This is a genomic window from Cupriavidus sp. FW306-1B-F12B (genome assembly GCF_058781795.1).
In genome coordinates this window covers 676,796-726,720 of record NZ_JBYSXC010000001.1, presented here as the reverse complement: position 1 = coordinate 726,720, position 49,925 = coordinate 676,796, and the positions used below count along the sequence as shown (strand labels likewise).

Here is a 49,925-nt window from a genome sequence, read left to right as displayed (position 1 = left end):
GCTGAACCTGCAGATCCGCGAGCAGGCCGACTCCGGCCGTCCGACCGTGGTGGCCGAGCCCGACAGCCCGGTGGCCGGGATGTACCGCGCCATGGCGCGCAAGGTGGCGATCAAGATCGCCGACAAGGCGCGCGACATGACCAGCAAGTTCCCGAGCATCGTCGTGCAGAACACCTGACCGGGGGTGAACGATTTACGCGCGGCTCCTGTCGCGCGCTGACATGGAGCAATGGCATGAGACGCCTTCGCAACGCCAAGATCGTGGCCACGCTCGGCCCCGCGAGTAGCACCCTGGAGCTCATCGACGCGCTGTTCGAGGCCGGCGCCGATGTCTTCCGGCTCAACTTCAGCCACGGCACCCACGACGACCACCGGCAACGGTTCGAGGCGATCCGCGCCGTGGAGCGCGAACGGGGCCGTCCCATCGGTGTGTTGCTCGACCTGCAGGGTCCGAAGCTGCGCATCGGCACCTTCGCCGGCGGGCCGGTGCAACTGGCCGCGGGAGCCGGCTTCCGGCTGGACCTGGACAGCGCGGCGCCTGGCTTGGCCAGCCGGGTCTGCCTGCCGCACCCGGAGATCTTCGCCGCGCTGAGCGAAGGCGTGGAGCTGCTGCTGGACGACGGCAAGATCCGGCTGCGCGTCGAGCAGTGCGGCGCCGGCTTCGCCGAGACCACGGTCGTCAACGGCGGCACGCTTTCGGACCGGAAAGGGGTGAACGTGCCGGATGCGGTGCTGCCGCTGTCTGCCATGACCGAAAAGGACCGGCGCGACCTCGACTTCGGTCTGGCCCTGGGTGCGGACTGGATCGCGCTGTCCTTCGTGCAGCGGCCTGAGGACATCCGGGAGATCAAGGCAATCGTCAACGGCCGCGCCGGTATCGTGGCCAAGCTGGAGAAGCCCGCCGCCATCCAGAGCCTGGACCTGATCGTCGCCGAGGCCGATGCCATCATGGTGGCGCGCGGCGACCTGGGCGTGGAGATGCCGGCCGAGCAGGTGCCGTCGCTGCAGAAGCAGATCGTCCGCGCGTGCCGCAAGGCCGGCAAGCCGGTCATCGTTGCCACGCAAATGCTCGAATCGATGATTGCCGCCCCCGTGCCCACCCGCGCGGAAGCGTCAGACGTGGCGACGGCGATCTACGACGGTGCCGACGCGGTCATGCTGTCGGCCGAGTCGGCATCCGGCCGGTATCCGGTGGAGGCGGTGCGAATGATGAACAGCATCATCTCCCGCACGGAATCCGACCCGCTGTACCGCGACGCCATCGAGGCATCCCACACCCCGCCGCGCGCGGAAGCGGCCGATGCCATCGGCTACGCCGTGCGCCACATCGCGCGCTTGCTCAAGGTGCCGGCGACGGTGGCCTATACCAGCTCGGGCTACTCGGCGCTGCGCATGGCGCGCGAGCGGCCGCAGGTGCCCATTCTCGGCATGACACCCCGCATGGCAACGGCCAGGCGGCTGACGCTCACCTGGGGTGTGCACGCCGTGCTCTGCCGCGAGGTGGTGGACGTGCTGGAAATGACCGATCTGGCCAGCAGCACCGTGCTGGCCGAGGGGTTCGGCGAATCCGGACAGTCCATCGTCATCTCCGCCGGGCTGCCGTTCCTGGTGGCGGGAACCACCAACCTGCTGCGCATCGCGCAGATTCAATGAGGCGATGGCCACCACGTATTGCGGCGGCGTTGCACGGTCCCCGCTGACAGAGGCCACTGCCACCTCTGTCAGCGGGCCGGGCCGCTCCCCTCCTGACCTCCATCCCCCCTCGAAAGAGGCAGGCAATGCCGAGGCCTGGCTCATTTGCCCCGACTCTCGTTGACTACGGCTTTGGCGGCGCCCCGGCGGGGCCATTGTTATCTGGCCGAAGACCAGGGCAAATGATGGCCATGATGGTATCGAAACGGTGCAAAAGTCATACCCTGCTAATCAGCAGGGTGCCTTTGACGGCGCGCAGGCATCAGTGGCGCCGTTAAAGGCCTTCCGGCTGGCGATCCTTGCACGGTTTTTATCGATGCCAACACTGTACATGCGCTGGCGCGTGGTCTAGTCTTCACGTTGACCCGCGTTCGGGTGAAATCCGGGCGAAGGGGCCAATCAAGGCGCCAGTAAAAGCGCCAGTATCGGGGGTCTGGACTGCCATGAGTATCGAGATCGGAAAAGACATCACTGCGTTTGCCGACCAATTGCTGGACGCCGTATTCCTGGTCGACACAGGCGGCCGCATCCAGTATGTCAGCGCAGCGTGCGAGGGCATTTTTGGCTATACGCCGAAGGATATGGCGGGTGAGTTCATCATCGATCTGGTCATGCCTGGCGACCGGGACCGGACCATTGTCGAGGCCAAGCAGGTGATGTCGGGAAAGAAGCGGATCGGTTTTGAAAACCGCTATCGCCACAAGGACGGCAGCGCCGTCCATATCATGTGGTCCGCCGGATGGCTCCAGTCGGAACGGTTGCGCGTCGGGGTTGCCCGCGATGTCACTGCGCTGAAGAAGGAGAGCATTCTTGACCTTGGGCTGGCGCTTTCCTCCGTTCCGTTGGCGCCCCACGAGCAGAAGGTCTTGCGGCTGCTGTTGACCGACGCATCGGAAAAGCAGATTGCCCAGCGCCTCGGCCTGGCCGTTTCAACGACCCATTCCTATGTGACCGGCATTTTCCGGAAATTCGGCGTCAGGGGCCGGGCGGGGTTGATGAGCCTGTGGCTGGAAAACCTGACCAGGGACTAAAATGCGCAATATGGATTGTATTTCTCGAATACAAACCATGATCTGTATTGGTCAGGAACCTCGGCCCCGCGCCTCTACGCCGCTTATCTCTACCGGCGCCGCCATCAGCGCCTGACCAGCGAGCACTGCGATTTCGACACCGGCATGAACGCCTGCTCGCCCGGCACCGTGGCCAGCACCTTGTAGTAGTCCCATGGGTACTTGGACTCGGCCGGCGTCTTGACCTCGAACAGATACATGTCGTGGACCATGCGTCCGTCTTCGCGGATGCGGCCGTTCTTGGCGAAGAAGTCGTTGATCGGCATCGACTTCATCTTCTTCATCACCGCCGCGGTCTCGTCTGTGCCGGCTGCCTGCACGGCCTTCAGGTAGTGCGTCACCGATGAATACGCACCCGCCTGGCTCATGTTGGGCATTTTCCTGAGCTTGTCGAAATAGCGGCGCGACCAGGCTCGCGTGGCGTCGTTCATATCCCAGTAGAAAGCTTCGGTCAGCACCAGCCCGGAGGCGGTCTTCAGGCCGATGGCGTGGATGTCGTTGATATAGAGCAGCAGGCCCGCCATGCGCTGCGTGTTGTTGCGGGTCAGGCCGAATTCAGAGGCGGCCTTGATCGCGTTGACGGTATCGCCGCCGGCATTGGCCAGGCCCACCACCTGTGCCTTGCTGGCCTGCGCCTGCAGCAGGTAAGAGGCAAAGTCGCTGGTGGCCAGCGGGTGGCGCGCGGCGCCCAGCACCTTGCCGCCGGTCTCGTTGACGACCGCGGTGGCCGAGTCCTGCAGCGTGTGGCCGAAGGCGTAGTCCGCCGTCAGGAAGAACCAGGACTTGCCGCCGCGCTGCACCATCGCGCGCGCGGTGGTGTTGGCCAGCGCGTAGGTGTCGTAGGCGTAGTGCACTGACACCGGCGTGCACAGGTCGTTGGTGATGCGCTCGGTGCCCGGGCCGGAGAACACCACGATGCGGTTCTTCTGTCTTGCAACCTCAAGCACCGCCAGCGCCGGCGCAGACGCGGCCACGTCGAGGATGGCGTCGACATTGGCAGTGTCGAACCATTCGCGCGCCTTGTTGGCGGCGATGTCGGCCTTGTTCTGGTGATCGACCACCACCAGCTCGATCTTCTTGCCCAGCACCTTGCCGCCGAAATCGTCGATGGCCATCTGCGCGGCGGTGGCGCTGCCGCGGCCGGTGACGTCGGCATACAGGCCGCTCATGTCGAGCAGCATGCCGAGCTTGACGACATCGTCAGAGACGGCGGCCCTGGGCTGGGCCTGGGCGGTGCCGCAGGCAAGCGCCGCGGCGAAGGCGAGGGCGCTGGCGGCAATGCGGCGGAGCGCGTGGCGATGGTTCATGGTGTCTCCCTGGTTTATTGTTGTTGGCTTATACCGTGGCGATCGGCGTCACCGGCGACCCCACCGCGCCGGGCAGGCGCAACGGCGGGGCGGTGAGCTGGAAGCGGGTGCGGCCGCTGGCGCGCAACCAGTCCGCCAGTTCGCGCAGGTACCACAGCTCGCCCAGCGGCAGGCCCAGCTTGAACAGGCAATGGTGGTGCAGCGGCAGCAGCGGGTGGCTCTTGTCGCCGTCGGGCACGGGGCGGGCGGGGTAGCGTTCCACCGCGTAGTTGTCGGCGATCAGCGCGGCGATGCCGGCATCGGTGATCCAGTTCAGCAGGCGCTCGTCGCGGCCGTCCAGCGCGCAGCAGCTGTGGTGCAGCACGGCTTCATCGGGGTTGCGCTGCATCGACAGCACCACCTCGGCAAAGCCGGTGCGCAGCAGCAGCATGTCGCCGCGTTCGACCTCCACTTTGCCGGCGTCCAGCGCGTGCATCAGGTCGTCGTAGCCGACATTGCGGAAGTCCATGCCGAAGGCATGCGCCAGGTCCACCAGCACGCCGCGGCCCTGCATGCCCTTGACCGCGAAGTTCTCGATGCCCAGCGCCTGCGCGGCACTGTGGTCGTGGCCGCAAGGGTGCGCGGCGAAGTTGTCGTCCTCGGCATAGTCGACCGGGCCGACGATATGCTCGTTGGCGCGGTAGCCGTTGTAATACACGCGCTCCGGGCGGCCGTCGCCGTCGGCATCGAACAGCGCCCCCACGTGCGCCAGCGCATCCCATTGCGTGCTGTATTGCAGGCACAGCAGCACCTGGTCGTCGCTGATGACGTCGGTGGCGGTGGGATCGACCTTGGCCAGCGGGAAGTTCAAATAGGGGATGTCGTCGCGCAGGGTAGGCCGCAGCACCGGCGGATGCCGGCGCGGGTTGAGCTTGTTGCCGCCGGGGTAGTCCAGCGGCAGCGACAGGCAGAAGCTGATGCCGGCCTGCACCTCGCGCGCGCCTTTGACGACTTGTTCCGGGCCGATCAGGTTGACGCGGCCAAGCTGGTCGTCGGGGCCGAAATCACCCCAGTTGGAACCTTGCGGACGTTGCTTCCAGCGCATGAGTCATGCCTCCTGTCGTGGGCGTGGCCGAGGGAGCGGCCGGTGTATGGGGTATCAGTGCGGCGTGGCTGCGCGATGTGCGTCGCCGCGCGGAAGGTCTCCTGTCCGGTTCTCGTGGCATGAAACCGGTTGCATCCTTATAGGCCATATTGCGGGGAATGGTCATTTTGCGGTGCAACAGGATTTCGGCGGGTTGGCCTCGTTCCTGGGGCGGACAATCCTGGTTCATGATGTGTTGTCGTACAACAAACCTAGGAAAGTGGCTTATGTTTGCCCTGAGATGGAAAGAGATAGGGAATTCCCGAGGCCATAGACAAGCATAAGCAGATAGAATGTTGTCAGACAACGTAACACTAAAGGTGCGCGACAGCGCCAGGCTGGAGATGACATGGCAGTGACCCCGACGGCAGGTGGGAAGGCGGCCCGCCCCCTGTACATCACGATGCACGCGAACGACAACGTCGCGATCGTGGCCAACGACGGCGGCCTGCCGGCGGGAACGGAATTCCCCTGCGGCCTGGTGCTGGCAGAGGGCGTGCCGCAGGGCCACAAGGTGGCGCTGACTGAGCTGCGCGAGGGCGACGCGGTGATCCGCTACAACGTGGTGATCGGCTACGCGCTGAAAGGCCTGCCGCGCGGCAGCTGGGTCAATGAGCGGGTGACCCGCATGCCGGCCGCGCCTGAACTGCACGACCTGCCGGTCGGCACGCGCGTGGCGCCGCTGCCGCCGCTGGATGGCTATACCTTCGAGGGCTACCGCAATGCGGACGGCTCGGTCGGCACGCGCAATATCCTGGGCATTACCACCACGGTGCAGTGCGTGGAGGGCGTGGTGGAGTTTGCCGTGCGGCGCATCAAGGAAGAACTACTGCCCAAGTATCCCCATGTCGACGACGTAGTGGGCCTTGAGCACACCTACGGCTGCGGCGTGGCGATCGACGCGCCCGACGCCGGCATCCCGATCCGCACCATCCGCAATATCGCGCTGAACCCCAATTTCGGCGGCGAGGTGATGATCGTCAGCCTGGGTTGCGAGAAGCTGCAGCCGGCGCGCCTGATCGGCGCCGGCACCATCCCGATCCAGAAGGAGGGCGAGCCCGATGTGGTCTGCCTGCAGGACGAGCAGCATGTGGGCTTTGCCTCGATGATCGATTCGATCATGGCCACGGCGGAGAAGCACCTGGCGCGCCTGGACGCACGCCGGCGCGAGACCTGTCCGGCGTCGGACCTGGTGGTCGGCGTGCAGTGCGGCGGCAGCGATGCCTTCTCCGGCGTCACCGCCAACCCCGCGGTGGGCTTTGCCACCGACCTGCTGGTGCGCGCCGGGGCCACGGTGATGTTCTCCGAAGTGACCGAGGTGCGCGACGGCATCGACCAACTGACCGCGCGCGCGGCCACCCCCGAGGTGGCCGAGGCGCTGGTGCGGCAGATGGCCTGGTACGACCGCTATCTGGAGCAGGGCAAGGTCGACCGCAGCGCCAACACCACGCCGGGCAACAAGAAGGGCGGCCTGTCGAATATCGTGGAAAAGGCGATGGGCTCGATCGTCAAGTCCGGCACCGGCCCGATCCACGGCGTCACTGGCCCCGGCGAGAAGGTCACGCAGAAGGGGCTGATCTACGCCGCCACGCCCGCGGGCGATTTTGTCTGCGGCACGCTGCAGCTGGCTGCCGGCATGAACCTACACGTATTCACCACCGGGCGCGGCACGCCGTACGGGCTGGCCGAGGTGCCGGTGATCAAGGTGTCCACCCGCAACGACCTGGCACGGCGCTGGCACGACCTGATGGATGTCAACGCCGGCCGCATCGCGACCGGCGAGGCCACCATCGAGCAAGTGGGCTGGGAGCTGTTCCACACGCTCCTGGCCGTGGCCAGTGGCAAGAAGTCATGGGCCGAGCACTGGAAGATCCGCAATGCGCTGGTGCTGTTCAATCCGGCACCGGTGACCTGAGCCTCAGGCCCGAGGGCGCTACGTGCGCCCGCGCAACGGCTTGAGCAGATGCGACAGGCCGTTGTGGTCCAGCTCATGCATCAGCGCCAGCAGCGCGCCGATCTGCCCCGGCGGGAAGCCCTCGCGCGCGAACCAGTTCAGGTAGTTGCCTGGCAGGTCGGCGATCACCGTGCCTTTGTGCTTGCCAAAGGGCATGGTGACTGTGACCAGCCGCTTGAGGGCGTCGGCGTCGAAATCGGTCATGGGTGGGCGGAAAGTCGGAAGGCTCCACGCTATCACAGTCAGAATGCGCTCGTGATGCCCGGGCCTGCTGGCCGAAGGCGCCGGTGTTCGACGGCTCGTGGACACCGCCTGCGGTCAGGCGCGTTTGATCATCGCTTCCTGCACGGCCGCGCGCACGCATTCAGCCAGCAACTCTGACGCCCGCGTGCGCGTCGCGCGGGCCGTGCGCGCGATCACCAGCGGCTGGCGCACGCTATCTTCCCGTATCGGCTTTTCCACGACGGCGGTAATCTGGGACGACGCCGGCGCCTGCGTGATCAGCAGCGCCGCGCCCAGTCCGTTCGCCACCATGCCGCGCGCCAGTTCCAGCGAAGTCGCGCGGTAGCGCACCTCGGGCTGCAGCCCGAATTGCCAGAACGGCGCCATCAGGAATTCACGGCTGTGCGGCAGGTCGATCAGGATCAGCGGTTCCTGCGCCAATTCGTGCAGTGACAGGCTGCCTTTGCGCCTGGCCAGCCGCGAGCCCGCAGGCAGCAGGCCGTAGGGCCGCAGCTCTGCCAGCAGTTCGCGCTCGATGTCATCGGGCATGCCGACGTCGTAGGTCAGCGCCAGCTCGATCTGCCCACCGTGCAGCCAGTCTTCCAGCTGGGCGAGATCTCCTTCGACAAAGCGGACCGACAGTTTGGGATAGCGCTCGCGTGCCAGGCGCAGCACCACCGGCAGGTAGACCGGCGCCAGCGTGCGGAACACGCCGATCTGCACCTCGCCCGCGGCGGCATCGCCGCTCTTGTCCACTTCAAATGCCGTTGCTGCCCCAAGGATGTGGCGCGCTTCCGCCAGCTTGCGCACGCCGAAGCGGGTCAGGGTCATCCTTGCGCCGACATCGCGGGCGAACAGGGCTTCCTCGAACAGCGTCTCCAGTTCGCGGATGGCAACGGAGATCGAGGGCTGCGAGACGTTCAGCAGCCGCGCCGCCGCCGTGGTGCTGCCGGTTTCCGCCGCCGCGGCGAAGTAGCGCAACAGCCGCAAGGAGACGCGCATCAGGAAATCCTATAGGTGCTAGTCGAATTCAATATTTTACTTGATAGCCTGCGCTGCGCAGAATCGGTGTCACTGAAACGCAAGCCCGCGGGTTTGCAAGCCTGGAGGCCAAGACGTGACCCATTCCGACCTGCCGCTTGCCGGCATCCGCGTGATCGATTTCTCGCGCGTGCTGGCGGGCCCTTACTGCACGGCGCTGCTCGGCGACCTTGGCGCAGAGGTGATCAAGATCGAACCGCCTGGCGGCGACGACTACCGCGCGGTCGGTCCCTTTGTCGATGGCAAGAGCGGCCTGTTCTCTGCCATGAACCGCAACAAGCAGAGCATCGTGATCGACCTGAAGACGGCAGCGGGCCTGGAGCTGGCGCGCTCGCTCTGCGTCCGGGCCGACGTGGTGGTCGAGAACTTCCGCCCGGGTGTCGCGGACAAGCTGGGCATCGGCTATGAGGCGCTGCGTGCGCTGAATCCGCCGGTGGTCTACGCCAGCGTGTCGGGCTTCGGCCAGACCGGGCCGGAATCGCACCGCCCGGCCTACGACATCATCCTGCAGGCAATGTGCGGGCTGATGGATGCCACCGGCGCCCCGGACGGCACCCCGACCATGCTGGGCGAGGCCATCTCCGATGCGGTCAGCGGCCTGTTCGCCTCATGGGGCGTGCTGGCCGCGCTGCTGGCGCGCGAGAAGACCGGGCGGGGCACGCATGTCGATGTCTCGATGTTCGACGCCACCCTGAGCCTGAGCGCCACCCTGGTCGCGCGCTATGCCGCGACCGGCCTGGCGCCGCGGCGCGTCGGCAACCGCCATCCCTCGTCCGCGCCGTTCGGCGTGTACCGCGCCGCAGACGGCTTCTATGTGGTGGCGGTGCTGAACAACAAGCTGTTCCAGGCGCTGGCCAATGCCATCGGCCGGCCGGAGATGGCGCAGGACCCGCGCTTTGCCGACGACGAGACGCGCTGCCGCTTCGAGGGCGATCTGCGCGCCGGTCTCGAAGCCTGGTCGGCCGGCCTTTCCGTGGCCGAGGTGAACCGCCTGCTGAGCGAGGCGGGCATTCCCGTCGCGCCCATCCGCAACGTCAAGGACGCCCTGGAGAGCGACCATGCCGCCCACCGCGGCCTGCTTGCCGAAGTGCCCGGGCCGGAGGGCGGCACCGTGCGGCTGCCCTCGCAGCCGGTGAAGTTTTCCGGTTACGGCGCCAATCGCGTGACGCCCGCGCCTGCGCTGGGGCAGCATACCGAAGCCATTCTGGCCGAGCTGGCCAACGCTGCCACGGCGCATCCGCAAGTGTTCAGCAAGGAGAAACAACATGCATAAACGACTGGGCGTCGAGCCGGGCGATCTCGAGATTGCCGACGCCATCGGCCGCTTCGCGCAAAGCGAACTGGCCCCGAAGGCGGCCGAGGTGGACCGGGCCGAAGCCTCCACCACGTGTTATGTGCCGCAACTTGCCGAGCTCGGCCTGATGGGGATGAACCTGCCGGAGCGCTGGGGCGGGACCGAGACCTCGCCGGTGGCACTGATCCTGTCGTTGGCGGAGGTTGCCAAGGCCTGCGCCTCGACCTCGTCGATGATCGGCGCGCACTACCTGGCGACCGATTCCATCCTGATCGGCGGCGACCACAGCCTGCGCGAGCGCTACCTGCCGGATGCGGCCGCCGGCGGCAAGCTGGGCGCCTTTGCGCTGACCGAGCCGCGCGCCGGCTCCAACCCGGCCGACATGGCCACGCGCGCCACCCCGGAGGGCGACGGCTACCGCCTGCGCGGGGTCAAGCACTTCATCTCCAATGCGGACGCTGCGGACTTTATCGTCGTCTACGCCAAGACCGATCCGGCCGCCGGCACGCGCGGCATCAGCGCCTTCGTGGTGGACCGGCACAGCGAGGGCGTGCAGATCGCACCCGCCGAGAAACTGATGGGGATTCGCGGGGCACCTGCCCACGAGGTGGCGCTGGACTGCTTCGTCCCCGCCGCCAACCGGCTGGGGCCGGAAGGCACGGGCTTCCGTACCGCGATGAAGGTGCTGGACAACAGCCGCCTGGACGTGGCCGCCACCAGCCTGGGCATTGCCGAGGCAGCGCTGGCCTGCGCGGCGGACTGGGCCAGGCAGCGCCAGGTCGGCGGCGAGCCGCTGGCGCGCAAGCAAGGCCTGCAATGGATGTTCGCCGACATGCGCACGCGGCTGGAGGCGGCCTGGCTGCTGACCCTGCAGGCAGCGGTGCGGCGCCGGGACGGCGAGCCCTTCACCGAGCAGGCATCGATGGCCAAGCTCTATGCCTCGGAGATGGTCGGCTTTGTCACCGACGCCGCGCTGCAGATCCACGGCGGCTACGGCTTCACGCGCGAAATGCCGCTGGAGCGGCTGGTGCGCGACGCGCGGATCCTGCGCATCTATGAAGGCTCGTCGGAAATCCAGCGGACGGTGATCGCGCGCGCGGTGCTGGCGTAAGCGCCGCTGCAGATCCGACGGTGGGGATCAGGGCGCGGCAGGCGTGTCGGGGCTGTCAGGCGCGGCGGCGGGCGCGGCAGGGGTGTCAGGCGTGGCAGCGGGCGTGGCGGGCTTGGCTTTCCGCGGCCGGGTGCCCGCACCGCGGCGGGCCTTCAGCTGCTGGGCCCGCTTGGCATCCGCCAGGCTGACGACACCGGCCTCATTGCCTTCCAGGTCCAGCCGCTTGGCGCCTTCCACCATGCACGACCAATAGCGTGCGCCGCTGCACCAGGTGCGGATCGCTTCACGCAGCTCCGCCTCGGTCAGGGCTAGCTTGCCCGCATGCTGGGCCAGATCCTCGAACGTGCCGACCTTCAGCGGCACCTTGGGCGCCGGGTTCTTCGGAAACGCCTTGGGGAAGTGCTTCTGCAGCCGGGCAATGGAATGCACCACCGGATCGACGGGCGGCTTCGCGGGCGCCGCAGCCTGCGCGGCAGCCGGCGCAGGGCGCCGGCGCTTGCCTTCCGTACGAGATTCGGCCTTCGCCTTGCTTGCCAGTTGATCCCTTAGTGCTGCGAGTTGTTCAAAGCCCATGATATTTGCCGTTCTGTGAACCAGAATTGTAGCAAGGCTGGGCCAACGACAGGTTTGGCGGCAATTTGCATGCGGCGGGCATGGGTCGAATACGTCTCTCGCTCCCGAAAGGCGGGGCCCGGACAGAAGGGCTCGCGGCGGGGGCGCCCTCACGTGATTGCCCTGAGCAGGCGGACCATCCGTTCGAAAATCGAGGAGCAGCGGTGGATTCCCATGCCATGAACGGTGAAACGCCAGCCGCGTCGCACCCGCAGCAATCCCGCGCAGCGCTCACGCTTGCTGCGTTGGGCGTGGTCTACGGCGATATCGGCACGAGCCCCCTTTATGCGGTCAAGGAAACCTTCAATCCAGCCCACGGGATTCCGCTCGTAACCGAGAACATACTTGGCGGCATCTCCGCGATCCTCTGGGCGCTGATGGTGGTGGTTTCGCTCAAGTACGTGATCCTCATCATGCGGGCAAACAACAGGGGCGAAGGCGGCATCATGGCACTGCTCGCGCTCGCCCTGTCTTCAGTGAAAAAGGTCGGCCGCTCGCCGACGCCGATCCTGCTGGTGGGCCTGTTCGGCGCGGCGCTCTTCTATGGCGATGCCGTGCTGACACCTGCCATGTCGGTGCTCTCGGCGCTCGAAGGCATCGAGGTGGGCACTACCGCGCTGCAGCCTTATGTCTTGCCGGCATCGGTGGGTGTGTTGATCGCGCTGTTCCTGTTCCAGCGGCATGGCACCGCCGCCATCGGCGCGCTGTTCGGGCCTGTCACGATCGTGTGGTTTCTCGCCCTGGCCGCCGCGGGCATCCACGGCATCGCCCGGTATCCCGCAATCCTGGGCGCGCTCAGCCCGCTGCACGCGCTCGGTTTCGTGACGCAGCACGGGTTCGCCTCGTTCGCGGTGCTTGGGGCGGTGCTGCTCGCATTCACCGGTGCCGAAGCGCTCTATGCCGATATGGGGCACTTCGGCAGTGCCCCGATTCGCCTGGCCTGGTTCGGGCTGGTATTCCCGGCGCTTGCGCTCAACTACCTGGGGCAGGGCGCGCTGATCATTGTGAATGCAAAAGCAATCGAGAACCCCTTCTACCTGCTGTTTCCGTCGTGGGCCCTTTATCCGATGGTTGCACTCGCGACAGCGGCAACAGTGATCGCGTCGCAGGCGACGATTTCGGGTGCCTACTCGCTGACGAAACAGGGAATCCAGCTGGGCTATCTGCCACGCATGAACGTGGTGCACACATCGGAGCGAGCGATCGGTCAGATCTACATACCGACTCTCAACGGGATGTTGCTTGTTGCGGTTCTGGTTGCCGTGCTCGGCTTCGGATCTTCGTCCAATCTCGCTTCGGCGTATGGGGTCGCGGTCACCGGCACGATGTTGGTGACGACGCTTCTCACCTTCTTTGTGATCCACTACGGTTGGCGCTACAACCTGCTGCTAAGCCTTGTCGCAACCGGCTTCTTTATTGCGGTGGATATGGCTTTCGTTTCCTCCAGCCTGTTGAAAGTTGCCGAAGGGGGCTGGTTCCCGCTCGTTGTCGGGGCCGGGATATTCGTCGTGATGCTGACATGGGTTCGCGGCCGGCAAGCCCTGTTGGAGCGGCTCCAAAGTACCGACGTGCCCCTCAAGTCGTTCCTGGATTCGCTGTTTCTCGCACCACCGCCGCGTGTGCCCGGCACGGCGGTGTTCCTCACCCCGACACCGGATGTGGTGCCACACGCGTTGATGCATAACCTCAACCATAACAGGGTGCTACACGAGCGCGTTGTGTTTCTTACCGTGAAGATGAAGGATGTACCATCGGTGCCGGCGACCGAGTGCGCAGCCGTTGAAGCGCTCGGACACGCCTGCTACCGGATAACGCTGCGCTTCGGCTTCATGAACCGGCCCGATGTCGCGCAGGCGCTCGGCGCGCTGCCTCCGCCGGCTGGCCTGGAGTTTGACATCATGGACACCTCGTTCTTCCTGAGTCGCGAGGCCATCGTCGCTGCAGCCGGCGGTCCCAGTGGCATGGCGTCATGGCGTGAACGTCTGTTTGCCACGATGAGCAGGAACGCCGGCAATGCTGCTGATTACTTCAACATACCGGCAAATCGCGTGATCGAGATTGGCACGCAGATCAAGATCTAGACCGCCGGCGGTACCTGTTCTGCAAAGGACTCCGTGGCCCAGGCGTCCCGTACCTCGGCGGCCAGTTCATCGGCGCGCCCTTGATAGCGTGGCGAAAAATGGAACGGCGTCACCGCGCGCGCACCTATGCTGCGCGCAATCCATCCGGCCTGGGCAGCGGTCAGGTGGTTCTTGCGCAGGCCGTGTGCCCGGTCGACATCCAGGAACACGCTCTCGATGAAGAGCTGGTCGACGCCTTGCATCAGTTGCGACAATGCTTGCACGTTCGCGCTCGTATAGCGAAGGTCGGTCACGTAGCCGATGCGCCGGCCGGGCTCGGTAGCCAGGATCAGCCGGCTCAGCTCGCCGACCGTTCGCGCCGACGCATGGTCGCCGCTCCTGTCCCGCCACTGCACAAGAATCGGGGTATCGCCGGCCGCGCCGGTCAGGACCGCATGCTTGAGTTCGCGCAGCCAGGCGCCGGTGGTCAGGCCCGATGCAGCCAGGCGTTCCTTGTTGACGCCGAGCCGGGCCTTTTCCTCCACCAGGTAGGCCAGGCATGGAATCCCGTGGTCGACAAAGCAGGCGCGCACCCGGAACGTCGCTTCGTCGTGGACGATATCGCCGGCCCTCTCGACACACGCCTCGGCCTCCCTGGCAAAGCCGTGCCGGCTGGAAAAGCAGGCGCGCCGCATCTGCCCGTCCAGTCCAAGTTCGGCCACTTCGATGACCAGTTCGATGGCGTAGCGATGCACCACGTTCCAGGTATAGGCGAGCAGCTTGTGCTCGACCTGTGCCAGGAATCCCGGCCCGCCGACCAGCACGATGCGCGGCTTGCGCCCGAGCAGCACCCGCAGCAGCTTGTCGAAGCCAGAGAAATGATCCATGTGCGCATGCGTGACAAACACATGCGACAGGCGCATCAGCTCGCGCGGCATCAGCCGGGCGATGTCGCCCAGGTCGAACAGCAGCGCGCGCCGTTCGTCCAGGAAGTTTACGAACAGCCCAGGATCGCCAAAGGCATCGTTGACGAGGCGGGCTTCCAGCAGGGGACGCATGTTCACTCGCGGTGCGACCGGCACCAGGGCCCAGGCAAAGGCGCATGCTGGTCCGGGCTGCCTGTCACCGCCCGGTCAGCTGGCGCAGCAGCTTCTGCACGATCCGCTCATGCTCTTCCAGCGCCGCGTCAAGCGTCTGCGCGCCATAGCTTTCATTGTCCTGCTCGGCCAGCCCGGTCACACGGGTGATGAACAAGGGGGTGTCCGTCGGTGCGGCCTCGGACACGCCCCGGAAGCGGGTCGTCACCATGCCGCCGGACTGCTCCAGCAGGGTGCGGCGGAATACCAGGTCGTTGTCCGCCATCCAGCGCGACCATTCGTCGTGGTCGGTTACCTGCACTGGCCGGTTCTTCTCATCCAGGATATAGAAGCGGCGCCATTGCTGTGGATCGTGACGAGGCTTCATTGAAGGCCACCTCCGTGCGGTTGCGGGCCGCTTGTCACCTGGCCCCGGCGCGCAATGTGCTTTGCAGGCGACTGCCGCGCGACGCAAGAGCACGATTTCAACGCCGCCCTGCAGCTAGTTTATTTGACGGATGCGTTCATGCCAGCGCGCCGTTGCGTGCCACGACCCGGCCGGCCGACACCACCAGTTGCCGCACCGGCCTTGCCACGACCGCCTCGGCCACCGTTTGCGCGGCGACCAGCACCAGGTCTGCCCGGTCGCCCGGCGCCAGGCCATAGCGCTGGAAGCCGCATGCGCCGGCGGCCGCGTGCGTCACGCAATCGAGCGCAAGCGCGAGTTCGTCGTCGCGGCGGAAGTTGTTGCGCAGGCCGATCAGCATGGCCCGCTCCAGCATGTCGGGCGAGCCGTATGGGGTCCAGGTATCGCGGATGCCGTCGTTGCCGCCGGCAATCCTGACACCGGCCGCGCGGCACGCGGCGACCGGCGGCACCGGGCGCGACGGCGGCGCGGTGGTGACGATGACAACCCCAAGGTCGGCGATGCGCCGCAGCAGCGCGTCGCGCTCGCGTTCGGCAATATCGCCCAGGCAGAAGGCGTGGCTGACCGTGACCATGCCGCGCATGCCCAGCGCGGCCGTTCGTTGCAGAATCAGGTCGAGGGAATAGGCGCCCATGGTGCCGGGCTCGTGCAGATGGATGTCGAGCGGGCGGCCATGGCGCTGCGCGAGGCCGAACAGGACATCCAGCGCGCGCACCGGGTCGCCTTCGATGGCGCACGGGTCCAGCCCGCCGAGGATGTCGGCGCCATCGCGCAGCGCCGCATCCAGCAGGGCTTCCGTGCCGGGGCGCCCCAGCACGCCCGACTGCGGGAACGCGACGATCTGCATGTCCATCTGCGCGGACAGCTGGTCGCGCGTGGCCAGTACGCCTTGCAGGTGGCGCAGCCCCGCGTCGGTGTCGATGTCGACGTGGGTGCGCAGCCGCGTGGTGCCCGCCGCGAGGAAGGCGCGCGCCAGCACCAGCGATTGCGCGCGGGCATCGTGGCCGGTGGCGGCGCGCCAGCGGCGCTCGTTGTCGATGCGGTCGGTCAGGTTGGGACCGACCTCATTGCGATACCAGGGCATGCCCCACAGGGTCTTGTCCAGGTGGGTGTGCGCCTCGACCAGGCCGGGAAGCGCCAGCGCGCCGGCGCCGTCCTCGACCTGGCATCCGGCCGGCGTGTCAAGCCCGGCGCCGATGCTCGCGAACTGGCCGTCTGCGATCAGGATATCGACCTGGTTCCCGGCTGCGAGCCGGACATTGCGGACCAACAGTTGATTCATTGCATCTTCCGTTATTTCAGGATGAAGTCGCCTTCAGGACGGCGGGGCTTGTCTCTCGGCACGGTTCAACGCTGCGGGGCGCGCATGCCGCCGCGCGGCAGGCAGCCGAGCAGCCTGTCGAAGGCCGGCGCGATGTCCTCCTCCGGCACGCAGGCATACCCCAGCAGCAGGCCTCGCTGCACGGCAGCGCCGATGAAATAGCGCGACAGCGGCCGCACCATGATGCCGCGCTCGCGGGCGGCGGCGGTGATGGCCACGTCGTCGGCATCGTCGGGCAGGCGCAGCACCAGGTGCAGGCCGGCATTGCTGCCGTGCTCGTGCAGCGCGCCGGGGCCGAGGTAGCGCTCGAGCAACGCGGCCAGGATGGCGCGCCGCCTGGCATACAGCGGCCGCATGCGGCGGATGTGGGCGGCATAGTCGCCCGCCTGCATGAATTCGGCGACGGTTGCCTGCGTCATCAGGTGGCCGGCCCGGTATAGCTCGGCGTGCGCGGTCTGGAAGGCCCCGGCCAGGCTGCGCGGCAGCACCAGGTAGCCCATGCGCAAGCCCGGATAGAGGGTCTTGCTGAAGGTGCCGATATAGATCACCGGCGCATCCGGTTCCATGCCCTGCAACGACGGGACCGGCTGTCCGGAAAAACGGAACTCGCTGTCGTAGTCGTCCTCCACGATCCAGCTGCCGCGCTGGCGGGCGTACTCCAGCAGCGCGCGCCGGCGCTTCAGGCTCATCACGGCGCCAAGCGGGTACTGGTGCGAGGGCGTGACGAAGATAAAGCGCGGCGCGGGCATGTCCCTGCCGGCTTCGGTGTCGGGCAGCGTCAGGCCCTCGTCGTCCACCAGCTTCGGCACCATGCCGATATCGCTGACCTGCAGCACGCCGCGGATGCCCCAATAGCTGGGTTCCTCCACCCACGCCTGGTCGCCGGGCGAGCCCAGCATCCTCACCACCAGGTCGATGGCCTGGTGTATGCCCTCGGTGATCAGCACCTGGTCCGGATCGCAGCGCACCGACCGCGCCACGCGCAGGTGCGCCGCCAGGGCTTCGCGCAGCGCCGGCAGCCCGCCGCCATGGCTGTAGCTCAGCCACTCCGGGAGCGGGTTGCGCCACAGGCGGGCCGAGATCTGCGCATAACGGCGATGCGGGAAGCGCGTGACGTCGGGAACGCCCGGCATGAAGGCGCCCCATTGCGTGGGCGAGGCCGAGGCATTGGCCAGCAGCCGCTGTCCGCGCGGCGACAGCCCGGGCATGGCCTGCGGCCCGACCTCGGTCGCCGGCACGGCGGCGGCGTTCAGGTAGCGCTCCGGCGCGGTGGCGGCAACGAAGGTGCCGCTGCCGGTGCGCGCGTACAGGTAGCCCTCGGCCAGCAGCTGGTCGTAGGCAAACATCACCGTGTTGCGCGACAACCCCAGCTCGGCGGCCAGGTCGCGTTGCGGCGGCAGGCGCGTGGCCGGCGCAAGGCTGCCGTCCTGTATCGCGCCGCGGATGCATTCGTAGAGGCCCCGGTTGAGCGGTTTGCCCAGTGCCGCCGTGCCTTCGGGGCCCAGGCGCTGGAGCAGCTGGTCGCCGCAGATCGATTTCAAATTGGCACCATCGGAATTGCAAAAGCGGTACTGGATTATAGGGCCAAGGCCGGTTGAAATGGCTGGCATCGCTGGGCCCCTGCCAGCGGTGCCCGTTTCGCGAGTCGGCCGGTGCCGACAGTCCTCACCGCACAAAGACCATGAAAAACCTCGAACTGAACCAACGCCGTACCCTCGCGACGCCGCGCGGCGTGGGCGTGATGTGCGATTTCTACGCCGACCGCGCCGAGAACGCCACGCTGTGGGACGTGGAAGGCCGTGCCTACACGGACTTCGCCGCCGGCATCGCCGTGCTCAACACGGGCCACCGCCACCCGCGCGTGATGCAGGCCATCGCCGCGCAGCTGGAGCGTTTCACGCATACCGCCTACCAGATCGTGCCCTACCAGGGCTATGTCGCGCTGGCCGAGCGCATCAACGCGCTGGTGCCGATCCAGGGCCTGAACAAGACGGCCCTGTTCACCACCGGCGCAGAGGCCGTGGAGAATGCCATCAAGATCGCCCGTGCGCATACCGGCCGCCCCGGCGTGATCGCTTTCTCGGGCGCCTTCCATGGACGCACGCTGCTGGGCATGGCGCTGACCGGCAAGGTGGCGCCGTACAAGATCGGCTTTGGCCCGTTCCCCTCCGACATCTACCACGCCCCGTTCCCCAGCGCGCTGCATGGCGTCAGCACTGAGCGGGCGCTGCAGGCGCTTGAAGGCCTGTTCAAGACCGATATCGATCCGGGCCGCGTGGCCGCGATCATCGTTGAGCCGGTGCAAGGCGAGGGCGGCTTCCAGGCGGCGCCGGCCGATTTCATGCGGGGCTTGCGGGCGGTGTGCGACCAGCACGGCATCGTGCTGATTGCCGATGAAGTGCAGACCGGCTTTGGCCGTACCGGCAAGATGTTCGCGATGTCGCACCATGACGTGGAGCCGGACCTGATTACCATGGCCAAGAGCCTGGCTGGCGGCATGCCGCTGTCGGCGGTCAGTGGCCGGGCCGCGATCATGGATGCGCCGCTGCCCGGCGGCCTCGGTGGCACCTATGCCGGCAATCCGCTGGCGGTGGCGGCGGCGCACGCGGTCATCGATGTCATCGAGGAAGAAGAGCTGTGCGAGCGCTCCGCCAGCCTGGGCCAGCAGTTGCGCGAGCACCTGTTGGCGCAGCGCAAGCACTGCCCCGCAATGGCCGAGGTGCGTGGGCTGGGTTCGATGGTTGCCGCCGAATTCTGCGATCCCGCCACGGGCCAGCCAAGTGCCGAGCATGCCAAGCGCGTACAGACGCGTGCGCTGGAAGCCGGCCTGGTGCTGCTGACCTGCGGCACCTATGGCAACGTCATCCGCTTCCTCTATCCGCTCACCATCCCGCAGGCGCAGTTCGACGCGGCGCTGGCGGTGCTGGCCCAGGCGCTGGCCGAATAAGGGGAACACATGGAACGCCAACATACCGCGCTGTTGCGCAGCCATTGCCTGATCGACGGCGAATGGACCGGAGCGCAAAGCGGCGCAGAACTCGCCGTCTTCAACCCGGCGACTCAGGAACGGATCGGCTCGGTGCCCCTGGCCGGCGCGGCTGAAGCCGAACAGGCGGTGCGCGCCGCCGAGCGCGCGCTGCCGGCATGGCGCGCGCAGACGGGCAAGGCGCGTGCCGCCGTGCTGCGCCGCTGGGCCGACCTGATGCTGGCGCACCAGGAAGACCTGGCCCGGCTGATGACCGCCGAGCAAGGCAAGCCGCTGGCCGAGGCGCGTGGCGAGGTGGCCTATGCCGCGAGCTTCCTCGAGTGGTTTGGCGAGGAAGCCAAGCGGGTCGATGGCGAGGTGCTGGCCAGCCCGCGCAGCAGCCAGAAGATGCTGGTGCTGCGCGAGCCGGTGGGCGTGTGCGCGGCCATTACGCCGTGGAACTTCCCCGCGGCGATGATCACGCGCAAGGTCGGCCCGGCGCTCGCCGCCGGCTGCACCATCATCGTCAAGCCGGCCGAACAGACGCCGCTCACGGCGCTGGCGCTGGCCGTGCTGGGCGAACAGGCCGGCGTGCCGCGTGGCGTGCTGCAGGTGGTGACCGGCGACGCCGTGCAGATCGGCGGCGTGCTGTGCGCCAGCCCGGTGGTGCGCAAGCTCAGCTTTACCGGCTCGACCGCGATCGGCAAGCTGCTGATGGCGCAGTGCGCCGGCACCGTGAAGAAGCTCTCGCTGGAACTGGGCGGCAACGCGCCGCTGATCATCTTCGACGACGCCGACCTGGATCGCGCGGTCGAGGGCATCCTTGCCTCCAAGTTCCGCAACAGCGGCCAGACCTGTGTCTGCGCCAACCGCATCTATGTGCACGACCGCGTCTACGACGAGGTCGCGCGCCGGCTGGTCAGCGCGGTCGAACAGTTGCGGCCGGGCCATGGCGTCGACAGCGGGGTCACGCAAGGCCCGCTTATCGACGCCGATGCGGTGGCCAAGGTCGAAGCGCATATCGCCGATGCGCTCGCGCACGGCGCCACGGTGCTGACGGGCGGCCAGCGCCATGCGCTCGGCGGCACCTTCTTCGCGCCGACGGTGCTGGCCAATGCGACTGCGTCGATGCGGGTCGCGCGCGAGGAGACCTTCGGCCCGCTGGCACCGCTGTTCCGCTTCACCAGCGAAGCAGAAGTGGTGGCGATGGCCAACGATACCGAATCCGGGCTGGCCGCTTACTTCTTCTCGCGCGACATGGCGAAGATCTGGCGCGTGGCGCAGGCGCTCGAGTACGGCATGGTCGGCATCAATACCGGGCTGATCTCCAACGAGGTGGCGCCGTTCGGCGGCGTCAAGCAATCGGGGCTGGGCCGCGAAGGCTCACGTCATGGCATCGACGAGTATCTGGAGACGAAGTACCTCTGCATGGAAGTCGAATAACAACAATGGGGTGAGGAACACCCCACCACCAGGGCGGGGCACGGCGCACCCACGCAGTGCGCTGCCCCCACGGAGACAAGACAGTCCGGCAAATGCCGGCGCCAGGTGGGCGACTCCGGTGCATGACCTGCGCAAACTTCCAGGAAACGGAAGGGGGCGGACAGGACGCGCGCCGGGATCAGCCCAACGCCAATGGCACGCATATTGCGGACTGGGAAGTGCCATCCGTTGCTGTCAGCGGATGCCATTTCTTCTATCGATGAGGGTACAAAGATGCGTTCCACTGCTATCCGCAGCCTGCTTGCAGTTACCATGCTGGCGGCCTCTTCACTGGCACTTGCGCAAGGCGCCCGCGACTGGCCCAGCCAGCCGGTGCGTATTGTCGTGCCATTCCAGGCCGGCTCGGCCACCGACCTGATCTCGCGGCAGATCGGCATCGGGCTCGGCAAGGAATACGGCCAGACCTTCGTGGTTGAAAACCGGCCGGGCGCCGCCGCGATGATCGGCAGCGAAGTGGCCGCACGCGCGCCGGCCGATGGCTATACGCTGCTGATGTCCGGGCCGGCGTCGATGGTGACCAACCGGTTCCTGTACAAGAAGCTCAGCTATGACCCGGATGCGTTCGAGAAGGTGGCGGTGGTCGCGGTCACGCCGAATATCCTGTTGTCCAACCCGTCGCTGCCGTTCAAGACGTTGCCCGAAATGGTCGCGTATGCCAAGGCCAATCCGGGCAAGCTGACCTATGCCTCCTTCGGTGCCGGCACCACTTCGCATATCGCCGGGGAGATGCTGAAGGCCGCGGCCGGCATCGATATCGTCCATGTGCCGTACAAGGGCGCCGGCGAAGCGATCCCGGCGCTGCTGTCCGGCCAGGTGTCGATGTATTTCGACACCATCATGACCGGCCTGCCGTATGTGAAGGCAGGCAAGCTGCGCGCGCTCGGCATGTCCACCGGCAAGCGCTCGCCCAACGCGCCGGAGATTCCGACGATTGCCGAGCAGGGTTATGCCGGTTTCGATATCGCGCCCTGGTATGGCATTGTCGCGCCCAAGGGCACGCCGGCCGACGTGGTCAGCAAGCTCAATGTCTCGATCAACAAGCTGCTCAAAGCGCCGGAGTTCCGTGAACGCCTGGCTGCCACCGGTGCCGAGCCGCGCGGCGGCAGCGTCGGCGATTTCAGCGCGATGGTCAGCGCGGAGATCCCGCGTACCGAAAAGCTGGTCAAGCAGTCCGGCGTGACTTTGCAATAAGCCGCGTGCAGCAACCCTGGGGCGCCGCCCGCGCGCCCTTTCATCTGTTCTGAGTGGAGTTCTCGATGTTGCCTTTCGACTGGACCTTTCCCTACCCGTCGCAAAAAATGCCGCTGCTGGCCGCCAACGCGGTCAGCACCAGCCAGCCGCTCGCCGCGCAGGCGGGGCTGCGCATGCTGTACGAAGGCGGCAATGCCATCGACAGCGCCATTGCCAGTGCGATTGCGCTGACCGTGGTGGAGCCGGTCATGAACGGCATTGGCGGGGACATGTTCGCGCTGGTCTGGCACGAGGGGCAACTGTACGGGCTCAACTCCAGCGGCCGGGCGCCGGCGCGCTGGACCCTGGATCATTTCGCCGGCCACGACAGCATGCCCCAGGTGGGCTGGGATACGGTGACCGTGCCGGGCCAGGTCGCGGGCTGGAAGGCGCTGTCGGCCCGCTTCGGCAAGCTGCCGTTCGCGCGGCTGTTCGCGCCGGCCATCGAGTACGCCGAGCAGGGTTTCCTGGTGTCGCCGCAGATCGCACGGCAATGGGCCGCGCAGGTGCCGGTGCTGGCCGGCCAGCCTGGCTTTGCCAAGGCGTTCCTGCGCGATGGCAGGGCACCGCAGGCAGGCGAGCGCTGGCGCTTCCCGGAGCAGGCCGCCACGCTGCAGCGCATCGCCGAGAGCGATGGCGAGAGCTTCTACACGGGTGAACTCGCCGCGCGCATCGTCGCGTTCGCCGAGGAAACCGGAGGCGCCATCCGCGCCGACGACCTGGCCGCGCATCGCGCCGCCTGGGTCCAGCCGATGGCGCAGCAGTTCCGCGGCTACACGCTCCATGAAATTCCCCCGAACGGCCAGGGCATCGCCGCGCTGATCGGCCTTGGCATCCTGGACCGCTTCGACGTGGAAAGCATGGGCTGCGACAGCGCCGGCTTCTACCACGTCAGCATCGAGGCGATGAAGCTAGCCTTCGCCGACCTGCACCGCCACGTGTCGGACCCGGCCACCATGCAGCACGCGCCCGCCGCCTTCCTGGATCCGGCCTATCTTGCCGAGCGCGCGGCGCTGATCGACATGAAACGCGCCGGCACACCCACCGCTGGCGTCCCGAAGAGCGGCGGCACCGTCTACCTGTCCAGCGCGGATGCGGCGGGTTCGATGGTGTCGTATATCCAGTCCAACTACCGCGGCTTCGGCTCCGGCGTGGTGGTGCCCGGCACCGGCATCGCGCTGCATAACCGCGGCGCGGGCTTCAACCTCAAGCCCGGCCACGCCAACTGCGTGGCGCCGGGCAAGCAGCCGATGCACACCATCATCCCGGGCTTCGTCACCCGCAATGGCGAGCCGGTGATGTCATTCGGCGTGATGGGCGGCTCGATGCAGGCACAGGGCCATGTGCAGATGATGGCGCGGCTCGCTGCCTTCGGCCAGAATCCGCAGGCCATGAGCGATGCCCCGCGCTTCCGCGTGGAGCACGGGCCGGTGGTGAATGTCGAGGCGCACCTGCCGCCGGACGTGGTCGCCACGCTGCGCGGCATGGGCCATCGCGTCGAGGTGGCGCCGCGCGACAGCCTGGAGTTCGGCTCGGCGCAGCTCATCTACAAGGCGCCGGACGGCTATATCGCGGCCTCGGACTCGCGGCGCGACGGGCAGGCAGTGGGGTTTTAGGCGGGCGCGGGCGTTGCGGGGCAACCCGGCCGCGTCGGCGTCGATGGCCTGGTCAGCTCAGCTTGATCTGTGCCTCGCGAATCAGCGCACCCCATCTGGCGTGCTCCGCACGGATATGCGCGGCGAATGCGGCGGGCGGCGTCGGGGTTGCGATGCTGCCTTCCTGCTTCAGCCGTTGCTGGACATCCGGCCGGCTCATGACCTGGAGGGTTGCTGCCGCGAGCTTTGCTGTCACCTCGGCCGGCAGGCCCGCCGGCGCGACCAGGCCGAGCCAGGTCGTTACCTCGAAGCCCGCGAAGCCCTGTTCCGCGACGGTGGGAACGGCTCGCAGCGCGGACAGGCGCTGCGCCGAGGTCACCGCCAGTGCGCGGATCTTGCCTGCAGCAAGCTGCGGCATGACCGACACCGTGTTGCCGAAGCAGGCAGCCACCTGGCCGCCAAGCAGGTCGTTCATGGCCGGGCCCGCTCCCTTGTAAGGCACTTGCATCAGGCGCACGCCGGCCCGCCGCGCCAGCATCTCTCCCGCAAGGTGTGCGACCGTGCCGTTGCCCGGCTGGGCAATGCCGGTCTCGCCGCTGCGCGCTTTTGCTGCCTGGATGAAGTCGGCGAGCGTGCGCAGCGGGGAGTCCTGCCGCACGACCAGCACCACCGGCTGCGCCGCGACGCCGGCAATGGGCGTGAAGTCCTTCAGCGGATCGAACGGCATCTTCGGGTAGAGCCCGGGGTTGATGGCGAGATTGGCGGCCTGGCCCATGCCGATGGTGTAGCCGTCCGGCGCGGCCTTGGCCACCATGTCCAGGCCGATGTTGCCGCCGGCGCCGGGCTTGTTGTCGATCACCACGGTCCAGCGCTCGAGCGTTGCCAGCTTCTCGGCGATCAGCCGCGAGGTGGCATCGGTGCCGCCCCCGGGCGGGAAGGGCACCACCAGCCGGACAGGCTTCTGCGGCCAGGGACCTTGCGCCCGGACGAAGCCGGAGGCGGCCAGCGTCATCGCTGCGCCGGCCTGGATAAACTGACGTCGTTGCATCGTTGTCTCCGTAATCTTTGTTGTGAGGCCATGACGTAAGGCGAAGGCCCGTCAGACCGGCAGCCCCTTGGCCCGCAGCGTGGCATCGAAGCGCTCCGGATCCGACGTTCCCGTGGCATTGCCGGCGCGGATCTTCGTTTCCTTCTCCAGGTGGGCGCGCGTGCGCGCGAGGATCTCTGCGGCCTGCGCTGCCGGCACCGCGATCACGCCATCCGCATCGCCCACGATCAGGTCTCCCGGCATCACCGCCATGCCCGCGCAGGTGATCGGCACGTTGATCTCCCCGGGACCGTCCTTGGTCGGGCCGCGATGGGTATTGCCGCGCGCGAAGACGGGCATGCCGGCTTCGGCCCATTCCAGCACGTCGCGGATCGCGCCGTCGATCACCAGGCCGGCAAGCCGTTTTGCCACGCAGGTGGTGCGCATCAGTCCGCCCACCAGCGCCTGGGTGACATCGCCTGCGCCGTCGATGACGAGCACGTCGCCGGGGCGGACCATCATCAGGGCCTTGTGGATCATCAGGTTGTCGCCGGGCCGCACGCGCACGGTAACGGCCGGGCCGCACAGCACTGCCTCCGGCCGCCGATGGTAGGGACGCAGGCCGATCGTGCCGATCTGGCGGCTCATGGCGTCCCCGACGGCCGGCACCGGCAGCTCGCGGAATGCCGCGATCAGCGGGGCCGGAAAGCCGTCGGCGCAGGGGTTGATGCGGTATCCCGCCGGCCATGACAGGGCCGTGGCTTGCTCGGTGTGCATGGGTATCTCCTGGAAAACCGGGTGGGAAGGGTGGCAGCCAGCCGCTATGCGATGCGCTGGCCCAGCCCGGCAAGCACGCCGGGATTCACGCACCAGGCCGGCGCCGGCGGCGTCCCTTGCAGGTAGCCGAGCACATTGCGCACGGCATCGCTGGCCATGGCCGCCAGCGCCGTCGGCGTAGAGCCGCCGACATGCGGCGTCAGCACGACGTTGTCGAGCGTGAGCAGCGGGCTGCCTGCTGGCAGCGGCTCGACGGCCATGGTGTCGAGGCCCGCGGCATGGAGCTGCCCGCCGCGCAAGGCGGCAACAAGGGCCGCTTCGTCGACGAGCTCGCCACGGGCCGTGTTGATCAGGATGGCGCCATGCCGCATGCATGCAAGCTGGGTGGGGCCGATCATCGCGCGCGTGTGCGGGTTCAGGGGAGCGTGCAGGCTGACCACATCGCTCACGGCAAGCAATGCTTCCAGCGTGTCGAAACGGGTGACGCCGGCGGCCGGCACTGCAGTGCCGGCCAGGGCGGGATCAAAGGCCGCGACCTGCATGCCCAGTGCCAGGCAGACGCGCGCCACGCGTTGCGCGACCTGCCCGAATCCGACCAGGCCGATGGTGCGCCCATGCAGTTCCACCCCATCCTGCGCGCGCGACCACCGGCCCGCGCGCAACTCGCTATCCATCCACGTCACACGCCTGGCGGCGGCGAACATCAGGCCAAGCGTGAGTTCCGCCACCGACTGGGCATTGGCGCCGGGCGTCACGTAGACGGGAATGCCACGCTTGGTGGCCGCGCCGACATCGATGTTGCTGACGCCCACGCCATGCTTGGAGATCACCTTCAGCGTGGGGCAGGCGTCGATGGCGGCACCGGTCAGATCCACGGTGCGCGAGATCACCGCGTCTACCGGCAGTGTGCCGAGCAGGTGATGCAGCTCCTGCGAGTCATCGGGGTTGGCCAGGCAGTGCAACCTGGCGTTGGCGGCTTCCAGCAGGCGGACGCCGGCATCGGCAAGGCGGGGCGCGGTAACAAGGACGGTGTAGGGCATGGCTGCGATCGGTTTGGTATGGGGCCATTCTTGTCCCGCCAGTCAGATGCCGTCCAGCTTATAATTTTCCTTATTCGATAAATATAAGTAATCAGTCGTGCCCCGACTTCCCGACCACCCGATGCGGAGTGCCGGTAATGGATTTGCGTGACCTCAAGTACTTTCTTGCCGTGGCGAATGCCGGCAACTTCCGGCGTGCGGCCGAGCTTGTGCACCGTAGCCAGCCAACCCTGACCAAGGCGGTGGACCGGCTCGAAGCCTCGCTGGGCGCGGCACTGTTCGAACGTGACGGCAGGGGACAGAGGCTGAGCGCGGCAGGGACCGCGCTGCGCGCCCGGGCCGCCGGCCTGTTGCAGGAGGCGGAGCTGGTGCGTGATGAAGTCGGGGCCATTGCCCGGGGCGTTGCGGGTACGGTGAGACTGGGCAGCGGACCGCTGGGCGCGGAATACCTGTTGCCGCCGATCTGCAGAATGCTGCTGCGCGAAGCCCCCAACGTGGTGCTGCAACTGAGTATTCGCAACAACTACGAGCTACGCGGCGATCTTCGGGAAGGGCGCGTGGACGTGATTCTCGGCTTCGTGCCGGAACAGGAAGACGAGTTTCACTGCGAGACGCTGCTGAAAGACACCGTGGTCGTAGCGGCATTCAGGGGGCATCCGATCTTCCGGGTGCGCAAGCCGGGGCTGGAAGCGCTGACCGGATATCGTTGGGCCCTGCCCAATCGCGCCGTCCCCAGCCGGACCTGGCTCGACCACACGCTGGAGTCGCGCAGCCTGCCGCGGCCCGTGGTGCAGATCGAGACCAACTCGATCCCGCTGATTCCCCGTGTGGTCGCCGATACCGAGCTGCTGACCTTTGTCTCGCGCCGCACCCTGCGCGCCAGTGGTGGCGAGCTGGTGGAAGTGCCCTTGCCCGCTGCCATGCTTGTGCGGAACTTCGGCATCACGTTTCGCAAGGACCAGCCGCTTTCGCCCGTGGCAGACCGGCTGATCCGCCTGCTGCATGATTTTGGCAAGACGCTCTTCGACCAACTCCACTGAGGCGTGCGGCTAGCGCGCCCACGGCGCCTGCGTGGAGCGCGGGGCCCGTCACAGCGGCGCAGGCTGGGGCTGGCTGGCAGGCGTGGCCGCGGCGGGCTTCTTGTTGTCAGTGCCGCTATATGAGAAGTACCTCGCCTTCGCGCCCCTGGCCCAGTACGCCACGGTGAAGTGCTTGCTGTCGCGCCCATAGAGCAATTCCAGGCTGCCATTGGCGGCGGCCCACTCGGCGTAGCCATTCTCCGCCGCGCCTTCAGTCTTGCGCAGGGGCGCATAGCGTTCGTCGAGCTTCTTGCGCACCTCATCCAGGGCCGTGCGCTCGAATGTCATCGTGATCAGCGCCACGGTGTCCTGCGCGTCGCAGTTCAGGATCACGCGCGTCAGGCCCGGGAGGTGGAAGCGCTCCAGGTGCCTGAGCTCAACGGCGTCGCCACCGGCCCACTCGGACTTGCCGGTCCTGGCGTGATTCTGCGGCGGCGCCAGGCGAGAGCACCTGGCCTTGCCCAGCTCCAGTCCCAGCGGCGCCGCGGTGTTGCTGGCTGCGTCAGGTTGGGCAGGGGATGCGGCATGGATCGAAACAGATGCCAGCAGGGTGGCGCAGAGCAGGGCGACCTGCTTCAGGTTCAGGCGGGAAAGTGCTTTCACGGTCTTGAGGGAAGTTGTCAGCCGGGGATTCTACGGCTTTCTTGCCTCCTGCCATGCATCTCCACGTCTGCCCGTGGCCCTTGCACCGCCGGGCTGCTTGTCATATAGTTCTATTCATAGAACTATAGAAGTAAGACAGGAGCAAGGATGGAGACAAGGACTGGAGCGCTGGCTGGCGTCAAGGTTGTGGACATCACGGCCGTGTTCATGGGCCCCTCGGCCACGCAGATGATGGGCGACCTCGGCGCGGATGTGATCAAGGTGGAGGCGCCCACGGGCGACAGCACCCGTGGCATCGGACCTTGCGGCAATGAGAAGATGGGGCCGCTTTTCCTGGGGCTGAACCGCAACAAGCGCAGCATCGTTCTGGACCTGAAGTCGCCGCAGGGGCGCGAGGCGCTGCTGCGCCTGGTGGCGGATGCGGACGTGCTGGCCTACAACGTCCGGCCCCAGGCGATGCAGCGGCTCGGCCTGGACTACGAGACGCTGGCGCAGATCAATCCGCGCCTGGTCTATGTCGGCATGTTCGGCTTCTCGCAGCGCGGACGCTATGCCCCGCAGGCGGCGTTCGACGACCTGATCCAGGCAGCCACCGGGCTGCCCCAGGCGGTCGCCATGGGCACCGGCGACATTCCGCGCTATCTCCCGCTGACCATTGCCGACCGTTCCGTCGGGCTCTATGCCTTCGGCGTGATCTGTGCCGCGCTCTACGCGCGGGCGAGCACCGGCCGCGGCCAGCGCGTCGATGTGCCGATGTTCGAAACCATGGTGCCTTACGTGATGGGCGACCATCTCTATGGCGAGACCTTCGTGCCAGCCAAGGGCGGATTTGGCTATCCGCGCCTGCTGTCTCCCGAGCGCCGGCCCTACCGGACCCGCGACGGCCATGTCTGCTGCCTGATCTATCACGACCATCACTGGCGTGCCTTCCTGAGGGTGATCGGCAAGCCCGGCCTGTACGACACCGATCCGCGCTTCGCGGACATCACCACCCGGACGGCGCACATCACCGAGCTCTACGGCATGGTCAGCGACGAACTGGCCAGGCGGACCACGGAGGAATGGCAGGTGCTGCTGAAGGAGGCGGATATTCCGGTGTTCCCGATGCACACCTTTGAATCGCTGCTCGATGATCCGCACCTGAATGACATCGGCTTCTTCAGCGAAACCGACCACCCGGCGGTGGGCCGCATCCGCGAAATGGCAGTGCCCAGCGAATGGCACGGCACGCCGCCATCGCAGCGCCGTCATGCCCCGGCACTGGGCGAGCATAGCCGCGAGGTGCTGCGCGAGGCCGGCTACAACGAGGCCGACATCGACAGCCTGATGGCATCCGGCGCATCGCGCGAACCGCGCCAGGCATCGGCGCATGCGACCGGCACGGCAAGCGAGGCCTGAACATGAACGAAGAACTCCTGAGCGAAGTCCGCGGCGCGGTCCTCTGGCTGACCATCAACCGGCCCGAGCGCCGCAACGCGATCAATCCGGCGGTGCTGGACGGGCTGCACGCGGGAATCGATCGTGCCAGCCATGACGAGGCCATCCGCGCCGTGGTCATCACCGGGGCCGGGGACCAGGCCTTTTGCGCGGGCGCCGACCTGCAGAGCGGCAAGTCCTTTGCGTTCGACTATTCGGAGCCGGGCCAGCGGCTTGCCGACCTGCTGCGCCAGGCGCGGCGCTCCAACGTCCCGCTGATCGCTCGCGTCAACGGCGCCTGCATGGCGGGTGGCATGGGGCTGATGGCCATGTGCGACATGGCGGTGGCCAGCGAGCGGGCCGTGTTCGGCCTGCCCGAGGTCAAGGTGGGCGTGTTCCCGGCGCAGGTGCTGAGCGTGCTGCAGCAGCTGGTGCCGCGGCGCGTGCTCAATGAGCTCTGCCTCTGCGGCGAGCCGCTGACCGCGCAGGAAGCGCTGGCGGCAGGGCTGGTCAACCACGTCAGTGCGGACCTGGATGGCAAGCTTGACTGGCTGCTGGGCCGGCTGCTCGACAAGTCGCCCGCGGCGATCCGGCGTGGGCTCTATACCCTCAAGCATATCGATGCGATGTCCTTCGAGCAGTCGATGGCGTTCACGGAAAGCCAGATCGGCTTGTTCGCCATGACCGAGGACGCGCGCGAGGGCCAGCTCGCCTTCCGCGAAAAGCGCAAGCCGAACTGGACCGGCAAGTAAGCCAAAGGCAAGGAGACAGGACCATGCATGACAAGACAGTGCGCATCGGCGGCGCGTCCGGCTTCTGGGGCGACAGCAGCGTGGGCGCGCCGCAACTGGTGCGTCACGGCGATATCGACTACCTGGTGTTCGACTACCTGGCGGAGCTGACCATGTCCGTGCTGGCCTCGGCACGCCTGCGCAAGCCGGAGCTTGGCTACGCCACCGACTTCGTGACGGTGACGATGAAGAGCCTGTTGCGGGAGATCGTTGAGCGCAACATCCGCGTGGTCAGCAATGCCGGCGGCATCAATCCGCGGGGCTGCGCGCAGGCGCTGGCGGCGATCGCCGCCGAGCAGGGCATTGCCGTGCGCATCGCGGTGGTGGAGGGCGATGATGTCATGCCGATGGTGGCGTCGCTGCGCCAGGCAGGCATCACCGACATGCAGAAGGGCTTGCCGCTGCCGGACCAGCTGGTCAGCGCCAATGCCTATCTCGGCGCGCTGCCGGTCAGCAAGGCGCTGGACCAGGGCGCGCAGATCGTCATTACCGGCCGCTGCGTGGACAGCGCGGTGACCCTGGGCGTGCTGATGCATGAGTTCGGCTGGCAGGCGGACGATTATGACCGGCTGGCGCAGGGCAGCCTGGCCGGCCACATCATCGAGTGCGGCTGCCAGGCGACAGGCGGGCTGCATACCGACTGGGAGCAGGTGCCGGACTGGCCGGACATCGGCTATCCGGTGGTGGCGTGCCGGGCGGACGGCAGCTTCGTGGTGGGCAAGCCACCCGCGACGGGCGGGCTGGTCACTGTTGCCACGGTCGGCGAGCAAGTGCTGTATGAGATCGGCGACCCTTCGGCCTATCTGTTGCCGGACGTGACCTGCGATTTCACGCAGGTGACGCTGCGCCAGGCCGGGCCGGACCTGGTCGAGGTGCGCGGCGCACGTGGGCGTGCGCCGGGCCACTGCTACAAGGTCAGCGCCACCTATATGGATGGCTTCCGCTGCAATGCCCAGCTGACCATCGTCGGCATTGACGCCGTGGCCAAGGCCGAGCGCACGGCCGAGGCCATCCTGGCCCGCACGCGCAGGCTCTTCGCGGAAAACGGATGGGGCGACTACACCCGCACCCGGGTCGAAGTGCTGGGCGCCGAATCCTGCTTCGGGCCGCACGCCGCGGCGCGCCATACCCGCGAGGCGATCATGCGGCTTGCGGTCATGCATTCCGAGAAGGCGGCCCTTGAACTGTTCGCGCGCGAAATCGCGGCAGCCGGCACGAGCTGGTCGCCGGGCACCACGGGATCGGGCGGCGGACGCGCGAGCCCGTCGCCATCGATCCGGCAATACGCCTTCCTGCTGGACAAGGGCGCGCTGTCGCCGGCGGTGGTCATGGATGGCGTGCGGACTGCCGTCTCCATCCCGGCCGGGCACGCAGCGACGGACGCCGCCGCCCGCGCGACGGCGCAGGCGCAGGGTGCCGCCGCCAGCCCCGCCGGTGGCGACAGCATTGAAGTCCCTTTGGTCCGGCTTGCCTACGGGCGCAGCGGCGACAAGGGCGATATCTCCAATATCGGCCTGATTGCGCGCCGGCCGGAATACCTCGCGCTGCTGCGCGCCGAGGTCACGGCCGCGCGGGTGGCTGACTGGCTGGGCCACCTGGTGCGGGGGCCGGTGTCGCGCTTTGACCTGCCGGGCTTCGACGCGATGAACTTCGTCTGCGAGTCGGCGCTCGATGGCGGCGGCATGGCATCGCTGCGCAATGATCCGCTTGGCAAGGGAATGGCCCAGATCCTGCTGACGATGCCGGTGCGCGTGCCGCGGAGCCTGCTGTCATGACGCGCGCCACCGCAAGTGTCGCAGCCAATGACGGCATCGCGCTGGCCGACGACAGCGCCGGCGGCGTGACCCGCTACCGGCAGCTGGCAAGCGTGCTGCGCCACAAGATCGTCGCCGGCGAGTATCCGGTCGGGCACCAGCTGCCCACGGTGGAGCACCTCGCGCAGGCGTACGGCATTGCCAAGGTCACCGTGCGGCAGGCCTTTGCCTTGCTGACCGAGGAGGGGCTGATCAGCAGCCAGCGCGGGCGGGGCACGCACGTCATCATGGTGCCGTCCGGCCCGGGCGAAGGCATGCGTTCGGCCATCAATGATGTCTCGGTCGGCGCCAGCGATCTCGAGATCCGCATCCTGGAAAAGCGCAAGGATATGGCCCTGCCGCCCGGGCTTGCCACCTGCGGCGCGCCAATGGACCGCTATGTGATGCTGCGCAAGCTGCATGTGCATGACGGGATGCCGTTCTGCCTGATCGAGCTGTACGTGGCTGAAGCGGTGTTCGCCAGGTTCCCGCGCGGCGGTGAGAAGCATCACAAGATTGCCCACTTGCTGCGGGAGCAGCTGGGCGACCGGCTTGGCACGATGCGCCAGACCATGACCGTGGAGCCGGCCGACGCCATGCTGGCGCGCGACCTGGACTATGCCTTTGCGGCACCAGTCGCGCGCATTGTCCGTACCACGCTGGATGTCGACGGCAACGTGCTCACGGCAGGCCGGTTCTGGTACCGAGGCGACCGCTTCATCCTCGACGTGGAGATGCCCGCGCAGCTGACCGATCGTTATCCCGAACTGGCCGTGCCGAAAGCTGCTCCCCGACAAGAGGACTAAACAGGAGACAACGCATGACATCGCAATTCGTAAGGCGCGCCGCCGATGTGCCCGCCTATTCCCCGGCAAACCATACCGGAACCGCCAACCAGCGCGTGATCGGCAAGGAGACAGTCGGGGCGCGGCGCATCGAGGTGCTGTTGGGCACGATTTCTCGCGGCCATGGCGCCTTGCCCCATGCGCATCCGAACCTGGAGCAGGCGTCCTACCTGCTGGCAGGCGAGGGCATCGGCGAGGTCGCCGGCAGGGCGCGCACCTTGCGTGCGGGCGACTGGGGTTTCAATCCGATGGGGGTATTCCACCGCTTCGAGGTCGTCAGCGACGAGCCGGTGCGGGTCATGGTGGTGTACGCGCCGCCGTACAGTGAAAACCCGAACGCCGCCGTGGTCGCCAGCGCAGCGGATGACCCCCGCTGCCGCGCGCAGGCGGACAGCCTGCGCGAGGTGCCGGCGCATGAGGCGGCCCAAAGCCTGCCTCACTACCATCGCGTGCGTGCAAGGCCCGTGATTACGCGCGACACGGTCGGCGCCCGGCACCTGGATATCCGCGCACTGGAACTGGAAGCCACGGGCGGCGCCGAAGCGCACGCGGTGGCGGCAACGGAGCAGGTGCTGTTCCTGCAGTCGGGTTCGGTCTGCGGCGAGATCAACGGCCAGCGCTTCTCAGCGAAGCCGGGGGACTGGGTCTTTGTGCCGGAGGGCGGCACTTTCAGCTTTGCGGCGCAGGGTGGCCCGTGCGAGGCCATCCTGGTGCGGGCGCACGACGCGGTGCCCTGAACCCGGCCCGCGCCAGGGTCCGAACCATCAACAGATGCCAAAGGCACGAGGAGACAAAGCATGATTCATCCATGCATGCGCAATATGGCCATCGGGCTGCTGTTGCCGCTGGCCGCGGTCGCAGCCGGGACGGCGCAGGCCGCGGACGCCAGCCAATATCCCGACAAGGCAGTCCGCGTCATCGTGCCGTTTCCCGCGGGCAGCGGCACCGACAGCAGCGCGCGCTTCGTCGGCGAGCGGATCACCGCGCAGACGGGCAAGCCGGTGGTGGTGGACAACCGCCCGGGCGCCAACGGCTTCATTGCCGCCAAGGCTGTAGCCGGCGCTACCGGCGACGGCTACACCATGCTGGTGACGACCAACACCACGCATGCAGCCAATGCGTCCTTGTTCAAGAAGCTGCCCTATGATCCGATCAAGGATTTCGCCCCGGCATCGCTGATCGCCAAGAGCGGGCTGGTATTGGTGGTGCCGCCCGACAGTCCGGTACGCACGCTGGCAGACCTGACCGCGCTGGCCAAGGCAAAAAATGGCGCGCTGACGTTTGCCAGCGGCAGTTCGTCGACCCGCATCGCCAGCGAACTCTACAAAATGCTGGCCGGCGTGCAGGCGCTGCACGTGCCCTACAAGGGGGTGCCGCTGGCCCTGACCGACCTGATGGGGCACCAGGTCGATTTCATGATCTCCGATATATCGCCGGCCATGACGCTGATCCAGGGCGGCAAGCTGCGCGCGGTCGCGGTGACCACCGCGCAGCGCAATCCGGTGCTCAAGGATGTCCCGACGATGGCGGAGAGCGGCCTGCCCGGCTATGAGATGGTGGCATGGTCGGCGGCCTTCTTCCCGGCCGGAACGCCAAAGCCCGTAGTGGACCGCATGAGCGAACTGATGCGCAATGGCCTGACCGGCCCGGCTGCCACCGACTACTTTGCCCGCACCGGAGGCCAGCCTGCGCCGTCGACGCCCGAGGAACTGGCCGCCTTTGTCCGCAGCGAGACCCTGAAATGGGCCAAGGTGATCAAGGCAGCGGGAATCGAGCCCGAGTGACGCAGAGGGGGGCGTTGATGCGCGGAACGTTCCCTGCAGGCCCTACACCTTATGCGCTTGCGCGGCTTGCGCCGGCATGAAGCGGCGGGTGGCGGCCCAGAACACGAGTGCCAGCAAGCTGACCACGGCGCCCAGCACGCAGACGCCCCGCCAGCCGGCGGCGTCATAGACCGCCGTGGTGGCAATGGCGCCCAGCCCGCTGCCCGCCGCGTAGAACAGCATGTACGCGCCGACCAGCCGGCTGTGCGCCGCGGGATCGGTGCGGAAGATCATGCTCTGGTTGGTGACGTGGATGGCCTGGCCCCCCAGGTCGAGCAGCACGATGCCAATGGCCAGCGGCCACAGCGATGTCTCCAGCCACGACAGCGGAAGCCAGGCCGCCACCAGCAGCACCAGTGCCGCGAGCGTGGTCCGCTGCCCGAAGCCCTGGTCCGCCCAGCGTCCCGCACGCGCGGCCGCCAGGGCACCGACCGCGCCAACCAGCCCGAAAGCGCCGATGGCGGTATGCGACAGCCCGTAGGGCGGAGCGCTCAGCGGCAATACCAGGGCGCTCCACAGGATGTTGAACGCCGCGAACATCAGTAGCGCGATCGTTCCCCGGATCTGCAAGACCCGGTCGCGGCGCAGCAGCAGGAACATCGATGCGACCAGGCTGGCATAGCGCATCCGCTGGCCGGCGCTGGCCACCACTGGCAGCGCACGCCATAGCAGCCACGCAAGCACCAGCATCGCCGCTGCGGCGCAGACATAGACGTTGCGCCACCCGGCCATGTCGCTGACGCCGCCGGCAACCACACGCGCCAGCAGCAGTCCGATGAAGACGCCGCTCTGCGCGGTGCCGACCACGTGCGCGCGTTCATGCGGCCCTGCTGCCGCGGCCGCATAGGCGATCAGTCCCTGGGTCATGGCGGTGCCGAGCAAGCCGGTCAGGAGCATCCCCGCCAGCAGCACCGCAACGGACGGCGCCAGTGCCACGGCAGCCAGCGCGCCGGCCAGGGCAAGCACCTGTGCCAGCATCAGGCGGCGGCGTTGCACAAGGTCGCCCAGCGGCACCAGCAACAGCAGTGCCAGGGCACAGCCAAGCTGGGTGGCGGTGACCACGCCGCCGATGGCCCCGGCGCTGATGGAGAAATCCGCCATCAGCGCATCCAGCAGCGGCTGGGCGTAATAGACATTGGCAACGCTCAGGCCGCTGGCGCAGGCGAACAGCAGCACGGCGCCGCGCGGCAGGTTCGCGCGCGGTGCCGCAGGGCAAGTCGGAGGCGGTGCCGTCACCGGCGTAGCGGGGGAGGTTTCCATACCAGTCCATGTGGTTGCAAAATAAAACCAGTTGAAGCGTAAGCCTACTGGTTTTAAAATGCAACTACATTGACAGGCTGCACAGCCCCAAGGCAACCAAGACATGGCCACCCGCAAAGACCCGGGCGATGAAACCTGCCCCGTCGCGCGCACCCTGGAGCTGGTCGGCGAGCGCTGGTCGCTGATGATCGTGCGCGATGCCTTCGACGGCATGCGCCGCTTCAGCGACTTCCAGCGCAGCCTGGCGGTCGCGCGCAACATCCTGTCCGACCGCTTGCGCCGGCTGGTGGAAGCCGGCATCCTGACGACGCAGCCGGCTTCCGATGGCAGTGCGTATCACGAGTATGTGCTGACGAAGAAGGGAGAGAGCCTGTTCCCCATCGTATTGGCCTTGCGCCAATGGGGCGAACACCATCTGTTTGCGCGGGGCGAGCGGCGCTCGCAGATGGTGGAAAAGCGGACCGGGAAGCCGGTGCCGTTGATGATGCCCCGGACCAGCGACGGTGATGTGCTCTTGCCGGGGGAAGCGGAAGTGCGCAAGCCGCGCTAGGGGCGGGCGGTGATGAGGTCGTCAACAGTCGCCCGCTTTCCAGCACGGGCGACATGGTTCTTGCCTTTAGCTGCCCCGATACGTCCCGAAGCTCCACGGCGAACACAGCAACGGCACATGGTAGTGCTGCGCGGCGTCCGCGATGGTAAAGCGCACGGGAACGATGTCGGCGAACACGTCGGGGGTGCGGAAGTAGTCCGCCACCCAGAAGCGCAGCTCGAACTCGCCGGTGCGCGCCTGGGCCGGCGGCAGCATCGGCGTGTCGGTGCGGCCGTCGTGGTTGGTGCGGGTGCGCGCGATCAGCCGTGGCGGCTGGGTGGCGACGTCGAACAGTTCGACCTGCATGCCGGCCACGGGGCGGCCCAGGGATACGTCGAGCACATGTGTGCTGATGCCTGCCATGATGCGTTTGTCTCCGGGTAGGGCCGCGGCGTCAGCTGCCGCGGTAGTAGTTGTAGCTCCACGGCCCGAACAGCACGGGCAGGTGGATGCGCTGGCTGGCGTCGGTGACGCGCAGGCGCAGCGGGATCTTCGACAGGAAGGAGGGTTGCGGCAGGCTGGCCTTGCGCGCGGCAAAGTACTCGTCCGCGTGCAGGATCAGTTCGTAGGTGCCGGTGCGGTAGCTGTCGCCGATCAGCAGCGGCGGTTCGCTGCGGCCGTTGGCGGCCAGCGTGACGGTCTGCAGCGGCGTGCGCTGGCCATTGTCGATGCGGAACATCTCCACGCGCATGCCGGCCGCGGGCGTGCCGTGATAGGTGTCCAGCGCGTGCAGCGTCAGGCGCGGGCTCAGGCCGCCTTGCTGCACCGGTGCTGCGGTCTGGTTGGGGGCCGCCGCATCGGGCGTTGCGCCCCAGCTGGCGCCGGCCAGCAGCGCGCCGCCGCCCAGCGTCATCGATTGCAGCGCGAAGCGCCGGCGGGTGGGATCGAAGCTATGGTCGTCCATGTCAGGCCCCTTGCTTGCCGTGCTTGCCGCCCAGCTTGCGGATGCCAATCAGCACCAGCACCGCGGCCAGCACCTCGATCGCCGCCACCAGGTACAGGCCGGAGGTGAGCTTGCCGGTGGTGTTCTTGACCAGCCCCATCACATAAGGCGCGCCAAAGCCGGCCAGGTTGGCCACCGAGTTGATCAGGGCCACGCCCACCGCGGCGGCGCTGCCTGCCAGGTAGCGGTTGGGCAGCTGCCAGAACACGGGGATGGCGCTCATGGTGCCGACCAGCGCGGCAGTCATGGCCAGCAGTGCGATCACCGGCGACAGCACCTGCGCGCCCAGCAGCACGGCCAGCACGGCCATGGCACCGCCACCGACCAGCGCCGCGCCGCTGAAGTGCCAGCGCACTTCGTTGCGGCGGTCGGAATGCGCGCCGTTGAGGATCATGCCGGCGGCGCCGCACAGGTAGGCCACGGCCGCGATCCAGCCCACCGCCATCGGCGTGGTGAAGCCCACGTCCTTGATGATGGTCGGGATCCAGAAGGTCAGCGTCGAGTTGGCGCACAGCAGGCAGAAGAAGATCGCGATCAGCAGCCACACCTTGGGGTTGGTGAAGAGCGTGCGCCAGTCGTGGCCGCGCTCGCCCAGGGCGGCGTTGTCGCGCTTGAGGGCGTCCTGCAGCACGCGCTTGTCGTCGTCGGAGAGCCAGCGCGCCTGCTCCGGCTTGTCGGTCATGTAGAACCAGGCAAAGATGCCGGCCAGCACCGACGGGATGCCTTCCAGGATGAACAGCCACTGCCAGCCGTGCATGCCGTTCACGCCAGCCATGCCGGTCATGATCCAGCCGGCCAGCGGGCCGCCCAGCACGCCGGCGATGGCCGAGGCGGACATGAAGGTGCCGAAGGCGCGCGCGCGGCGCTGCGACGGATACCAGTAGGTCAGGTACAGGATCACGCCCGGGTAGAAGCCGGCTTCGAACGCGCCCAGCAGGAAGCGCAGGATGTAGAACTGCGTGGGCGTGGTGACAAAGCTCTGCAGCATGCAGATCACGCCCCAGCAGATGGTGATGCGCATGATCGTCTTCTTGGCGCCGATCTTCTGCAGCAGCATGTTCGACGGCACTTCGAAGAAGAAGTAGCCAAGGAAGAAGATGCCCGCGCCCAGCCCGTACACGGCCTCGCTGAACTGCAGCGCGTCCAGCATCTGCAGCTTGGCGAAGCCGATGTTGACCCGGTCCAGCCAGGCCAGTACCCACAGCACCCCAAGGAAGGGCAGCAGGCGCCAGGTTACCTTGCGGTAGACGCTGTCCTCGGCGTCGTCGGCGGTGCCGGCGAATACCGGGATGCCTTGTTTCGTGATCGACATGATGTCTCCTGTCTTGTCGTGTTCTGCCAGGTCTTGCTTGGCGGCGGTGCATGCCGTCCGCCGGGTTGGGAGCAAGTATATGAATGGCCCGCCAATGCGAAACGAGGGGGCTGGTATAGGCCCCATAGCAGCGCCGATATGGGCTGCAATCCCTTGTGTGGCGCGGGTTTGCGGGAGACGGGGCGGACCTTCGGCGTACCTATGGATTACCCTAGTCAGAGCGTTTTCGGGGGTGCGCGCACGCGCGCCGGGCAGGCTCGTCCGGGTTGTACCGGTTGCCGTGCGGTGCGCGACACGCTACAAAGTTGCCATTGCCCGGCATGGCGTTGCCGCCCGGAGCGGCGGCGGCCGCACCCGCCAGGCCTCCACTTTTGCTGCCACGGACCCAACATGATTCGCGCCGACGACCCGTTCGATACCTACCTGCTGCGCGTGCTGTGCATCCTGATCGCCGAGCAGAGCGTGTCGCGCACGGCGATCCGCCTGAACCAGTCGCAGCCGGCCATCAGCGCCGCGCTCAAGCGCCTGCGCGCGATCTTCAACGACCCGCTGCTCACGCGCGAGAAGAACGTGATGGTGCCGACCGAGCGCGCGCTGCAGCTGGCGCGCAATGCCCAGGCCGCGCTCAGCGCGCTGGACAACCTGCTGGTCTCGGACGAGCGCTTCGATCCCGCCTCCACCGAGCAGAGCTTCGTGGTGGCCATGCCTGACTACCTGGCGCCGCCGTTCTTCGCGCACGTGGTGCGCGCGGTGCGGCGTGCGGCGCCGCACGCGCGGCTGTCGGCGCTGCCGCTGGGGGCCACCTTCGATTACGAGCAGGCGCTGTCTGCGGGTACGGTCGACATCGTGATCGGCAACTGGCCCAACCCGCCTGAGCACCTGCACCTGTCGGTGCTGCTGGAAGACGAGGTGGTGTGCGTGGTGGCGCAGGACAGCGTGCATGCGCAGCCCGGCAAGTTTACGGCCCAAACCTACCTGGGCGCCTCGCATATCGTGCCCACGCCGTATTCGCGCGACCAGCGCGGCCTGGTCGATGCCGGGCTGAGCACCATGCGCGTGCACCGGGACAACCGCGTCAGCTGTCCCTACTTCAACCTGGCGCCCAGCCTGATCCCCGGCACCGACCTGATCCTGACCACCGCGCGCCACTTCGCCAACTATCATGCGCAGCATGTGCCGCTTGCGGTGCTGGAGCCGCCGATCGAGTTCCCGTTCATGCGCTTCTACCAGCTGTGGCATCCGTCGCGCCACCGCTCGGCCGCGCATGTCTGGCTGCGCGGCATGCTGACCGCCGCCTCGCAGGAGCTGCGCGACCTGCGCGATATGCGCCGCTAGCGGTATCGGTTTCTGTTATGGGATCTATAGGGCGCGGGCTCTCGCCGCTGCGGCGGGCCGTTCCTATACTCGGCCCCGTATCCAACGATTCCCCATGCGCGGGATCCCTACGGGAGAAGCATCCATGTCTCAACCACTCGACCTGGCGTCGGTCAACGCCCTGGACGAAGCGGCCTTTGCCGATGCCTTCGGCAGCGTGTTCGAACACTTTCCGCAGGCCGCCGAGGGCGCCTGGGCGCAGCGGCCGTTCGCATCGGCAACGGCGCTGCATGGCGCCATGATGGACGTGGTGCGCAAGCTCGACGAGCCGCGCCAGCGTGATTTCCTGAACCTGCACCCGCAGTTGTCGGCACGCAATATCCGCGCGGGCACGATGACGGCCGATTCCAACGCCGAGCAGAAGAGCGCCGGCCTGGATGCGATGTCGGCGCAGCAAGAGGCCACGCTGGACCAGCTCAACGCTGACTACCAGGCGCGCCACGGCTTCCCGTTCATCATCTGCGTGCGCCACTACACCCGCGAAGGCATCTTCGCCGCGTTCGAGCGCCGGCTTGGCCGCAGCACGCAGCAGGAGCTTGACGAAGCGCTGGCACAGATCGCCGCGATCACGCGAGGGCGGCTGGCGGCGCGGCTGGCCGGTTGAGTCCAGCGCCTATCCAAAGGCTTCAAGCGCCAGCGCCAGCATCCCCACCAGGATGAGGCTGGCGGCCCAGACCGCCTCCAGGTTGAACCAGCTCCGCGACACGAACTTCAGTCCCAGGTAGCGGTAGACCAGCCATGCCATGGCGCCGCCCACGGCGAACATGGCCAGGGTGTGGATGACGGACACCAGCAGCGCCATGCCCAGGTTGGCGCTGGCGAGCGTGGCGGCGGCCTGGTGCCCCAGGTCCGTCTCGACACGGCAGAGGCCAAGATAGATCGGCACCAGCATCAGGCCGGCACCATGCGCGATCGCCACCGCGAACGACCATAGCGCCAGCCGCGATGGCGCGATGCGCACCAGTGCGCGCGGGTGGCCTCGCCTGAGCAGCAGCACGATGCCGCAGCCGATCAGCAGCACGCTGGCGCCGATGCGGATCTGCGCTTGCCAGGCGACCAGGGCCGCCAGCATGCCGAAAGGCAGCGTCACCGCCAATACCGCAAGCGCATGCCCGAAAGCCAGGTACCCGAGCGCAGCAAGGAGGGCGCGGCTGCTATGCGCCAGCAGGCCGTTCGCTACCGCCAGCGGCCAGCCCATGGCCGGGTTGATGCCGTGATAGAGGCCGCTGGCCAGCACTGCCGACCAGAGGCCGATCTGTTCCCAGGCGTGACCGGTCAAGCCTTGACCGACGGATAGCAAAACGAGTCGGTCGAGCAGTCGCCGCCTTCCAGCCGGATCTGGTGCGCGCGGTAGCCTTCCGGAAACTCGACCCAGTAGTCATCGGCCAGCGTCAGCCCGCCGTCCGGGCCGGCATGCGCCATGACCTGCGTGCCGGGGATGCCGTCTGGGTAGAACTGGTTGTCCCAGGTGGAGTAGAGCGAGTTGGTCCAGTAGACGCGCTTGCCGTCGCGGCTGATCTCGACCATCTGCGGGCCGCCGGTGAAGGGCTTGCCGTTGGGATGCGGCGTGCGGCGGACGATGCCGCCGATATGGACCGAGCCGGCGAGCTTCAGGTTGCGCGGATCGCTCACGTCATACTGCCGCATTTCGCCGGTGCCCCAGCAGGACACGTAGAGGAACTTGTCGTCGAGGGACAGATCGATATCGGTCACCAGCGGCGGCACGGCGCCGAAGCCCTGCAGCAGCGGCGGCAGCAGGCTTGCGTCGGCGGCTTCGGGCGGGATGGTTGCGGTCTTCTCGGCGTGGAACTTGCCGCCTTCGCGCCACCAGGTCCAGATCGAGCCTTCCAGGTTGGTGGTATCGACCACCACGCCAACAAAGCCGTATTCCCGGATCGGATCATGCGCAGGCCGGACTTCCAGCGCCATCTGGTGGTTGGCGCCAAGGTCGATGGTCTGCACGTTGCGGCGCGCCCGCAGGTCCCAGAAATGCAGCTTGTGCCCGTAGCGGTTGCCCAGCAGGTCCTCGGGCACCAGCCCGTTCTCGAACTGCGGCGGCAGGGCCCATTCGCTCGACACCATGTAGTCGCGCGGCAGGTTCCACCAGAAGTCGTAGTGCTTTTCCTGCTCGCCGCGGTCGATTTCCCAGCGGCCCAGCACGTCGAAGGTCTCGCAATCCATGATGAAGATGCCGGGCGCGCCGTCCGTGCCATCCGGGCCACCGCCCCCGAGCGTGCTGACATAGATGCCCTCCGGCCCGCAGTGCACGGTGTGCGGCCTGGAGTAGCCGGTCTTGCGGAAGATCTCGTCCGGTTCAACGATCTTGTGGATCCGTGCCTGGGTCGGGTGCGGCTTGGTGTCGATGATATACAGGCGCGACGAGCGCATGCCCGGAATGATCAGGTAGCGCCGTTCGAGAAACGCATGGCCGGTCAGCGGCGACAACGACGACGAGCACGCATTCCAGCCGAAATGGTGCAACTCGTCGCCCTTGTTGGTCATCGGCACGGTATGCACCACCTGGCTGTAGGTGGGCGAGCCGGGTTTGGCGTCGATCACCGCGAGCGCGTCTGGCTGCGAGGCGTCGGGGCTTAGCAGCACCGTATAGGCAAATGATTCCGCTGGTGCGCTGATCGCGAGTTCCGGCGAGGCGTGAAATGTCGGATCTGGCCGCATGTTCATGGTGAGCCCTCCTGGTTTTGCAGGACGTCGCAACGTCGCCGGTACATCACTTGCCCGTGGCGCGTGGCCAAGGTGCAGGGGAAGCCTACTTAGCCTAGGTCGTTCTCAATACCGAGTCAAAGGCGGCACAGGCGCGGCAAAGGAATGACCTCCAGGGTGCCGATTCATGCTGGCAAAAGATGCGCTTCGTGAAATAGAGATTTACGAAAAGCCATAAATCAAGCAGAAATGAGGCTCCGGGCCAGCGCGCGACGCGCGCCACGCCGGTATCAGCGAAACGATCAGCGAAATGGAAACCCAAGCAATGGATGCGGTGAAACCTCAAGGTGAGGGCGATGAGAAGTTCTGCCTGGACAATCCGGCACTGGAGAGCATCGGTGTCAGGATCACCGAGTGGCGCGACGACTATGTAGAACTTGAGCTGCCGCTCGCGCCCAGTATGCTCAACCGCAGCCGGGTCGTGCATGGCGGCACCATCTGCACCTTGCTCGATGCCGCCACTGGCTATTCGGGCCTTTACTCGGCGCCGGGCGAGGCCGCGCGCCATGCGGTCACGCTGTCGCTGACCTCGAACTTCCTGAGCAACGGCACGGGCAAGCTGCTGACCGCAAAGGGCATGGTCGACCGGCGCGGACGCTCGATCTTCTTTGCGCGCGCAGAGGTGTGGCTGGATGGGGAGCTGCTGGTGGCAACGGGCGTCGCCACGATGAAGTACCTGAAGTAGGCAGTGCGCTCAGGCGCCGTCCTGGCGCCAGCGTGTCGGCGACTTGCCGAACTGTGCCGCGAACCAGCGCGAGAACGCGCTGGGTTCCGAAAACCCCAGCAGCGTGGCGACCCGGGCCAGCGGCCGCTGCGGATCCTGCAGGTAGCGTTGCGCAAGCTCGCGGCGCACCTCATTGACCAGCGCGGAGAAGGTATCGCCATCCTGCTCCAGCTGGCGCTGCAGCGTGCGCGGACTGATGCCAAGGCTTTGCGCGACCTGTTCCACCGCGCCGCGCCCGCGCGGCAACAGCTGGTGCAGGGTGCGCCGGACGTCGGCCGCGATCGAAGGCTTGCCGGCCCCCGGCTGCAGGTCGAGGAAGCCCCTGGCATACCCGGCCAGGCTGGCATCGGCCAGCGGGTTGATGCGATCCAGGTCGCCGCTGGCGAGCACCAGCCCGTCGAACTCCGAACCGAACTCAATGTGCTGCCCGAACAGGCGCCGGTGGATTTGCAGGTCGGCCGGCGCCGCATGGGCGAAGTGCACGCTGTGCGGCTTCCAGGACGCGCCCAGGATGGCGCGGATCAGGCTGTACAGGGCGGCCACGGTCAGTTCCATGGCCTGCCTGCCGGGCTGGTGCCGGCCGGTCTGCAACGTCACATGCAGCACCGCGATCTCGGGATACTCCGTGACCAGGATGGAGATGGAGTCGCTGAGCCAGTGGCGGTAGCGCTCGATCTCCGCCAGCGCGTGGCGCAGCGTGGGCTGGTGCTGCAGCAGCAGGCTGACCGGGCCGAAGTCTGACAGGCGCCACGATTCCCCCACCATCAGGCCAAGCGAATGGCAGGCCGTGACGCGCGCCGAGGCCTCCAGCACTTCGGCCAGGCGCGCTTCCGGGATGCGCAGGTCCGGGGTGTACAGGCAGGCCTGGTCCAGGCCTGCCTGGGCCACCATGCGCACCGGATCCAGGCCCGCGCCCCGGGCAATCGCCAGGTATTTGGTCAGGGAAGCGCTGCGAACAAGGACGGTCATAAGGCTGCCGCGAGAGTGGGTGGGGGCGTCGGTCGTGTCCGTCATCAAATGTCAAATCCTGGCGCAATCGGTCAAGGGTGCCGCGCCATGGCTGTCTGACAATCGTTTCCGTCGCGCCAATGATAGCGGCGCGGGCAGGACACGACAATCAGGAGACAGCCTTGGCAAAAGCCATTCGCATGTACGAGACCGGAGGGCCCGAAGTCCTCCGCTATGAGGACGCCGAGGTAGGCGACCCGGGCCCGGGCGAGGTGCGGATCCGCCACGCCGCGGTCGGGCTGAACTATGCCGACACTTACTTCCGCAACGGCACCTACCCGGTGCCGCTGCCTAGCGGCATGGGCGTGGAGGCAGCCGGCGTGGTGCAGGCGGTCGGGCCGGGCGTGACCCATGTCGCGGAGGGCGATCGCGTCACATACACCGGCTTTATCAACACCCTGGGTGCGTACAGCACCGAGCGCCTGGTGCCCGCCGCACCGCTGATCCGCGTGCCGGAAGCGATCAGCTTCGAGACCGCGGCAGCAATGACCATGCGCGGCCTGACCTCCGCCTACCTGATGCGCCGCATCTACCCGTTCCAGGGTGGCGAAACCATCCTGCTGCACGCGGCTGCCGGCGGCGTGGGGCTGATCGTCGCGCAATGGGCCAGGCTGCTCGGCCTGACCGTGATCGGCACTGTCTCGACCGAGGCCAAGGCAGAGGTGGCGCGCGCCCATGGCTGCGACCACATCATCAACTACAGCCATGAGGACGTGGCAAAGCGGGTGCGGGAACTGACCGATGGCGCAGGCGTGTCGGTGGTCTTCGACAGCGTGGGCAAGAGCACCTTCATGGCGTCGCTGGACTCGCTGAAGCGGCGCGGGTTGATGGTCTGCGTCGGCACGGCCTCCGGCACCATCCCGCCATTCGATCCGCAGTTGCTGGCGAGGAAGGGTTCGGTCTACCTGACCCGTCCGGCGCTGGCCGACTACATTGCGGACCCCGCCGAAAAGGCGGAACTGGCCGCCGAGGTGTTCGGCCATGTTGCCGCCGGCCGTATCCGCATCGAAATCAACCAGCGCTATGCGCTGCAGGATGCCGTGCAGGCCCACCGCGACCTGGAATCACGCAACACCACCGGGTCTTCGATCTTTGTGCTGTAAAGGAGCGTCCCCATGCGAGCCCAACCCCTTACCTGCAATATCGGCGCCGAAGTCAGCGGCGTCAGCCTGGCCGATGCCGCGCGCGACGACGCGCTGTTTGCCGAGATCAAGTCCCTGCTGCTCACGCACAAGGTGCTGTTCCTGCGCGACCAGGAAATCTCCCGCGCGGACCACGTGGCGTTCGCGCGCCGCTTCGGCGAACTGGAAGACCATCCCGTCGCCGGCAGCGATCCCGATCATCCGGGGCTGGTCCAGATCTATCGCAGCGACAAGCGCGAGAACTACGAGAACAGCTACCACACCGATGGCAGCTGGCGCGAAACCCCGCCCATGGGCTGCGTGCTGCGCTGCATCGAATGCCCGCCGGTCGGCGGCGACACCATCTGGGTCAACATGGCGGCGGCCTACGAGCACCTGCCCGAGGAAATCAAGCAGCGCATCGCCGGCCTGCGCGCCAAGCACAGCATCGAGCATTCGTTCGGCGCGGCGATGAGCCCGGAAAAGCGCGCCAGCCTTGCCGCGCAGTACCCCATGGTCGAGCACCCGGTGGTGCGCACGCATCCGGAAACCGGCGAGAAGGCGCTCTACGTCTGCGGCTTCTCCACGCATTTCGCCAACTTCCATACGCCCGAGAACGTGCGCTACGGACAGGACAAGACCCCGGGCGCCAGCCATCTGCTGAACTACCTGATCAGCCAGGCGGCGATTCCCGAATACCAGGTGCGGTTCCGCTGGCAGCCCAACAGCGTGGCCATCTGGGACAACCGCTGCACCCAGCACTACGCGGTGCAGGACTACTGGCCGGCGCCGCGCAAGATGGAGCGCGCCGCCATCATCGGCGACAAGCCGTTCTGAGGCGCGCCAGCCGCCGCCAGGCCACGTGCCTTTATCAATGGAGACATGCCGTGCACTACCTCGATGGATCCCTGTTCCCTGAAAACCAGCAGCCGCTGATCATCACCGCGGCACCGTACGCACCGGGCTGGCTGCCCTCCGATTTCCCGGAAGACATCCCCGTGACGATGGAAGACCAGATCCAGAAGGCCGTGGATTGCTACAACGCCGGCGCGACTGTGCTGCACCTGCATGTGCGCGAACTCGACGGCAAGGGCTCGAAGCGTCTGTCCAGGTTCAACGAGCTGATCGCCGGGGTGCGCAAGGCGGTGCCGGAGATGGTCATCCAGGTGGGCGGTTCGATCAGCTTCGCCCCGGAAAACGAGGGGGATGCCGCCAAGTGGCTTTCCGACGACACGCGCCACATGCTTGCCGAACTCGACCCCGTTCCGGACCAGGTGACCGTCACGGTGAACACGTCGCAGATGAACGTGACGGAGCATGCGGAACTTGCGGATTTCAAGGGCACCTCGCGCGAGAACCCCGCGATCTTCAACGCGTACAAGGAAATGACGGTTCCCGCCCAGCCTGGCTGGGTCGAAGAGCACATCCGCCGCCTGTCCGCTGCCGGCATCCAGAGCGCATTCCAGTGCTACAACATCAATAGCTTCGAATCCGTTGAGCGGCTGATCCGGCGCGGCGTGTACAAGGGCCCGCTGGTCATGAACTGGGTGGCGATCAGCGGCGGCATGGATGCGCCGAGCGTCTTCAACCTCGCCAACATCGTCCGCGCCGTGCCGGATGGCGCGGTGCTGACCGTCGAAAGCTCCGTGCGCAACGTGCTGCCTGTGAACATGATGGGGATTGCCCTGGGCCTGCATGTGCGGTGCGGGACCGAGGACTGCCTCTGGAACCAGTCGCGCACGGCCAAGATGAGCACGGTGAAGCAGATCGAGCAACTGGTGCGCATCGCGGGCGAATTCGGCCGCAAGGTGGCAACGGCCCAGGAAGCGCGCGAGATCCAGAAGATCGGCGTGTTCTACGACACGGTCGAAGAGACGCTGGAGGCCAACGGCTTCGCGCCGAACCGCAATGGCGGCAATCAGGGCTTCCTGCGCAAGGCCGCCTGACCCGGGTCGGTCGCACTGGCGATGCGCCAGCAGAAGGGCAGGGGTGGCAGATCACCGGCTCACGATGAAGCCGGCTGCTGCCCTGAACAACCCTCGAACATTCGGAGACAACCATGAATCAAGCACAACCGTCGGCACGCCGCAGGGCGTCGCTGTCATGCATGCTCGGCCTGGCGCTGTTGGTGGCGCTGCCGGCTGCGCTCCCATCGACCGCCTATGCCCAGGCGTGGCCGACCAAGGTGGTCAAGATCGTGGTCGGCGGCCCCGCCGGCGGCACCGCCGATATCCTCGGGCGCATGCTGGCCGAGGGGCTGACGCAGTCGCTGGGCAAGCCGGTGATCGTCGAGCAGAAGCCGGGCGGCGCTGGCGCGATCGCGGTCAACACACTGCTTTCCGCACCGCATGACGGGCATACGCTGCTGCTGATCCAGGGTGGCATCGTTTCCGAAACGCCGCTGGCGCTCAAGGTCTCGTTCGATCCCTTCACGGACCTGAAACCCGTTGCCCAGGTGGCACGCACGGGGCTGGTGCTGGTGGGCAACCCCAAGCTGCCGGCGAAGAACTTCAGCGAACTGCTTGCCTACATCAAGAGCAAGCCCGGGCAGATCGACTATGCCTCTTATGCCGCCGGCATGCGCGGCCAGACCATCGGCGTCCAGTTCAACCGCCTGGCCGGCGTGGATATGAAGCATGTCGGCTATAAGGGATCGCCGCCCGCGCTGCAGGACGTGATGGGCGGCCATGTGCCGCTGATGTTCGACGGCCTGGCCACGTCGCTGCCGCTGATCAAGTCCGGCAAGCTCAAGGCCTATGCCGTGGCGTATCCCAGGCGCATTCCCGCGCTGCCGGATGTGCCGACCTTCGCCGAAGTCGGCTTCCCGGCGATGACCGAGCCCGGCTGGATGGGGGTGTGGCTGCCGCCGGACGTGCCGGCGGCGGTGCAGGAAAAGATCCGCAACGCCACGCTGGCCATCGTGCAGCAGCCCGGCTACCGCGAGCGCGTGGAGGCCATGGGCATGGACGCCGGGCAACCGCTCAGCAGCGAGGCGCTGTCCAGGGATGCGCGCGCCGCCCATGAGCGGCAGGCGGAGTTGCTGCGGTCGATACATTTCGTGCCGGAGTAGGGGGAGGCCCGCCTTGCGCGGGCCTCGGCGAATCGTTCAGCAAAGTTGTATGCTTTCTGCATGGCGCGCCGGGCGCCTTCAGCGCGTCCCGGCCCCGGCGCAAAAAGTATGGCGGTGACGATATGAAGCCTGCTCACGCATTGATTGTGACTTGCGTCATGCTGGCCGCCTGCGTATCGACGGGCGTCGAGGTGAAACAGGAGCAGATGGCGAACTTCCTGCTCGGTTTCTCCACCCTCGACGACGTTACCACCCAGCTGGGGAAGCCCTCGTCGCAGACCACCCTGGTCAACGGGTCGACCATCCTGATCTATTCGTTTGCGGCCTCCAGGCCGCACCCTGAGAGCTTTATCCCGTTCATTGGCCCGCTGTTCGCCGGCGGCGCGATCCGGTCGTCGACGGTTTTCTTCGAGTTCGACGAGAACGGCGTCCTCAGGAGCCAGCGCCTGACCACGTCCGGCAGCATTTCGGGATGGAGCGTGCTGCCGCCCGAGATGTTGCCATAGGCGGGGGCGGTATACTTCCGCTCCTTTACGGCCCTGGCCGGACACCCGAGAGTTCCCATGAGCGCTTTGCCTCCCTGCCCAAAATGTCATTCCGAGTTCACCTATGAAGACGGGGGCCTCTACGTCTGCCCGGAATGCGCGCATGAATGGTCGGCGCAGGCAGCGGCGCCGGCCGAACCGGAGGCCAGGGTTTATCGCGATGCGGCAGGCAATGTCCTGCAGGACGGGGACACCGTCACCGTCATCAAGGACCTGAAGCTGAAGGGGTCGGCCGGTGTGGTCAAGATGGGTACCAAGGTGAAGAACATCCGCCTGGTCGACGGTGACCACGATATCGACTGCAAGATCGACGGCTTTGGTGCCATGAGCCTGAAATCGGAGTTCGTCAGGAAGGTTTGAACGGACGTTGCACCTTCGCCGCTCAGTCACCTGCGCGGCGGCTTCCGGGACGGGGTTGTCCCCCGGCTGCGCGAACGGGCTGCCGCGAACATCTGCATGTC

At 67.1% G+C, this 49,925-nt stretch carries 48 protein-coding genes and 1 pseudogene (1 of these 49 cut by a window edge); 28 read left to right on the top strand and 21 right to left on the bottom strand.

What is annotated here, in order from left to right; all coding sequences use genetic code 11:
- The 3 genes and pseudogenes from AC3WLE_RS03275 to AC3WLE_RS03265 form a co-directional block, all read left to right on the top strand.
- A pseudogene (locus AC3WLE_RS03275) lies at window positions 1–178 on the top strand (iron-sulfur cluster carrier protein ApbC); the annotation flags it as partial.
- A 56-nt stretch (window positions 179–234) separates the two neighbouring features.
- Window positions 235–1,653: a pyruvate kinase gene (gene pyk, locus AC3WLE_RS03270; protein WP_492356156.1), complete on the top strand. Its 1,419-nt coding sequence runs from the start codon at window positions 235–237 to the stop codon at window positions 1,651–1,653.
- A gap of 482 nt (window positions 1,654–2,135) precedes the next feature.
- Entirely contained in the window at window positions 2,136–2,723 is a 588-nt protein-coding gene (locus AC3WLE_RS03265) for a helix-turn-helix transcriptional regulator (protein WP_492318684.1), read from the top strand.
- Between the two features lie 104 nt (window positions 2,724–2,827).
- Here the strand turns inward: AC3WLE_RS03265 and AC3WLE_RS03260 are convergent, their stop codons facing one another.
- A complete protein-coding gene (locus AC3WLE_RS03260) occupies window positions 2,828–4,069 on the bottom strand; it encodes an ABC transporter substrate-binding protein (RefSeq protein WP_492318683.1) in 1,242 nt (413 codons plus the stop codon).
- A 28-nt stretch (window positions 4,070–4,097) separates the two neighbouring features.
- Window positions 4,098–5,153: a cyclase family protein gene (locus tag AC3WLE_RS03255; protein ID WP_492356157.1), complete on the bottom strand. Its 1,056-nt coding sequence runs from the start codon at window positions 5,151–5,153 to the stop codon at window positions 4,098–4,100.
- Between the two features lie 388 nt (window positions 5,154–5,541).
- On the opposite strand from AC3WLE_RS03255, the gene garD reads away from it, so the two are divergent.
- Window positions 5,542–7,107: a galactarate dehydratase gene (gene garD / locus AC3WLE_RS03250; protein ID WP_492318681.1), complete on the top strand. Its 1,566-nt coding sequence runs from the start codon at window positions 5,542–5,544 to the stop codon at window positions 7,105–7,107.
- A gap of 18 nt (window positions 7,108–7,125) precedes the next feature.
- Here garD and AC3WLE_RS03245 read toward each other — a convergent pair whose 3' ends face one another.
- Window positions 7,126–7,350, bottom strand: a complete 225-nt coding sequence (locus tag AC3WLE_RS03245) for a DUF3820 family protein (RefSeq protein ID WP_013952607.1) — start codon at window positions 7,348–7,350, stop codon at window positions 7,126–7,128.
- 114 nt (window positions 7,351–7,464) lie between these two features.
- Complete coding sequence (locus tag AC3WLE_RS03240; RefSeq protein WP_492318680.1) at window positions 7,465–8,370, bottom strand: LysR family transcriptional regulator; 906 nt, start codon at window positions 8,368–8,370, stop codon at window positions 7,465–7,467.
- Between the two features lie 115 nt (window positions 8,371–8,485).
- On the opposite strand from AC3WLE_RS03240, the gene AC3WLE_RS03235 reads away from it, so the two are divergent.
- A complete protein-coding gene (locus tag AC3WLE_RS03235) occupies window positions 8,486–9,682 on the top strand; it encodes a CaiB/BaiF CoA transferase family protein (RefSeq protein ID WP_492351698.1) in 1,197 nt (398 codons plus the stop codon).
- Window positions 9,675–10,814 carry an acyl-CoA dehydrogenase family protein gene (locus tag AC3WLE_RS03230; RefSeq protein WP_492318678.1) on the top strand — a complete coding sequence of 380 codons (1,140 nt, stop codon included), beginning with the start codon at window positions 9,675–9,677 and terminating at the stop codon, window positions 10,812–10,814. Before AC3WLE_RS03235 ends, AC3WLE_RS03230 begins: the two co-directional genes overlap by 8 nt.
- A 27-nt stretch (window positions 10,815–10,841) precedes the next feature.
- On the opposite strand, the gene AC3WLE_RS03225 is transcribed toward AC3WLE_RS03230, so the two are convergent.
- Window positions 10,842–11,387, bottom strand: a complete 546-nt coding sequence (locus AC3WLE_RS03225) for a ProQ/FinO family protein (RefSeq protein WP_492356158.1) — start codon at window positions 11,385–11,387, stop codon at window positions 10,842–10,844.
- A 218-nt stretch (window positions 11,388–11,605) separates the two neighbouring features.
- Between AC3WLE_RS03225 and AC3WLE_RS03220 the strand changes: the two genes are divergently transcribed.
- Window positions 11,606–13,507, top strand: coding sequence for a potassium transporter Kup (locus tag AC3WLE_RS03220; RefSeq protein WP_492356159.1), 1,902 nt, complete (start codon window positions 11,606–11,608; stop codon window positions 13,505–13,507).
- On the opposite strand, the gene AC3WLE_RS03215 is transcribed toward AC3WLE_RS03220, so the two are convergent.
- From AC3WLE_RS03215 to pdxR, 4 genes are all read right to left on the bottom strand, one after another.
- A complete protein-coding gene (locus AC3WLE_RS03215) occupies window positions 13,504–14,544 on the bottom strand; it encodes a ribonuclease Z (protein WP_492356160.1) in 1,041 nt (346 codons plus the stop codon). The two genes, AC3WLE_RS03220 and AC3WLE_RS03215, sit on opposite strands and share 4 nt — an antisense overlap.
- A 64-nt stretch (window positions 14,545–14,608) precedes the next feature.
- Entirely contained in the window at window positions 14,609–14,950 is a 342-nt protein-coding gene (locus AC3WLE_RS03210; RefSeq protein WP_492318674.1) for a hypothetical protein, read from the bottom strand.
- Window positions 14,951–15,086: 136 nt separating this feature from the next.
- Window positions 15,087–16,271 (bottom strand): amidohydrolase family protein, encoded by a 1,185-nt coding sequence (locus tag AC3WLE_RS03205; RefSeq protein WP_492318673.1) that lies wholly within the window; start codon window positions 16,269–16,271, stop codon window positions 15,087–15,089.
- A gap of 65 nt (window positions 16,272–16,336) precedes the next feature.
- Window positions 16,337–17,851 (bottom strand): MocR-like pyridoxine biosynthesis transcription factor PdxR, encoded by a 1,515-nt coding sequence (gene pdxR / locus AC3WLE_RS03200; RefSeq protein WP_492356161.1) that lies wholly within the window; start codon window positions 17,849–17,851, stop codon window positions 16,337–16,339.
- Between the two features lie 140 nt (window positions 17,852–17,991).
- Between pdxR and AC3WLE_RS03195 the strand changes: the two genes are divergently transcribed.
- The 4 genes from AC3WLE_RS03195 (at window position 17,992) to AC3WLE_RS03180 (ending at window position 23,624) form a co-directional block, all read left to right on the top strand.
- Window positions 17,992–19,257: a 4-aminobutyrate--2-oxoglutarate transaminase gene (locus tag AC3WLE_RS03195; protein WP_492318671.1), complete on the top strand. Its 1,266-nt coding sequence runs from the start codon at window positions 17,992–17,994 to the stop codon at window positions 19,255–19,257.
- A 9-nt stretch (window positions 19,258–19,266) separates the two neighbouring features.
- A complete protein-coding gene (locus AC3WLE_RS03190) occupies window positions 19,267–20,718 on the top strand; it encodes an NAD-dependent succinate-semialdehyde dehydrogenase (RefSeq protein WP_492318670.1) in 1,452 nt (483 codons plus the stop codon).
- A 273-nt stretch (window positions 20,719–20,991) separates the two neighbouring features.
- Complete coding sequence (locus AC3WLE_RS03185) at window positions 20,992–21,969, top strand: Bug family tripartite tricarboxylate transporter substrate binding protein (RefSeq protein ID WP_316154148.1); 978 nt, start codon at window positions 20,992–20,994, stop codon at window positions 21,967–21,969.
- 65 nt (window positions 21,970–22,034) lie between these two features.
- Window positions 22,035–23,624 (top strand): gamma-glutamyltransferase family protein, encoded by a 1,590-nt coding sequence (locus tag AC3WLE_RS03180; RefSeq protein ID WP_492318669.1) that lies wholly within the window; start codon window positions 22,035–22,037, stop codon window positions 23,622–23,624.
- 52 nt (window positions 23,625–23,676) lie between these two features.
- Here the strand turns inward: AC3WLE_RS03180 and AC3WLE_RS03175 are convergent, their stop codons facing one another.
- From AC3WLE_RS03175 to AC3WLE_RS03165, 3 genes are read right to left on the bottom strand one after another with little or no spacing between them, the layout of a single operon-like run.
- Window positions 23,677–24,651 (bottom strand): Bug family tripartite tricarboxylate transporter substrate binding protein, encoded by a 975-nt coding sequence (locus tag AC3WLE_RS03175; protein ID WP_492356162.1) that lies wholly within the window; start codon window positions 24,649–24,651, stop codon window positions 23,677–23,679.
- Window positions 24,652–24,702: 51 nt separating this feature from the next.
- Window positions 24,703–25,407: an RraA family protein gene (locus tag AC3WLE_RS03170; protein ID WP_492356163.1), complete on the bottom strand. Its 705-nt coding sequence runs from the start codon at window positions 25,405–25,407 to the stop codon at window positions 24,703–24,705.
- Window positions 25,408–25,451: 44 nt separating this feature from the next.
- Window positions 25,452–26,447: a hydroxyacid dehydrogenase gene (locus AC3WLE_RS03165; protein WP_492318666.1), complete on the bottom strand. Its 996-nt coding sequence runs from the start codon at window positions 26,445–26,447 to the stop codon at window positions 25,452–25,454.
- 137 nt (window positions 26,448–26,584) lie between these two features.
- Here AC3WLE_RS03165 and AC3WLE_RS03160 point away from each other — a divergent pair, with 137 nt between their 5' ends.
- Window positions 26,585–27,487 (top strand): LysR family transcriptional regulator, encoded by a 903-nt coding sequence (locus tag AC3WLE_RS03160; protein ID WP_492356164.1) that lies wholly within the window; start codon window positions 26,585–26,587, stop codon window positions 27,485–27,487.
- A gap of 48 nt (window positions 27,488–27,535) precedes the next feature.
- Here the strand turns inward: AC3WLE_RS03160 and AC3WLE_RS03155 are convergent, their stop codons facing one another.
- On the bottom strand, window positions 27,536–28,129 hold the full coding sequence (locus AC3WLE_RS03155; protein ID WP_316154142.1) for a hypothetical protein: 594 nt from the start codon (window positions 28,127–28,129) through the stop codon (window positions 27,536–27,538).
- A gap of 147 nt (window positions 28,130–28,276) precedes the next feature.
- Between AC3WLE_RS03155 and AC3WLE_RS03150 the strand changes: the two genes are divergently transcribed.
- Genes AC3WLE_RS03150 through AC3WLE_RS03125 form a run of 6 tightly spaced genes read left to right on the top strand, consistent with a single transcriptional unit; the run spans window position 28,277 to window position 34,758 of the window.
- The gene (locus AC3WLE_RS03150; protein ID WP_492356165.1) at window positions 28,277–29,527 is read left to right on the top strand and encodes a CaiB/BaiF CoA transferase family protein; all 1,251 of its coding nucleotides are present in this window, start codon (window positions 28,277–28,279) and stop codon (window positions 29,525–29,527) included.
- Window positions 29,528–29,529: 2 nt separating this feature from the next.
- Window positions 29,530–30,297: an enoyl-CoA hydratase/isomerase family protein gene (locus AC3WLE_RS03145; protein WP_492356166.1), complete on the top strand. Its 768-nt coding sequence runs from the start codon at window positions 29,530–29,532 to the stop codon at window positions 30,295–30,297.
- A gap of 23 nt (window positions 30,298–30,320) precedes the next feature.
- Window positions 30,321–32,111, top strand: a complete 1,791-nt coding sequence (locus AC3WLE_RS03140; protein ID WP_492356167.1) for an acyclic terpene utilization AtuA family protein — start codon at window positions 30,321–30,323, stop codon at window positions 32,109–32,111.
- Window positions 32,108–32,935 carry a GntR family transcriptional regulator gene (locus tag AC3WLE_RS03135; protein WP_492318661.1) on the top strand — a complete coding sequence of 276 codons (828 nt, stop codon included), beginning with the start codon at window positions 32,108–32,110 and terminating at the stop codon, window positions 32,933–32,935. Before AC3WLE_RS03140 ends, AC3WLE_RS03135 begins: the two co-directional genes overlap by 4 nt.
- 14 nt (window positions 32,936–32,949) lie before the next feature.
- Window positions 32,950–33,711 (top strand): cupin domain-containing protein, encoded by a 762-nt coding sequence (locus AC3WLE_RS03130; protein ID WP_492318660.1) that lies wholly within the window; start codon window positions 32,950–32,952, stop codon window positions 33,709–33,711.
- Between the two features lie 60 nt (window positions 33,712–33,771).
- Window positions 33,772–34,758 (top strand): Bug family tripartite tricarboxylate transporter substrate binding protein, encoded by a 987-nt coding sequence (locus AC3WLE_RS03125; RefSeq protein ID WP_492318659.1) that lies wholly within the window; start codon window positions 33,772–33,774, stop codon window positions 34,756–34,758.
- A 42-nt stretch (window positions 34,759–34,800) separates the two neighbouring features.
- Here the strand turns inward: AC3WLE_RS03125 and AC3WLE_RS03120 are convergent, their stop codons facing one another.
- On the bottom strand, window positions 34,801–36,057 hold the full coding sequence (locus AC3WLE_RS03120) for an MFS transporter (RefSeq protein ID WP_492356168.1): 1,257 nt from the start codon (window positions 36,055–36,057) through the stop codon (window positions 34,801–34,803).
- 103 nt (window positions 36,058–36,160) lie between these two features.
- On the opposite strand from AC3WLE_RS03120, the gene AC3WLE_RS03115 reads away from it, so the two are divergent.
- Window positions 36,161–36,607, top strand: coding sequence for a winged helix-turn-helix transcriptional regulator (locus AC3WLE_RS03115; protein WP_492318657.1), 447 nt, complete (start codon window positions 36,161–36,163; stop codon window positions 36,605–36,607).
- 66 nt (window positions 36,608–36,673) lie between these two features.
- Here AC3WLE_RS03115 and uraH (AC3WLE_RS03110) read toward each other — a convergent pair whose 3' ends face one another.
- From uraH (AC3WLE_RS03110) to AC3WLE_RS03100, 3 genes are read right to left on the bottom strand one after another with little or no spacing between them, the layout of a single operon-like run.
- Complete coding sequence (gene uraH / locus AC3WLE_RS03110) at window positions 36,674–37,009, bottom strand: hydroxyisourate hydrolase (RefSeq protein ID WP_011616942.1); 336 nt, start codon at window positions 37,007–37,009, stop codon at window positions 36,674–36,676.
- Window positions 37,010–37,040: 31 nt separating this feature from the next.
- Window positions 37,041–37,550: a hydroxyisourate hydrolase gene (uraH, locus tag AC3WLE_RS03105; protein ID WP_340526673.1), complete on the bottom strand. Its 510-nt coding sequence runs from the start codon at window positions 37,548–37,550 to the stop codon at window positions 37,041–37,043.
- Window position 37,551: 1 nt separating this feature from the next.
- The gene (locus AC3WLE_RS03100; RefSeq protein WP_492351711.1) at window positions 37,552–38,901 is read right to left on the bottom strand and encodes an MFS transporter; all 1,350 of its coding nucleotides are present in this window, start codon (window positions 38,899–38,901) and stop codon (window positions 37,552–37,554) included.
- Between the two features lie 390 nt (window positions 38,902–39,291).
- On the opposite strand from AC3WLE_RS03100, the gene AC3WLE_RS03095 reads away from it, so the two are divergent.
- Together AC3WLE_RS03095 and uraD are read left to right on the top strand one after the other, a co-directional pair.
- Window positions 39,292–40,236, top strand: coding sequence for a LysR family transcriptional regulator (locus AC3WLE_RS03095; protein WP_492318655.1), 945 nt, complete (start codon window positions 39,292–39,294; stop codon window positions 40,234–40,236).
- 124 nt (window positions 40,237–40,360) lie between these two features.
- Window positions 40,361–40,879 (top strand): 2-oxo-4-hydroxy-4-carboxy-5-ureidoimidazoline decarboxylase, encoded by a 519-nt coding sequence (gene uraD, locus AC3WLE_RS03090; protein ID WP_492318654.1) that lies wholly within the window; start codon window positions 40,361–40,363, stop codon window positions 40,877–40,879.
- A 9-nt stretch (window positions 40,880–40,888) separates the two neighbouring features.
- Here uraD and AC3WLE_RS03085 read toward each other — a convergent pair whose 3' ends face one another.
- Both AC3WLE_RS03085 and AC3WLE_RS03080 read right to left on the bottom strand, forming a co-directional pair.
- Window positions 40,889–41,554 carry a hypothetical protein gene (locus tag AC3WLE_RS03085; protein WP_492318653.1) on the bottom strand — a complete coding sequence of 222 codons (666 nt, stop codon included), beginning with the start codon at window positions 41,552–41,554 and terminating at the stop codon, window positions 40,889–40,891.
- Entirely contained in the window at window positions 41,551–42,957 is a 1,407-nt protein-coding gene (locus tag AC3WLE_RS03080; RefSeq protein ID WP_492340454.1) for a selenium-binding protein SBP56-related protein, read from the bottom strand. The genes AC3WLE_RS03085 and AC3WLE_RS03080 overlap by 4 nt, the downstream gene beginning before the upstream one ends.
- A gap of 304 nt (window positions 42,958–43,261) precedes the next feature.
- On the opposite strand from AC3WLE_RS03080, the gene AC3WLE_RS03075 reads away from it, so the two are divergent.
- Complete coding sequence (locus tag AC3WLE_RS03075) at window positions 43,262–43,681, top strand: PaaI family thioesterase (protein WP_492318691.1); 420 nt, start codon at window positions 43,262–43,264, stop codon at window positions 43,679–43,681.
- Between the two features lie 9 nt (window positions 43,682–43,690).
- On the opposite strand, the gene AC3WLE_RS03070 is transcribed toward AC3WLE_RS03075, so the two are convergent.
- Entirely contained in the window at window positions 43,691–44,689 is a 999-nt protein-coding gene (locus AC3WLE_RS03070; RefSeq protein ID WP_492318651.1) for an AraC family transcriptional regulator, read from the bottom strand.
- 161 nt (window positions 44,690–44,850) lie between these two features.
- Between AC3WLE_RS03070 and AC3WLE_RS03065 the strand changes: the two genes are divergently transcribed.
- The 6 genes from AC3WLE_RS03065 (at window position 44,851) to AC3WLE_RS03040 (ending at window position 49,824) form a co-directional block, all read left to right on the top strand.
- Window positions 44,851–45,831: a quinone oxidoreductase family protein gene (locus AC3WLE_RS03065; RefSeq protein WP_492351713.1), complete on the top strand. Its 981-nt coding sequence runs from the start codon at window positions 44,851–44,853 to the stop codon at window positions 45,829–45,831.
- A gap of 12 nt (window positions 45,832–45,843) precedes the next feature.
- Window positions 45,844–46,686 (top strand): TauD/TfdA dioxygenase family protein, encoded by an 843-nt coding sequence (locus tag AC3WLE_RS03060; protein ID WP_010809725.1) that lies wholly within the window; start codon window positions 45,844–45,846, stop codon window positions 46,684–46,686.
- Window positions 46,687–46,736: 50 nt separating this feature from the next.
- Window positions 46,737–47,795, top strand: coding sequence for a beta-keto acid cleavage family enzyme (locus tag AC3WLE_RS03055; RefSeq protein ID WP_492318649.1), 1,059 nt, complete (start codon window positions 46,737–46,739; stop codon window positions 47,793–47,795).
- A gap of 113 nt (window positions 47,796–47,908) precedes the next feature.
- The gene (locus AC3WLE_RS03050; protein WP_492356169.1) at window positions 47,909–48,919 is read left to right on the top strand and encodes a Bug family tripartite tricarboxylate transporter substrate binding protein; all 1,011 of its coding nucleotides are present in this window, start codon (window positions 47,909–47,911) and stop codon (window positions 48,917–48,919) included.
- Between the two features lie 122 nt (window positions 48,920–49,041).
- Window positions 49,042–49,425, top strand: a complete 384-nt coding sequence (locus tag AC3WLE_RS03045) for a hypothetical protein (RefSeq protein ID WP_035827758.1) — start codon at window positions 49,042–49,044, stop codon at window positions 49,423–49,425.
- A 57-nt stretch (window positions 49,426–49,482) separates the two neighbouring features.
- The gene (locus tag AC3WLE_RS03040; RefSeq protein WP_492318647.1) at window positions 49,483–49,824 is read left to right on the top strand and encodes a zinc ribbon domain-containing protein YjdM; all 342 of its coding nucleotides are present in this window, start codon (window positions 49,483–49,485) and stop codon (window positions 49,822–49,824) included.
- 26 nt (window positions 49,825–49,850) lie between these two features.
- Here the strand turns inward: AC3WLE_RS03040 and AC3WLE_RS03035 are convergent, their stop codons facing one another.
- Window positions 49,851–49,925, bottom strand: partial view of a LysR family transcriptional regulator gene (locus tag AC3WLE_RS03035; protein ID WP_010809730.1) — the end only. The gene runs 888 nt beyond the window's last position; 75 of the gene's 963 nt are visible here — the last part of the coding sequence; the start codon falls outside the window, past its right edge; its stop codon occupies window positions 49,851–49,853.

What these genes read in the sequence shown, in the direction of transcription:
- AC3WLE_RS03210 (WP_492318674.1), bottom strand. Translation starts at nt 14,950, where the DNA reads ATGAAGCCTCGTCACGATCCACAGCAATGGCGCCGCTTCTATATCCTG.
- AC3WLE_RS03060 (WP_010809725.1), top strand. Translation starts at nt 45,844, where the DNA reads ATGCGAGCCCAACCCCTTACCTGCAATATCGGCGCCGAAGTCAGCGGC.
- AC3WLE_RS03230 (WP_492318678.1), top strand. Translation starts at nt 9,675, where the DNA reads ATGCATAAACGACTGGGCGTCGAGCCGGGCGATCTCGAGATTGCCGAC.
- AC3WLE_RS03220 (WP_492356159.1), top strand. Translation starts at nt 11,606, where the DNA reads ATGAACGGTGAAACGCCAGCCGCGTCGCACCCGCAGCAATCCCGCGCA.
- AC3WLE_RS03095 (WP_492318655.1), top strand. Translation starts at nt 39,292, where the DNA reads ATGATTCGCGCCGACGACCCGTTCGATACCTACCTGCTGCGCGTGCTG.
- uraH (WP_011616942.1), bottom strand. Translation starts at nt 37,009, where the DNA reads ATGGCAGGCATCAGCACACATGTGCTCGACGTATCCCTGGGCCGCCCC.
- garD (WP_492318681.1), top strand. Translation starts at nt 5,542, where the DNA reads ATGGCAGTGACCCCGACGGCAGGTGGGAAGGCGGCCCGCCCCCTGTAC.
- pyk (WP_492356156.1), top strand. Translation starts at nt 235, where the DNA reads ATGAGACGCCTTCGCAACGCCAAGATCGTGGCCACGCTCGGCCCCGCG.
- AC3WLE_RS03185 (WP_316154148.1), top strand. Translation starts at nt 20,992, where the DNA reads ATGCGTTCCACTGCTATCCGCAGCCTGCTTGCAGTTACCATGCTGGCG.
- AC3WLE_RS03240 (WP_492318680.1), bottom strand. Translation starts at nt 8,370, where the DNA reads ATGCGCGTCTCCTTGCGGCTGTTGCGCTACTTCGCCGCGGCGGCGGAA.
- AC3WLE_RS03170 (WP_492356163.1), bottom strand. Translation starts at nt 25,407, where the DNA reads ATGCACACCGAGCAAGCCACGGCCCTGTCATGGCCGGCGGGATACCGC.
- AC3WLE_RS03120 (WP_492356168.1), bottom strand. Translation starts at nt 36,057, where the DNA reads ATGGAAACCTCCCCCGCTACGCCGGTGACGGCACCGCCTCCGACTTGC.
- AC3WLE_RS03195 (WP_492318671.1), top strand. Translation starts at nt 17,992, where the DNA reads ATGAAAAACCTCGAACTGAACCAACGCCGTACCCTCGCGACGCCGCGC.
- AC3WLE_RS03050 (WP_492356169.1), top strand. Translation starts at nt 47,909, where the DNA reads ATGAATCAAGCACAACCGTCGGCACGCCGCAGGGCGTCGCTGTCATGC.
- AC3WLE_RS03100 (WP_492351711.1), bottom strand. Translation starts at nt 38,901, where the DNA reads ATGTCGATCACGAAACAAGGCATCCCGGTATTCGCCGGCACCGCCGAC.
- AC3WLE_RS03255 (WP_492356157.1), bottom strand. Translation starts at nt 5,153, where the DNA reads ATGCGCTGGAAGCAACGTCCGCAAGGTTCCAACTGGGGTGATTTCGGC.
- AC3WLE_RS03140 (WP_492356167.1), top strand. Translation starts at nt 30,321, where the DNA reads ATGCATGACAAGACAGTGCGCATCGGCGGCGCGTCCGGCTTCTGGGGC.
- AC3WLE_RS03265 (WP_492318684.1), top strand. Translation starts at nt 2,136, where the DNA reads ATGAGTATCGAGATCGGAAAAGACATCACTGCGTTTGCCGACCAATTG.
- uraH (WP_340526673.1), bottom strand. Translation starts at nt 37,550, where the DNA reads ATGGACGACCATAGCTTCGATCCCACCCGCCGGCGCTTCGCGCTGCAA.
- AC3WLE_RS03225 (WP_492356158.1), bottom strand. Translation starts at nt 11,387, where the DNA reads ATGGGCTTTGAACAACTCGCAGCACTAAGGGATCAACTGGCAAGCAAG.
- AC3WLE_RS03180 (WP_492318669.1), top strand. Translation starts at nt 22,035, where the DNA reads ATGTTGCCTTTCGACTGGACCTTTCCCTACCCGTCGCAAAAAATGCCG.
- AC3WLE_RS03135 (WP_492318661.1), top strand. Translation starts at nt 32,108, where the DNA reads ATGACGCGCGCCACCGCAAGTGTCGCAGCCAATGACGGCATCGCGCTG.
- AC3WLE_RS03145 (WP_492356166.1), top strand. Translation starts at nt 29,530, where the DNA reads ATGAACGAAGAACTCCTGAGCGAAGTCCGCGGCGCGGTCCTCTGGCTG.
- AC3WLE_RS03160 (WP_492356164.1), top strand. Translation starts at nt 26,585, where the DNA reads ATGGATTTGCGTGACCTCAAGTACTTTCTTGCCGTGGCGAATGCCGGC.
- AC3WLE_RS03165 (WP_492318666.1), bottom strand. Translation starts at nt 26,447, where the DNA reads ATGCCCTACACCGTCCTTGTTACCGCGCCCCGCCTTGCCGATGCCGGC.
- AC3WLE_RS03150 (WP_492356165.1), top strand. Translation starts at nt 28,277, where the DNA reads ATGGAGACAAGGACTGGAGCGCTGGCTGGCGTCAAGGTTGTGGACATC.
- AC3WLE_RS03115 (WP_492318657.1), top strand. Translation starts at nt 36,161, where the DNA reads ATGGCCACCCGCAAAGACCCGGGCGATGAAACCTGCCCCGTCGCGCGC.
- AC3WLE_RS03075 (WP_492318691.1), top strand. Translation starts at nt 43,262, where the DNA reads ATGGATGCGGTGAAACCTCAAGGTGAGGGCGATGAGAAGTTCTGCCTG.
- AC3WLE_RS03080 (WP_492340454.1), bottom strand. Translation starts at nt 42,957, where the DNA reads ATGAACATGCGGCCAGATCCGACATTTCACGCCTCGCCGGAACTCGCG.
- AC3WLE_RS03040 (WP_492318647.1), top strand. Translation starts at nt 49,483, where the DNA reads ATGAGCGCTTTGCCTCCCTGCCCAAAATGTCATTCCGAGTTCACCTAT.
- AC3WLE_RS03215 (WP_492356160.1), bottom strand. Translation starts at nt 14,544, where the DNA reads ATGCGTCCCCTGCTGGAAGCCCGCCTCGTCAACGATGCCTTTGGCGAT.
- uraD (WP_492318654.1), top strand. Translation starts at nt 40,361, where the DNA reads ATGTCTCAACCACTCGACCTGGCGTCGGTCAACGCCCTGGACGAAGCG.
- AC3WLE_RS03260 (WP_492318683.1), bottom strand. Translation starts at nt 4,069, where the DNA reads ATGAACCATCGCCACGCGCTCCGCCGCATTGCCGCCAGCGCCCTCGCC.
- AC3WLE_RS03125 (WP_492318659.1), top strand. Translation starts at nt 33,772, where the DNA reads ATGATTCATCCATGCATGCGCAATATGGCCATCGGGCTGCTGTTGCCG.
- AC3WLE_RS03130 (WP_492318660.1), top strand. Translation starts at nt 32,950, where the DNA reads ATGACATCGCAATTCGTAAGGCGCGCCGCCGATGTGCCCGCCTATTCC.
- AC3WLE_RS03070 (WP_492318651.1), bottom strand. Translation starts at nt 44,689, where the DNA reads ATGACCGTCCTTGTTCGCAGCGCTTCCCTGACCAAATACCTGGCGATT.
- AC3WLE_RS03205 (WP_492318673.1), bottom strand. Translation starts at nt 16,271, where the DNA reads ATGAATCAACTGTTGGTCCGCAATGTCCGGCTCGCAGCCGGGAACCAG.
- AC3WLE_RS03175 (WP_492356162.1), bottom strand. Translation starts at nt 24,651, where the DNA reads ATGCAACGACGTCAGTTTATCCAGGCCGGCGCAGCGATGACGCTGGCC.
- AC3WLE_RS03045 (WP_035827758.1), top strand. Translation starts at nt 49,042, where the DNA reads ATGAAGCCTGCTCACGCATTGATTGTGACTTGCGTCATGCTGGCCGCC.
- AC3WLE_RS03190 (WP_492318670.1), top strand. Translation starts at nt 19,267, where the DNA reads ATGGAACGCCAACATACCGCGCTGTTGCGCAGCCATTGCCTGATCGAC.
- AC3WLE_RS03245 (WP_013952607.1), bottom strand. Translation starts at nt 7,350, where the DNA reads ATGACCGATTTCGACGCCGACGCCCTCAAGCGGCTGGTCACAGTCACC.